Origin of the sequence: Paenibacillus solani (assembly GCF_001277345.1) — a bacterium.
GTDB classification, from domain to species: domain Bacteria; phylum Bacillota; class Bacilli; order Paenibacillales; family Paenibacillaceae; genus Paenibacillus_AQ; species Paenibacillus_AQ solani.
Genome location: NZ_LIUT01000001.1, coordinates 115,343 through 156,862, shown reverse-complemented (window position 1 = coordinate 156,862; position 41,520 = coordinate 115,343). Strand labels below are relative to the sequence as shown.

Annotated in this window: 30 protein-coding genes and 4 pseudogenes (1 of these 34 running past the window's edge); 3 read left to right on the top strand and 31 right to left on the bottom strand. The window is 46.1% G+C overall.

Annotation, left to right across the window (positions count from 1 at the left end; all coding sequences use genetic code 11):
* Positions 1–240 precede the first annotated feature (240 nt).
* The 7 genes and pseudogenes from AM231_RS00735 to AM231_RS00700 all read right to left on the bottom strand — a co-directional run bounded on the left by AM231_RS00735 (position 241) and on the right by AM231_RS00700 (position 10,042).
* Positions 241–1,407, bottom strand: a complete 1,167-nt coding sequence (locus tag AM231_RS00735) for a DUF4317 domain-containing protein (protein WP_054400867.1) — start codon at positions 1,405–1,407, stop codon at positions 241–243.
* Between the two features lie 473 nt (positions 1,408–1,880).
* Positions 1,881–3,458, bottom strand: a complete 1,578-nt coding sequence (locus tag AM231_RS00730; RefSeq protein ID WP_054400866.1) for an ROK family protein — start codon at positions 3,456–3,458, stop codon at positions 1,881–1,883.
* Positions 3,455–4,570 carry a DUF917 domain-containing protein gene (locus tag AM231_RS00725; RefSeq protein WP_054400865.1) on the bottom strand — a complete coding sequence of 372 codons (1,116 nt, stop codon included), beginning with the start codon at positions 4,568–4,570 and terminating at the stop codon, positions 3,455–3,457. The genes AM231_RS00730 and AM231_RS00725 overlap by 4 nt, the downstream gene beginning before the upstream one ends.
* Positions 4,571–4,574: 4 nt before the next feature.
* Complete coding sequence (locus tag AM231_RS00720) at positions 4,575–5,864, bottom strand: cytosine permease (RefSeq protein WP_054400864.1); 1,290 nt, start codon at positions 5,862–5,864, stop codon at positions 4,575–4,577.
* A 38-nt stretch (positions 5,865–5,902) separates the two neighbouring features.
* Entirely contained in the window at positions 5,903–6,484 is a 582-nt protein-coding gene (locus AM231_RS00715) for a TetR/AcrR family transcriptional regulator (protein WP_054400863.1), read from the bottom strand.
* Positions 6,485–7,338: 854 nt separating this feature from the next.
* A pseudogene (locus AM231_RS27940) lies at positions 7,339–8,313 on the bottom strand (alpha-isopropylmalate synthase regulatory domain-containing protein); the annotation flags it as partial.
* Between the two features lie 28 nt (positions 8,314–8,341).
* Complete coding sequence (locus tag AM231_RS00700; protein WP_053489840.1) at positions 8,342–10,042, bottom strand: MFS transporter; 1,701 nt, start codon at positions 10,040–10,042, stop codon at positions 8,342–8,344.
* Between the two features lie 158 nt (positions 10,043–10,200).
* Here AM231_RS00700 and AM231_RS00695 point away from each other — a divergent pair, with 158 nt between their 5' ends.
* Positions 10,201–10,824, top strand: a complete 624-nt coding sequence (locus tag AM231_RS00695; RefSeq protein WP_053489841.1) for a TetR/AcrR family transcriptional regulator — start codon at positions 10,201–10,203, stop codon at positions 10,822–10,824.
* A 63-nt stretch (positions 10,825–10,887) separates the two neighbouring features.
* Here AM231_RS00695 and AM231_RS00690 read toward each other — a convergent pair.
* The 11 genes and pseudogenes from AM231_RS00690 to AM231_RS00655 form a co-directional block, all read right to left on the bottom strand.
* Positions 10,888–11,271 (bottom strand): annotated as a pseudogene (locus AM231_RS00690) (ABC transporter permease); the annotation flags it as partial.
* Positions 11,271–11,474: pseudogene (locus AM231_RS29790) on the bottom strand (ABC transporter ATP-binding protein); the annotation flags it as partial. The pseudogenes AM231_RS29790 and AM231_RS00690, both read right to left, overlap by 1 nt.
* Positions 11,475–11,551: 77 nt before the next feature.
* Positions 11,552–12,712, bottom strand: coding sequence for a cobalamin-independent methionine synthase II family protein (locus tag AM231_RS00680; RefSeq protein ID WP_054400858.1), 1,161 nt, complete (start codon positions 12,710–12,712; stop codon positions 11,552–11,554).
* A 177-nt stretch (positions 12,713–12,889) separates the two neighbouring features.
* Positions 12,890–13,879, bottom strand: a complete 990-nt coding sequence (locus AM231_RS00675) for a tRNA dihydrouridine synthase (protein WP_054400857.1) — start codon at positions 13,877–13,879, stop codon at positions 12,890–12,892.
* Between the two features lie 226 nt (positions 13,880–14,105).
* The gene (locus AM231_RS00670; RefSeq protein WP_054400856.1) at positions 14,106–14,810 is read right to left on the bottom strand and encodes a demethylmenaquinone methyltransferase; all 705 of its coding nucleotides are present in this window, start codon (positions 14,808–14,810) and stop codon (positions 14,106–14,108) included.
* 61 nt (positions 14,811–14,871) lie between these two features.
* The gene (locus AM231_RS00665; protein WP_054400855.1) at positions 14,872–15,438 is read right to left on the bottom strand and encodes an SF0329 family protein; all 567 of its coding nucleotides are present in this window, start codon (positions 15,436–15,438) and stop codon (positions 14,872–14,874) included.
* A gap of 303 nt (positions 15,439–15,741) precedes the next feature.
* Entirely contained in the window at positions 15,742–16,002 is a 261-nt protein-coding gene (locus AM231_RS30400) for a YgiT-type zinc finger protein (RefSeq protein ID WP_082341514.1), read from the bottom strand.
* 49 nt (positions 16,003–16,051) lie between these two features.
* Positions 16,052–16,606, bottom strand: a complete 555-nt coding sequence (locus tag AM231_RS00660; RefSeq protein ID WP_054400854.1) for a hypothetical protein — start codon at positions 16,604–16,606, stop codon at positions 16,052–16,054.
* 130 nt (positions 16,607–16,736) lie between these two features.
* The gene (locus tag AM231_RS29785; protein WP_131724704.1) at positions 16,737–16,859 is read right to left on the bottom strand and encodes an XkdX family protein; all 123 of its coding nucleotides are present in this window, start codon (positions 16,857–16,859) and stop codon (positions 16,737–16,739) included.
* A gap of 39 nt (positions 16,860–16,898) precedes the next feature.
* Positions 16,899–17,185 (bottom strand): annotated as a pseudogene (locus tag AM231_RS29780) (tRNA-dihydrouridine synthase); the annotation flags it as partial.
* A gap of 37 nt (positions 17,186–17,222) precedes the next feature.
* Positions 17,223–18,482 (bottom strand): sugar efflux transporter, encoded by a 1,260-nt coding sequence (locus AM231_RS00655; RefSeq protein ID WP_054400853.1) that lies wholly within the window; start codon positions 18,480–18,482, stop codon positions 17,223–17,225.
* A 489-nt stretch (positions 18,483–18,971) separates the two neighbouring features.
* On the opposite strand from AM231_RS00655, the gene AM231_RS29380 reads away from it, so the two are divergent.
* On the top strand, positions 18,972–19,604 hold the full coding sequence (locus AM231_RS29380) for a hypothetical protein (protein WP_207383518.1): 633 nt from the start codon (positions 18,972–18,974) through the stop codon (positions 19,602–19,604).
* Positions 19,605–19,714: 110 nt separating this feature from the next.
* On the opposite strand, the gene AM231_RS00645 is transcribed toward AM231_RS29380, so the two are convergent.
* From AM231_RS00645 to AM231_RS00590, 12 genes are all read right to left on the bottom strand, one after another.
* Positions 19,715–20,944 carry an alpha-L-fucosidase gene (locus AM231_RS00645; RefSeq protein WP_054400851.1) on the bottom strand — a complete coding sequence of 410 codons (1,230 nt, stop codon included), beginning with the start codon at positions 20,942–20,944 and terminating at the stop codon, positions 19,715–19,717.
* A gap of 83 nt (positions 20,945–21,027) precedes the next feature.
* The gene (locus tag AM231_RS00640) at positions 21,028–22,731 is read right to left on the bottom strand and encodes an ABC transporter substrate-binding protein (RefSeq protein WP_054400850.1); all 1,704 of its coding nucleotides are present in this window, start codon (positions 22,729–22,731) and stop codon (positions 21,028–21,030) included.
* A 127-nt stretch (positions 22,732–22,858) separates the two neighbouring features.
* Positions 22,859–23,758, bottom strand: a complete 900-nt coding sequence (locus AM231_RS00635; RefSeq protein WP_054400849.1) for a carbohydrate ABC transporter permease — start codon at positions 23,756–23,758, stop codon at positions 22,859–22,861.
* Between the two features lie 54 nt (positions 23,759–23,812).
* Entirely contained in the window at positions 23,813–24,808 is a 996-nt protein-coding gene (locus tag AM231_RS00630) for an ABC transporter permease (RefSeq protein ID WP_082341513.1), read from the bottom strand.
* Between the two features lie 224 nt (positions 24,809–25,032).
* Positions 25,033–27,297 (bottom strand): helix-turn-helix domain-containing protein, encoded by a 2,265-nt coding sequence (locus tag AM231_RS00625; protein WP_054400848.1) that lies wholly within the window; start codon positions 27,295–27,297, stop codon positions 25,033–25,035.
* A gap of 307 nt (positions 27,298–27,604) precedes the next feature.
* Positions 27,605–28,033: a hypothetical protein gene (locus tag AM231_RS00620; RefSeq protein WP_054400847.1), complete on the bottom strand. Its 429-nt coding sequence runs from the start codon at positions 28,031–28,033 to the stop codon at positions 27,605–27,607.
* 116 nt (positions 28,034–28,149) lie between these two features.
* The gene (locus AM231_RS00615) at positions 28,150–29,043 is read right to left on the bottom strand and encodes a hypothetical protein (protein ID WP_054400846.1); all 894 of its coding nucleotides are present in this window, start codon (positions 29,041–29,043) and stop codon (positions 28,150–28,152) included.
* 96 nt (positions 29,044–29,139) lie between these two features.
* Positions 29,140–31,890 (bottom strand): GH36-type glycosyl hydrolase domain-containing protein, encoded by a 2,751-nt coding sequence (locus AM231_RS00610; RefSeq protein WP_054400845.1) that lies wholly within the window; start codon positions 31,888–31,890, stop codon positions 29,140–29,142.
* A gap of 63 nt (positions 31,891–31,953) precedes the next feature.
* Positions 31,954–35,184 (bottom strand): hypothetical protein, encoded by a 3,231-nt coding sequence (locus AM231_RS00605; protein ID WP_054400844.1) that lies wholly within the window; start codon positions 35,182–35,184, stop codon positions 31,954–31,956.
* A gap of 83 nt (positions 35,185–35,267) precedes the next feature.
* A complete protein-coding gene (locus AM231_RS00600; RefSeq protein ID WP_054400843.1) occupies positions 35,268–36,104 on the bottom strand; it encodes a carbohydrate ABC transporter permease in 837 nt (278 codons plus the stop codon).
* Positions 36,104–36,994 carry a carbohydrate ABC transporter permease gene (locus AM231_RS00595; RefSeq protein WP_054400842.1) on the bottom strand — a complete coding sequence of 297 codons (891 nt, stop codon included), beginning with the start codon at positions 36,992–36,994 and terminating at the stop codon, positions 36,104–36,106. The genes AM231_RS00600 and AM231_RS00595 overlap by 1 nt, the downstream gene beginning before the upstream one ends.
* A gap of 140 nt (positions 36,995–37,134) precedes the next feature.
* Positions 37,135–38,481 carry an ABC transporter substrate-binding protein gene (locus AM231_RS00590; RefSeq protein WP_054400841.1) on the bottom strand — a complete coding sequence of 449 codons (1,347 nt, stop codon included), beginning with the start codon at positions 38,479–38,481 and terminating at the stop codon, positions 37,135–37,137.
* Between the two features lie 330 nt (positions 38,482–38,811).
* On the opposite strand from AM231_RS00590, the gene AM231_RS00585 reads away from it, so the two are divergent.
* Entirely contained in the window at positions 38,812–39,837 is a 1,026-nt protein-coding gene (locus AM231_RS00585) for a LacI family DNA-binding transcriptional regulator (RefSeq protein ID WP_207383517.1), read from the top strand.
* A gap of 93 nt (positions 39,838–39,930) precedes the next feature.
* On the opposite strand, the gene AM231_RS00580 is transcribed toward AM231_RS00585, so the two are convergent.
* Positions 39,931–41,520, bottom strand: partial view of a thiamine pyrophosphate-dependent enzyme gene (locus AM231_RS00580; protein WP_054400840.1) — the 3' portion only. It continues 708 nt past the right edge of the window; 1,590 of the gene's 2,298 nt are visible here — the last part of the coding sequence; its start codon lies off the right edge, out of view; its stop codon occupies positions 39,931–39,933.

The following is a 41,520-nucleotide window of genomic DNA, read 5'->3' as shown; positions in this document are numbered from 1 at the left end:
TCCAATGAAATTCAGGACAAAGGCCGCTTCGTAGCTTTTAATATTTGTGCTGTCTACTTGACGGGGTGCAGTTCACTTTAAGGATAGCCCTTATGATTCCAGCAATCTATGCGAATGGATAGTCTTTCTTGTTCAGCTTTCTTGCCAACCGCAGCGGCGATCCACCACATGGGATTCAACACATAGTTTTCAAAACTAATCTAAAGACCGCCACTCCAACAACCAGCAGCAACAAAGAGTCTACAAATTCTCTGTAGCGAGGGTAAAGCCTTCAATTACCGCATCTTCGTCAACCTCAATCATGATGCATCTTCTTCCTTGATAATTCACCTGTTTCACATACTTTAGATCTTGTGGGCTGACCGAAATCGTAGCGACTTTCGTATTGATCTTAATTGATTTCGACGTAAATTTCGGCATTACGCTGTTGGCCTTCAGTTCATAATTCCTATCGTCGATAATCGTCTCAAATGCTCGTTCCACTTTTTCAGCTGTCACATTCTCTACACCGCTTACCGTCAGCACTTGCTCCAAATCTTTATAATCCAGCTTCGGAGGTTCTTCCTCCTCCTGGTTGGTTTCGATGATCTGATGTATTTCCTCATACACCATCCCGATCGTAGTCGCGTCGAGTTGTTCACCCGCCACTTCCCTCACGATATCTTCGAAGATCGCTCTCTCCTCAAGTGCCGTCATGTTTCTTTCGGCATTCAAGACCTGTTCGATGAAATACTGATTCGGATCATTCGATTTCCCTGTACAATATAGAATCCGGTTCACGTCGGAATAATTGTCCGTCACACTGGGATAAAAGAACCCTTGCTCAGGGGTACTGAGCTTGATAATCGGATCGACAATGATATTGTACTTATACTCTCTCTCTACATAGTCAAACAAGAGAGCCTTCCGCTGCTTCTCCGTAGAGTTCACACTACATAGAATGAACGGATGTCCAAACACTTCGTCTTTCCCAGTCTCCTCGGCTTCCTCATTCCTCGCCTTCGTTGGCCGGTAGTACTGTCCGCGTACGAACGTAACGACCGTATCCCGTTCATAGTTGGTCTCTGCCATCATTTTTTCCACTAACAGCAGCATCAGGTCCTGCCATTCCTCCGGATCTCCGGTCAACAAAGCTTGGTGCAGCAGCACCTGTGAAGGATCTTCCGCATCCTTCTGAAACTTTAGCTCAAACAGCTTATGATCCAATTCACCAGTCAGCAGCTTTTTGAAATTACCCATGTACAGCTCCTGCTTCTCCCGGTCCACTAACTCAAAGGGATGCCGTTCCCAGTGATAAATCTCTTTCGTTTCCTTCATAATGTACACGTTAAGAATATCGTAAATATTCATCAAATCGTTATCTAGCTTAAATTGCTTACGTATATGTGCGACTTCTTTTTTGTTCATATCGGCTTCGGCAGCTCCTTAGATATATTCTGGCTTATTAAGTATAAATTATTGGAACGTAAATTTGTTAGCGAGTTTTGCGGCTTGCATGGCTGTGGCCAGGATTAGTTCTCCTGTGCACCTGGTCCTCTATTGTGGCATATTTGGATACCCGAGTCGAGTACATCCCCTTGAAATCAACATCTTACTTCACAGTGTATATTTTCCTTATCACGGACCCATAACATCATGAAAATATCAAAAAAACAGAAGCCAATCCACTTGGTTATCGCTCTAAATCTTCAGCTTGTCTCTATCCAAGGTCGCCATAAAAGTATAGGTCACAAAATAAAAAATAGCGGTACGGAATTGCCTCCGCACCGCTATTTTTCATGTTCATTTGGTCCCGCGCCCTTCACTGCCGAGCACCGATTATACGAGTACACATCTCATGTAGTCGCTAATGCTACCGAGCGAGGTGATTGTCTTGCGCGTTACAGCTTACCCGCAGCTTTCACTTTCACAAGCAGTGCATTGCCAGGCAAATACGCAATCGGAATGTCCTCTACGGACACAATCTGTACAGTCTCCGGATTCGCGCCAGCTGCAGTTGCCTCGTTTATAGCGCTCTCCTTCGCATCACGGATGACATCGTCATAGCTCCAGTCGTCCAGCGAATAGATCCGCTCCGACTCGCCGCTAACCTCTCCCAGTGCTGCACCGATCGCGTTCGCCGCATCATAGTTGTCTGGCCGGATAATTCGGCTTGCCCCTGCCAGTGTCTCTGGCACCAGCAAACTGCCGCCGCCGACCAGAATAACATCGACTGGGTCAGCACTCGTTTTCATCCGGTCAATGGCATCCTCCAGACTTTGCTGCATGACGGCATCCGCTTTACCACATGCAGCTTCGTCCACGGTATCCGCGTTTGTGCCAGGCCATACGGCACGTCCCAGCTTCACAGCTACGTCCGTTGTCGTCATCGTATCCCCGCCAAAGATGAGGCCACGTGTCATCAACTCGTAACCCACGCTGTCCGGGCCAACCGTTACACTGCCTGCATCGTCCAACCGGACGATCGTGCCGCCGCCGAGACCAATAGACAGAATGTCTGGCATCCGGAAATTCGTGCGAATGCCACCGATCTCCACCGCTGCCGACGACTGGCGCGGGAAGCCTTGCACGAGCACGCCGATATCCGTTGTCGTGCCGCCGATATCGACAACCAGCGCGTCACTCAGCCCGGACAAATGCGCCGCGCCCCGAATCGAATTCGTCGGTCCGCACGCAATCGTCAGAATCGGGTATCGGAGTGCATATTCGCTCTTCATCAACGTACCGTCATTCTGGCAAATATACAGCTGTGCATGGATACCGAAGCCATCCAGCGCTTCCTTAAAGCCGCGCACCACGCCTGCAATGACTTGCAGCAGTGCCGCGTTCAGCACGGATGCATTCTCCCGCTCGAGCAGACCGATGCTGCCAATCTCGCTGGAGTAGGTAACCGGCATGTCCGAACCTAACACTTCGCGCACGATCTCTCCAACCCGCTTCTCCTGCTCACGGTTCACCGGAGCAAATACCCCGCACACGGCTACCGCGTCGACTTCTCCGCTCATCCGGCGGCATAGTTCGGCGATCTCTTCTTCGTCCAGATTCGCAATCGTGCGGCCGTCATACTCATAACCGCCAGAGGCGATATAGCTATGCGGCCCAATTACAGCACGCAGCGATGGGTCCCAGCCGGCCAGCGGCGGAACCGCCGTTGTCGCCGGAGCGCCGATACGAATCAGGCCGACCCGGCCAAGATGCTTGCGCTCCACGATCGCATTGGTGCAATGCGTGGTGCCGAGCATCGCGTAGCGAATGTCTGAGCCATTTACGCCGCTTTCCTGCAGCAGCAGGCGAACGGCCTCCACAATGCCTTCATTTACATCAGTCGTTGTGTGTACCTTCACCTTATGCACACAGTGCAAGTTTGAATCCAGCAGGGCAGCGTCCGTATTCGTCCCCCCGACATCAATGCCGATGCGGTAAATCTGGTTTGAGTTTGCTGTTGTAAGCTCGGTCATTTCACCGCACCTCCTTTCGCAGCCAACGTCTCGATTGGCACATAATCAAAGTCATAACCGAAATATCTCGGCCCGGCCGTCTCAATGCCTATTGGTGTGCGCCATTTGTCATCACACGGCAAACCTGCTACCGTCACCCGGGCACCATACTTCAAGTTTTCCGTTGTCACCGGCATACCCGTATCCTGATCCAATAGCGTAATAAGGTCAGGTGTAATGGCGAGTGGTTGATCATCAACGGTGGCGAGCAGGAACTCATTCTGGAAAAACAGTCGCAACGATTTCCCCTTGTTCTCACCGGTACCTTCGAATACCGCTTCGCCGCGCGTAAAACCGCCGTCCATGCGCCGACGGATATCTACAGCCTTGCCATGGAACAGTGCATAGCCGCTTAGCTTCGTGAGCAGCTCACGCACAGGATTCAGCTTCTGCTTCTTCGCTTCGAACAGCGTCCGCCCAATCTCATAGGCGAGCGTCAGCGTGCCGCCGATCGCACTCTGCTTCACCTGCGCGCCGGATACCGGATAATCGCAGATGGAGGCAGAACCCCCCATCTCCACCGTCAACGCGCGCGCCATCCGTTCTTCCCACACACCATCAATCGTATGCATCAGCGCGCTGTTGCCGCGCTCGTCCGCCATCGCCACCGGGCTGCACGGAATGCCTTCCAGATGGAACGTCACCATCTGCGATTCGGGAAACGCACGCCCCATCGCATCGGCATCGACGAGCGGAATTCCGCGCTGTGCCGCCGCAATCACCGGAACGAGCGAGTTGCCACCGCCGACCTCGATCGGCATAACAGCATCCACCTTGCGGCCAAGTTCTCTCTCCATCAGATCAAGCGGTTTGGTCAGCTGGTCTGCCGAAGGAATTTTCTCCAGCATTACCGTTGGTGCTCCGATCATTGATACCGGCACGATAAGCCCTTCATCATCAAGCTCTTCAAGCTGGGCGATTCGAACCGGGCCAAACTTGCGGATCGCCTCCATTGCCATCAATTTTCCGACATGAGGATCTCCACCGCCGCCCGTGCCAAGCACCGCTGCTCCGATCGCGATATACTCAATTGCCTGTTCATCCAACTCTGTTAATCTGGTTGCCTTATTCATGCTTTCATCCCTTCTTTACTACCCATTTGCCTATGATTGCTTGTACGATAAATGCTATCAAGAAGCTGTCCAGCGCCGGAACCTGCGTCACCTCGAACCATCCGAGCCCATCCGGAGCCATCGTGGTCATAAACCCGAAGAACGTGGCGATGACCCACACGACGATAGAGCGTGGAATCCAGCTTCGGTTGCTGTCCAGCCCGTCAAACGAGAATCTATTTTTGTTCACCAACAAATACTCAGCCGTATAAATGCCGCCCAGCGGTGCGACAAGCATCGTAATGTACGTCAGGAACGTCATGAAACGGTCATAAATCCCAAAGCAAGCAAGTGCCGTGGCAATTAAACCTGCAATAATCGTGATCACGGATTTAGGCACCCGTTTGAATACGACGGAGAAACCCAGCCCCGCGGAATATAAGTTGTTCGTATTGGTCGTCCATTGTGCCAATGTCAGCACGATGATCGCCGGAATACCGAGTCCGAGCGTCAGAAGAATGCCCGTCAGATCATCGGAATCCATCGAGCGAGACAAGAAGATCGCAATAATTGTCATGAAGCTGTTGCCGACAAAGAAACCGATAAATGCTGCAGTAACCGCGTGCTTTGGCGTTTTGGCCCAGCGCGCGATGTCAGGGGACAGCGCCGTTCCAAGGATAAAGATACCGATGACCAGCGAAATCGCCGTCCCCATCGGCACAGCCTCACCCTCGAACGGTGCCCAGACGGTGCTTCCGCCTTCCCCGTTAAGCGCCATAACCAGCGCGATAATAATAAACACGACGAGCAGCGGTACCGACCAGACGCTTAATTTTTCAATCGCCCTGTAGCCCCAGATCGCCGTGGACATCATGAGAAGTCCGCCAATGATCGACAGTACCGAGAGAGACCAATACCAACCCCATATCTCGTTTAACGCGGTCTGGAAGTTGGAAGCGAAGAAGCCAACCTGAACGCCGAACCAGCCCAGCGATGAAATGCCGAGAATGACCGAGACGATGAGCGCCCCTTTGTTCCCAAACAGAAACCTGCTGATCATGGCCGTCGACAAGCCCGTTTTAGCTCCCACATATGCGCAGACAGCCCCGATTATACCCAATATAGCAGAACCGACAACGACCGCCGTAAGCGAGTCGCCGATGCTCATGCCCGCGCCGAGCTCTGCACCCAGAAACATCGCGGACAAGTCGATGCCAATCGCAATCCAGACGAATGCCATTGAGAGCCATGATTTTCGCAAATGCTGGGGTACAGGTTCCCGTTCGTAATCTTCTATTTTTGTATCGTTGCTCATGTTCCACCCTCTGCTTTCTGTACAATCTTGTTGATTGCCTAAGCTTCGACGGATCTCCAGAACATCTCAAAGGCATGTTTCAGTTTCCGTTCGAACAGCTCCGGCGATTTATAGTAGTAATATTGCGTGCCCAGTCCGTCCATCAAGGTGAGATACGAATCCACCAGCATCTCCAGCGGAACGCTGGCCAATTCACCGCGATCCAGACCTTCCTGCATGATCTCGCTGATAATGCTGCTGAGCAATGTATCAAAACGTCCAAATGCCTCCTGCATCCGTTCCAGCAAGAAATCCGGTGGGAAAATTAAGTACCGGAAGGCAAATACGGCAAGCTCCCGCTTGTCCCGATGGAAATCGTATTGGCGAAGCAGCAGTGCATGCAATTTTTTCTCCGTACTCATTCCTTTGCTGGTTTCTGCCATCGCTTGGATATATTCGTTATAGGCACTCATCGATTCTTCGAAGACCGTCATGAACAGATCTTCCTTGCTCTCGAAAAAGGCGTAGATTGCCGGTGTTTTGACGCCGACCTCCTTCGCAATTTCCGATAATGCCGTACCGTCGTAGCCCTTCTGTCCGAATAAGCTCAGCGCAGCCTCTTTCAGCTTTGTTCTGGTCATATTCATCCCCTTTTCGTCATTTAATTAACGTTAATTAAGTAGATTATACAACTATTTGCATAAAAATCAATCAGTTTTACTACTCTGGCAATTTGCCTTCGCATCTTTATACGTTCAACATTTAAGCAGGACGATATACTAAGGGGGAAATCCCCATACCAAAAAGAGATATCCTTACTCGAAGGATACCTCTTGGCAGCTCGAACCTATTCATTCAAACAATCTTTGATGCAACAGCTCTTCTATTCAAGCACGGTCCAAATATCCAGTGCCGCCAAACGAATCGCCTCATGCGCATGATTCCGGTACGCTCTTAACCGTTCGGTACAAGCCTGATTCCACAATAATGCAGTTCCTGCAACCTTCAACAAAGAAAGACCAATATATTGGGCCGAAAACAGCTGCCCCTCTCTCAAATGGTCCACCAGATCTAGAATCGCCTCCGGGCTCCAATACGCCTGACTGCTATTTGCTGCCTGAGCGATCTGTCTGTAGGCGTAATCCAACAGATGCGGATGCGTGTCCACCATTTGAATCACAGGGTCCACATGCAGGATAGCCTGATCCGCTTGGTTCCATTCAACCATCGCTAAATATAATTTGATCACGGCTGGCTTCAGGGTTTCCTCGGATTTAAGAGCATCAATTAAGCCCGTGTATAAAGGAACGAGCACCCGCCTTGCATTTGGTGGCAATGAGATCAGCTTGTCAATCAACGCCACCAGACGTTGCCGCTGCGGAAGGTCTCTCTCCGGGGCAGCGTTCCATTCTGCCTTCGTCTTCATGTCAGCCAATTGTGTGCAAACGCTGATGACCCGATCATTCACCTTCCCGTCACGGCATGCGACCATGAGCGTGTCCATCGCACGTCCAGAGTAGGATCTACCTTGATATTCCATGCGGATATTGACGCGGCCGATGGCTTCTTTCCCCCGGGACATGCTGTTGATTTTGTAATCCTTCAAATGGACATCCAAACCGACCAGCGCTTTGATGGCGCTATAAAGGGCATCAATCGGACCGTCCCCCACCATGCTGTCTTTGAAGCTTTCGCCGCCTTTTCTCAATTTAACGGTAGCGGTTGGATACAAATCATTGGTTACGACTTGGAATGACTTCAGCTCATACAGATGGCCGCTGCCCTCGTCAAGCTTGCGATGTTCAGTCACAAGATAAAATACATCTTGGTCGTAAACCTCTTTTTTGGCGTCAGCCAGCTTCAGGAATTTAGCGAACAGTTCCTCGAAATCACCATGATCGCTTGTATCGAAGCCGATTTTCTCTACGGCGTTTTTAAACGCGTGTCTTCCGGAACGAGCCGTCAGAATCAGCTCCATGCTTTCCGCTCCGACTTCTTCCGATGACATGATTTCGTACACGTTTTTGTCTTTCAATAGACCATCCTGGTGGATACCGGATGAATGCGCAAAAGCGTTCTCGCCCGTAATCGCCTTATTCACCTGCACATCCAGTCCCGTCAAGTGAGTCAGCAACTTTATCGTTCAGATTTTTCAAACGATCATTGATTTTCCGAATCAGCTCACCGAATTCTTCAGGAACGGCATAACCGACGGTATCAGGCACATTGATGATCGTGGCCCCTGCTTTAACGACGGCTTCGATCGTATTATCCGAGCGGGAGGCATCCTCCATCGATACTGCACTTCAGGCAGCAGCGTTTTGGCAAACTTAACCGCTTCGACTCCCATTTCCAGCACCACGTCTTTGGAACGGCTAAACTTTTTCTCTACGTGAATGTTCGATGTGCCCAGCACGATATGGATAAACGGATTTTGGGCGAGCTTGATGCTTTCATATACGCTTTCGATGCTCCCAGCGCTCAGATCTGCTCCAAACCTACGTTAATTCCGTTGCATCATAATCCGCAGATTTGTTCGTACTCTTTCTCACCCTGCGTTTATCGCTCATCCATGCAAAAATAATACCCGGCAGAGACATGAAGCTGGCGTAGATAAATGTTTGGCCGAAACCTTTGACGGATGCTTCCTTCAGCTCAACTCCTGCACCTGAAAGCAGCACCTTCACTTCCTCAATTTGACCCTCACGAGCTGCGGCAAATGCCTTTTGCTGCTCAGGCTCAAGTGAAGCTGCAGCCGTCTCCAAACCATTCATAATCTTTGAAGTTAGCGCTTCAGCTTGAACTCCGATTCCCGATCCTTTCTTCATTTGGACCCCTTGTTCATTAACCACGCCAATTAAGACCTCTTTTACAAAAGGCATCAGCACCGTATCACCCTTGACCTGCTCAATGACGCGGGCCTGGGCGGTTTGCATCTCTCCGCCGAGATTCTGCTGCAGCAGGGTGACAATAATGGCCACTCCCAGTACGCTGCCGATGGATTTAGCCATATTGATGATGCCTGACGCAATGCCGACCTTTTCCTCAGGCACATGGCGAATGCCAGCCGACATCACAGGTGCCATCGTTAAACCAACGCCGATGCCGGCTATGAATAAGCGGAGAATCACATCGGCAAGCGGGGAATCCGCCTCAAGAGCGCTCATGGAATAGAGGGATCCGCAGATAATCACTGCTCCAATCGCCCCAAACCAGCGGCTGCCGTATTTATTGGACAAGCCCCCCGAAACCGCCGAACTAACAATAGATCCCGCAGCCAAAGTGGACAAGACCAACCCTGCCTTGAGCTCCGTCATCCCCATCACCCGTGTCAGGAAAAAGGATGTCAGAAAAGCCAGATTGGATAATGCCGCGCCGACGATAAATAACGTCAGTGATGTCCCGTTAAACTCCTTGATTTTCAGCAGCGCTAAAGGAAGCATGGGTTCTTTGGCGCGCCGCTGTAAAAGAAAGAATAAAGCGGCACATAACACCCCCGCGCCGATCAGCGCATAAAATTCACCCGAATTCCAGCCATAATCATTTGCCTTAATAAATGCATAGGTAATCAAAAGCATGCCAGCGGTAATCGATAACATACCGGCGTAATCCACCGAATTGCCTGCGGATTCATCCCGGGATTCTTTAATGAACAGCAGTGTCAGCACAATACTGAGCACCCCAAGCGGAACATTCACATAAAAAATCCACTGCCAATTCAGTTTCTCCGTAATAATTCCGCCGAGAGAAGGTCCGCTGGCTGCGGCAAGGCCGGCAATCGCCCCCCATAAGCCAATGATCATGCCATGCTTCTCTTTGGGAAAGGTCGTTGTGGTCAGCGGAATGGTGACCGGTACAATAATCGCGCCTGCCAGCCCCTGAATCGTTCTGAATAAGATCAGCATGCCTAGCGACGTGGATAATCCGGCAAACAAGGAAGATACCGTAAACAATATAACGCCCAATATAAAAACTTTCTTCCGCCCAAATTGATCCGCAAGCCGTGATGCCGTCAGGATCAACGCGGCAAATGCCAGATTATATCCGTTCATAATCCATGAAATTTGCGAAACCGTGCCGCCAAAATGCCGCGTCATCTCCGGCAGGGCGATATTCACGATGGTCGTATCCAACAGTGCCATAAAATATCCCAGCAAAATGGCCGTAAAGGCCAACACTCCTCTTACGCGTCCGTTCATGTTTCACACTCCTCCAAATAATGCGAACTAAAGTTCATGTTTTGATTATATGAACTCAAGTTCACATTTGTCAATAAAATATGAACTGCAGTTCAACTTTCGTTGACAGTCCTTTTGTACTCCTCTACAATCTTTATTACAGAGGGGGGAAATTTGAAGTGACTGAAACTGAGAACGAAACCAAAATCCGAACACCCCGGCAGGAACGGAGCATCAAAACCAAAGAAGCCATTTTGCAAGCCGCCATGAAGCTTTTTTCCGAAAAGGGTTACCACCAGACCAATACCAAAGAAATCGCTGCCGCAGCAGGCGTATCCACCGGAAGCTTTTATTCCTATTACAAGGATAAACGCGCCGTATTCCTGGATTCGCTCACCATCTACTTCCAAGCTCTCCTAGGAAGGATCGAAACCTATCTTGCCGAAATCAATTTCATCTCTATGGACAAGCATAAATTTATGCGGGAGGTTATTGATAGCCTAATTTACTCCCATCAAGTCTTTACCGAGTTTCACAAAGAGTTGCAGGTGATGTATCATTCCGATCCGGAAGTCAAGGCGCTTATGGATGAGCAGTTTCAACTAGGTCGCCGCAGAACGCTGGAATACCTTATGATGACCCCTGAGGAATTAAAGGTGGATCATGTAGAGGCAGCTTCCATTGTCGTATATGAATCATTGAACAGCGTTGTTGATATGCTCGTTTTCGCGCCGCAAAATGTTGATGCCGATCAGATAAAAAACGAACTTGCGAAAATGCTCGTAAACTATTTATATAAATAACCATTCCGCAAAAAAAAACGCAGCCCTCATCAGGCTGCGTTTTCTTTCAGGACCGGCTTAATGATTAACCTGAGATGAGATCCTGCCCTCCATCATCTTGGGCGTGTTGATTTCATTAGGTACAGGGATTGAATGCAGCGTTAATGAAGCTTTATCATCTTCAAAAGCCTGTGCGGCCTGGACGGTATAACGCCCTTCGATATGATGAATGCCTTCAATGCCTCGTAAACCAGCCGCATCCTCTGCGGAAATTTGACTGTAAAATACGTTCAAGTCGCTTAAATTATGTTCCTTAAAATACCCCTTCGTATAGGTGCTAAGATTGTCGCTCAAGGTTACCAGCCCCGTGTAGAAAAAGGCTCCCACCGCAATAACCAAAACAATGGCTATGAATTGTCCTATCGACTGTTTCATATCCCTTAATAATTTCAACGATAAAGTCTTCATCACCACTCTATCCCTTCAACGCTTTGTTTGTGATCATTGATTGTGATGCTCTCCATCCTTCCGCTCTTAACTCGGACCACCTTATCAGCCATCGGTGCGATGGCCGAATTATGGGTGACCAGAACGACGCATGTGTTCGTTTCCTTGTTCAAATCTTGAAGAAGCTTTAAGACAGACTTCCCTGTCACATAATCCAAAGCACCAAAAAGAGATGACTCGCGGGGTCCATAAGCGGCCCTTTAAGTCATCCCTTTTTTAGCTCAATGATGTTTATCCAATTTTAGTTATTCCAGTATTGCTTGGCAATCTTTTGTCCCTGATCGATTTTTGCCCATTGCTCGGCTTCGCTCAGCTCGTTACCGCCGTCGCAGGAAGCGAATCCGCATTGATGCGAGAGCAGCAAACGATCCTTATCAATAATTTTGGATGCTTCGTCAAGAAGACGAATGACGCGTGTTTCATCATCAAGCGTATTTGTTTTGGAAGACAGCAAGCCCAGCACAATCTCCGTTTCCGGTCTGTCCTTGAAAACCTCCAGTGCTTCAATCGAACCCGCACGATCATCATCCCACTCCAGGAAGAAACGATCATATTTCAACTGCTTCAGGAACAGGTTGGCGATTTTCGCGTAAGATCCACCGCCCATGTTGCGGGAATCGTAGTTACCGCGGCAGTTATGTGTCCACATTTTCAAGCCGAGGCTATGACCGAAGTCAATCACGGTATTGTTTATATCAATAAATTCGGTGGCGAGCCCCTGTACTTCTTCTTGGTTAATATTCTCCCCTGTAAACGGTGAGTTCGGGTTGTCGTCTGCAAACAACTCCCATAAGCAATCATCGAATTGCAGAATCTTGCCGCCTGCCGCAGCGAACTCCTCCACAAATTCTTTATACGCGCTCACCAGGCCCTGTTTGAGCTCCTGCAAATTCTGATAAACATTATCCTTGCCGCCAATGTTATTCGACCAGGAAAGTTCACCGAAGATATGGGAAGGAGATGGTACGCAAAGTTTCGTTTGCTGATCACCCGCCGTATCTTGGAGCTGCTTGTACAATTGAATAAAGTGGTGATTCTTTCCGCTCAGCTTGCCAGTAATGCGCAGGCCAATATCCTTGCGTGTTTCATATTTCGATGTTCCGTCCACATCCCGGAAAAAGTAGCCATGATCCGCGATATAACGCTCAACGCCACCAAAGCCCCATACAAAATCCAGATGCCACATCGATTTGGAGAATTCGCCGTCCGTAACAACCGACAGGTTATGATCGATTTCCTTTTTTACAACCTGTTTGATCGCCTCTGTCTCGCACTTGGCATACCCTTCGAAATTTTCATAGAACGGATACTGGATATCATCCCGATGTTCAATTTGCGTTTTATATTTCAGCAGCTCTTCGGGCCGCAACAAACTTCCTACAATCTGAAACTTATCAGTCATGTAAATAACCCCCTCGTTGTATACGATGATCATATCACGACGAGCAGGATTAGAAGGCATACCAAAAGATCATAGCTAGTTATAGCTAAAAGCTATAGCAAAAGTGACTGCTGTTTCCAAAACAAAAAGACACAGCCACGTCGGCCATGTCTTCCAATAATACTATTGCCTGCCCATTTAATTTCCGTGTTCTTCTACCTCACCATAATCCTTGCTACCAAAATCATCAAGCAACGTACGTACTTCACTTGTTGACTTGGCGTTCATTAAGTTATTTCTAAGTTCACTTGCCCCTCGAAATCCACGGACATAGATTTTAAAGAAGCGGGCAAGGGGTTTGAAGGAACGTGGCTCGAGTGCTGAATATTGATCATAGAGATCCAGATGCAGACGCAGCAGATCAAGCAATTCCTCACTGCTATGATCCTTCGGCTCCTTCTCAAAAGCAAATGGATTATGAAAAATACCACGTCCAATCATAATGCCATCCACACCGTATTGTTCAGCAAGCTTTAGGCCGGTCTGACGGTCAGGGATATCCCCGTTAATGGTCAGCAATGTATCTGGCGCGACCTCGTCCCGAAGCTTCTTAATCTCCGGAATCAGTTCCCAGTGAGCGTCTACCTTGCTCATTTCCTTCCTTGTCCGCAGATGAATGGACAGATTCACAATGTCTTGTTTCAAGATATGGGTTAACCAGTCGCGCCATTCGTCTACCCTGCTAAAACCGAGCCTTGTTTTTACACTGACGGGCAGTCCCCCGGCCTTTGCGGCCTGGATAAGATCCGCTGCGATATCGGGACGACAGATCAGACCGCTGCCCTTCCCATTCTCAGCTACATTAGCTACAGGACAACCCATATTAATATCGATGCCTTTAAACCCTTCTTTCGCCATGCCGATACTCATTTGACGAAAATATTCCGGCTTATCCCCCCAAATATGGGCTACAATGGGCTGTTCATCCTCTGTAAAAGTCAAACGTCCGCGCACACTGTGGTTCCCATCCGGGTGACAATAGCTCTCTGTATTCGCAAACTCCGTAAAAAACACATCCGGTCTGGCTGCTTCACTTACGACATGGCGAAACACAACATCCGTCACATCTTCCATGGGCGCCAGGATAAAGAAAGGTCGCGGTAAATCACGCCAAAAATTATCTGTCATATCCAATACTCCTCTATAAATACCAGGACAAATCTTTATCCCGTAATAGTAAACACAACCTGTTCATGTCCTTGCTTTTTCTTCACTTATAGCATATTTAAGCAACGTATATCAAACAGCAGTATATGTTAATCGTAGACGCTTCAATGAATATATCATATTCCAGAGAGAAGCATGCTCCCATTAATTCAAAAAAAAGAGGGGCGATACCCCTCCTTGCTATTACCTATTTGATAGCCATATGCATTGCCGCGACACCGCCACTATAGCTTTTTACATCTACTTTGGAGAATCCCGCTTCCAAAAACATTTGTTTCAGTACATTTTTATTGGGGAAATGACGGGCTGATTCTTGTAACCATGAATATTCATCATAACTTTTGGCAATAAACTTTCCAAGCAAGGGCATGATATAGCGAACATAAAAGAGGGAAGCTTGTTTATAACCGATTAATGTGGGTTGGGATGTTTCTAAACAAACGACTTGTCCGCCTGGTTTAGTTACTCGATACATTTCCCGCAACACGGTTGAATAATCGGGTACATTTCTTAAACCAAAACCAATGGTTACATAATCAAAGGAATCATCTTCAAAAGGAAGCTCCATGGCATTTCCCTGGATAAGGGTAAGCTGCTTTAAAGCTTGTTGCTCTTGCTTATCTTGTGCAATTTTGAGCATGTTCTGGCTAAAATCTAATCCAACGACTTCTCCATGCGTTCCAACAGCATTTGCTAAGGCAATCGCCCAATCCCCGGTTCCAGTGCACACATCCAAAGCTTTACTTCCTTCTTTCACATTCATCCGTTTCATAACATCATGGCGCCATGCGATATGTCTCCTAAAAGTGATGACTGAGTTCATCGAGTCGTATTGATCCGATATCTTTTCAAATACCTGATGAACTCTTTCCGACTTTGTTTGTTCAGACATGAAATCACCTCTTTTCCCCAAGTGCAATATTAATCTTTCAACGAAAGTTTATTTATTCCCATCATGTACTTCGCCGCAGTTCATAAAAATATTGCACAATCGGATGCTTTAACTTCACAATCTCGGCCATGTTTAAAATCCGCTTCTTGCCAACTCGTCTGTCCACCAAAGCTAGAATATTCAATAAAATATCATCGCTCTCTATGCTTTCTTCTATAGAAGTAGATAAGAACTTATTCGCTGTAGCGACAAAATTGGATTTACTTAGGGCAGCCTGTGCTGACAAAAGCTCCTTTGCGAGTACGGATATTTTTCTGTTTCTTGCAATTACGTTTAGACGATCCTCTGGAACGGTCCCTTCGGTATCCTTTCTGACCGCTTCCAATTCTTCATCGCTGATCAGAATTTGGATATTGGCATCATTCTTAATTTCTTGCTCCGTCTGATACCACCTTATTGAGCTGGTTTTATCACTCATATTGAGGATGTTCTTTTTATCTACCGAAATATAACAAAGCCCTGCTTTATCAGGTAAATAACGATAACCAGTTGCGCGGTATTCCACTCTTCCAGCTAACGCAGGACTAAGAAAACTCTCCAGCTGTTGCTTTAATTTGCTCCAGGACATGGTTCCTCCTATGTTCTATATAATTCATACCTGACTGAGGCAGTCATTTTATTATCATCATACAATAAGCCACTCACAGATCATAACATATCATCTTACACTTCGACCTTCATTGACACCCAAGAGCCTATTGTAATAAGAAGCCGGGGTAGCACTCTTAATATTATTCAGAATTGTATTTGAAAAAGCTGAGTTTCTTGTGTGATTAGACTCTTTATGCCATGCAGGTTTATTTAAACAACGCTAAAGTTTTCTCGCCAACAATATAAAAAAGCCCTCATTCGAGGGCTCTTCATTCAGCAATTATAAATATGAGTCGCGTTTGTTCCAGTCTATTCTGCTTAAGTTATGCAAGTAAGCATATCTTAGAATAGATGTCGGATCGATTCCAGGGCCAAAGATCGCCTTTTCGCAATACTCGCAATAAAAATGAGGGACGTTTTGCAGGGTGATCTTTTTCTGGCCAATGTTAAAAACATGACTTCCTGTCCGCAGATCTGCTGTTCCACCACAGCTGCACTGAGTCGAAGTTCGATGGTCGCGTTTTTCTTCTACCAAGATCATATTCCCCACCTCTTTCGGATTTATATATATTATACCCTGTAATGTCACTTTATAGCACAGTAACTACGGAAATAGTGCTTTCAGTTAATACTACCAAAACCATCCTGCCTTCGCCAGTGGTTTTTTCGCCCGTAATTACAATTCCTAGATGAGGGTGCAAAAACTTTTCGGTTTCTGTGTTCTTGGGATGCCTATGGTCCACGTTAAACCGAACACCAGTAATTTTCTTAGCTTTCATAACGCAATTTTCGGCTTCTTCCTTGCTTGTCCATCCTCTTTTGTTGGGATCGTCATCCGAAAGAAGCGAATCTTCAATGATCCGTTCAAGGGCATGATCTTCGAAACCAATAAACGGTCCTGCTTTTAGAATCTCTAAAAGTTTGTCACGCAAGCTTATAAGCCGTTCTTTTGAAAATGTAATCGGAATACCCATCGGAATACCGTTACCGGAAGTTCGATTTAGGATATCCGCATCGTTCATTCCCATAACCTTAAGACGCATCAAATTAACTTCGAGATCGGTAAGTTGAACAAATGTCTCCTTGCTTCGATCCCATGTATATCTTGTGCCTTCTTTCGAAATGAAGGTGACTGGTTTGCTCAACAATAATCCACCCTTTTACTCTATTTAAGTAAAACTCTCATTTTTGAATTATATCATAGAATTGGAAGAATATAGTTCCAAAGTTCGAGATTATAAGACAATAGCCCTCACATGAGGGCTTAAGCTTTTATTAAGTTACATAATCAATGCCGGTGATTTGTTGTTTGTATTCTTCTTCGGTGATCAAATTCGCTTTCACGAAGTTCTTTGAGCTTTCATTTGTAAATGCAGGATGGCCTCCGTTATCCTTCATTAATTCGCCTGCACCTCGGAATCCTTTGACATATATTTAGAAGAAGCGCTGAAGCGCTGAAACGGAACGAGGCAATACTTCTAAATATTGATCATACAGATCAAGCTGCAATCTTAAGAGGTCAATCTACTTCTTACTGCTATGCTCTTTCGGTTCTTTTTCAAAGGTAAACGGATTTTTAAAAATACACGCCCAATCATCACGCCATCCACACCATATTTTGAGGCAAGCTTCAGCCCCATTTGACGGTCAAGATTATCGTCGTTAATTGTAAATAAAGTATTTGGCGCAATTTGGTCACGTAGTTCCTTGATTTCGCGTATTAAATAATCAATCTTATCCTCCTTACTTTGATGTTTAGAGTTATCCACTCATAGACGAACTGGATTGGAACTGGAATCGCTTGGCTCTTACTAAAGCGAAGAGCATGATCATTGCGATAAAAGCAAAGATTGCACACCACAGATACACATTACGGTACCCGAATGCATCGGATAGCAAACCAAATAGCAAGAAACCAAGCAGAGAACCTATTTTTCCCGTATTGGAATAGAGAGTCATTGCAGTACCGGGCATACTCGGTATGAAGTCCTGGAAGTAAGTAATTGCAATGCCGCTTGTGATAGAAATGTAGGCGGCGCTAAGCACTTGGATAAGGAATATATGCCAAACGTCAGTGGCGAAGAAGGTGGCGAAGAAGTATGCAAAAGCAAGCAATGAGCCTAGCCGAATCAGATTATCGCTCTTAACCCGCAGTGCTAAAACCCCAAATCCGAGCATAAAAGGAATTTCGAACACCGGCGGAATGCTGAACACGACGCCAACATCCTTCTCTTCACCGTTCAATACTTTCGTTACGAATTGGGCCATATTTAACGAGCTGATCGTGTTCGCTGTTGAAATGAGGGTAAAGGCAATCAAGTTAACAAAAATAAAAGGTTGGAAGATGACTTGCCGCAGAGGGGTCGAGGCTTGAGGTGGTTTTGGCTGCGCGGTGATCTGTGCTTTGGATGTCTTTCTGAGCGAGAGCAGAACGATACCTACAACGATGATATAACAGGATGCTGCAACGAGAAACATCCCTTTGAAACCGAAATATAGCAGGACGTAAGCTGCAATGGCTGGTCCTACGGTCCAAGACAGGGCGAACAGGACTCGCAGAATGTTCATATATAACGGAATCTCATTTGCAGGAAGCTTAGACTTTACTAGTACCTCGCGTCCGTAAGCAAAGATTTGCGAAAATGTAGAAGAGGATATACCTAAAAAAGTCGAAGAGATCACAAGAAGCACATAATAGTCACGGGAATATGCATAACCGATATATCCGATCGCGCCAGCAATCGCACAGAGAATAAGAATCATCTTACGGTCAGATACACGATCAGATAACTTGCCGATATAGGTGCTGAAGCCGACACCACAGAGCGTAGACACCATCATGAATAGACCAAACTCCGTATTGCTCATGCCGACTTCATCAATCCCGAACATGGAGCTGAAAGGCAGTACAAATGAGTACGCGATCCCAAGAAAAACATTTAACAACAAAATGATCGGAAAACCATCAATGCCCATTACAGATTGCGTTCGATTTCTAACCGCAGCAAAAAAATTACTCATCCTATCCTCCACCCTTTTTTTCTATGTATCCCATATATTTGAATCCATAAATTTTACAATATGAAAGAGATACTCGTAAAGAATATTTTTCCAAAAGTGATTGGCGAAATACCGATATTTTATTCATAGAAAAACACCGTCGACAATTACCCATCGACAGAGTGAGGGTGGGGTCTTCTCGCACCGTATTTTTCCAAATAATGCAACTACAAAGACTAGAAATGTTATACAATATAGTATATTAGAACTACTATATATACATTTAATAGGACCGTATGAAAGGGAGTACTAAGAATGGAAGATCATTTACCATATAAATCAAAATATTCCAAGTTTGACCGTGTCATTTTAACACTCGCCTTCATCTTGTATCCCGTCGGTCTCTTGATGGCATTATTCCGTGTACTTACGACTCATGTTCATCACTCTCGCAAGGGAAGAAATCATCGACTGATTGGATGGCTTGGGGTTTATGCTTATATTTTAATCATGGGATTATTTATTTTAGCTTTTGACCTCGACAACCCTGACGATGTTCAACTTTACTGGGATTCTGCCTGGCTATATGGAATAATACTTCTAATTCCGGCTATCTCTTTTTTCATATTGGGCAGCCGGGCAGATAGTAAATTCAGCCTATTATTGCACCAGTATTACCACCTTGTTATGAACAGAAGGATCAGAGAGATTGATCATATCGCCGTAGAAACAAAACAATCCCCCAATCACGTCATTCGAGACTTGGATTTTATGATCACAGAGCATATGCTGCCCTTCGGCCGAATCCAAAATGGCATCCTAGAACTTGAGTCCGAAGAGTATCATGAAGCCTATGATGATGATGATTATGATGAAGAATATGTAGACGAATATGATGACGAATATGATGACGAGGAATATGAATACGATGATGAGGAGTATGAAGACGAATACGAAGAATATGAATATGTTGATGAGGAATATGTAGACGAAGAAGAGGAGTATGAAGACGAATACGATGAAAGCGAGGATCGGGGGCACAGACCTAAATCCATAGAATGCCCAAGCTGCGGAGCCAGGATGATCGTGTATGCTAACGATGAGAAGGAATGTGACTATTGCGGTAACGTGATTAGCGCATAAAATCAAGATACCAGGCAGTATTTTCTAAGCTCCCGTTTAAGAAATATAGACGAAGTACTAATTAAACAAGAACAGACTGCCGAAGCAGTCTGTTTATGGTTTTACTAGTTTCATTTCACATGATATGCAGCCAAATTGCGGATCAAAGGCTTCTCCATGCTGGAAAGAATACTGACCCGCAATTGATCAGTTTCGATGGTGTCGAACCGGTCGATTTTTTTATGTCCAATCGCACTTCCACGTACAAGCTCTTTCCATTCGCCTTGGCTGTATGCTTCAAGCACGTATTCACGCACACGCTCCCCATAGGCTATGTCTTCCATGATGATTACGTGATTTACTGGCTGGATATGCTCCAAATACAGAGGAAGCTCGGTTCCTTCTCCACTCGTTTGGCCAACCGGCTGGCCGAATCTGCGGCGGATTTCATCTCCGAATTCAATAACACGCTCCACATCCACTTCAGGCAGCAGCCCGCGGTTGTCCGGGGAAATATTCAAGAGCAGCGTGGCGCCATGGCCGACCGAGCGGTAATAAATATCCAGTACTTCCTCCAGGCTTCTTAGGCTTGCTTCATCGTCAGGATGCCAGAACCAGTGAAGCTTGCGGATCGGAACATCGCATTCAGCCGGTACCCAAGACGGAGTACCTTCCATCCAGGTCATCATATCGCTGGTGAACATGCTCTCCTTCGCCGTGGTAGCCGTGTTCCAACAAGGATAAGGCGCGACGCCGTCTTCATTCCCTACCCAGCGAATCGTCGGGCGTCCCATATTAAAGACCATCGCATCGGGCTGATATTGATCAATCAGGCCGATGATTCTATTCCAATCGTATTCCCTGCCTTGGGAACCGGCTCCGTCAAACCATACTTCTACCAGCGGTCCATATCCGGTCAGAAGCTCCGTTAATTGCTCCGCGTAGAAATCGTCATAAGCCTCTTTATCGGGATAGCAAGGTTCATGCCGGTCCCAGGGGGACAGATATAACCCGAACTGAAGCCCTTCTTCTCTGCAGGCATCGGCAACTTCACGGACGACATCCCCTTTACCGTCCCTCCACGGACTGGACTTCACGGAGTAATCGGTTGTTTTTGTCGGCCACAGACAGAATCCGTCATGATGCTTTGCGGTCAATACCAGATATTTAAAGCCGGCGCGCTTTGCGGTCCTGGCCCACTGCCGTGCATCCAACTGCTCCGGATTGAAGATTTCCGCTGAATCCGTCCCGTCTCCCCATTCTTGATCGCAAAACGTATTCATACCGAAATGGCAAAACATGCCCAGCTCCATATCCTGCCATGCCAGCTGCTGTGGAGATGGCTTTGCAAGTTCATTCATTGAATCATACACCTGCTTTCTATGAAGGTTAAATAATCATTCCCTGCACAGGGAATGTCCGTGCGCAGGGAACCAATTTTGCGTTAATTTCTCGCATCTAATGCCTTTTGATAGATTTCCAGGTACTGGCTCAGCTGCATGCCATCCAGCCCTTGCACATAAGCATCCCATTCTTTATTGATATCTTTAGAGCCTGTAATAAACTGCGCCATATTGGATTTTACGTAGTCGACAAGCGTCGTCTTGATCTGCGCAACGAGCTCGGCATCTTCAAGCGCTATGAACAGTCCTGTTGGATATTGCTCCTTAGATTGGTACGGTTCATATTCCTTGGAAACCTGATTCAGACGGGTACCGTATCCGTCGGGAGCGAGCGGATCCTGAGGAGATGTCCAGGACGCTCGATAAGCATAGGTTCTGAGCGATGGACCGATCTGTTCCCAACCGTCATTATGCGTCGGCTTTTTCTCGGGGTCAGGAATAGAGGTATATTTAGCCTGCTTCCCATCGATATCCTTTTCACCGGACTCAGCTTTTCGCCATCTTTCGCCCTCAGGACCATATTCCTGCAACACGATCGCCTCTTCCGTATATAGATAATCCGCTAATCGGATAGCGGCAATCTGCTGCTCGCTCGTCGCTTTATTCGTAATCGCAAATTGTGAGACTCCGATTCCCGCAAAATTCAGCGTCTGCTGCACACCATTCGGGCCTTTCAGCGGCGGCAGGGCCACATAGTCTTTATGACGCGGCGCCTTATCATCCATGCTGTAAGCATAACTGATTAATGCCGTTGAAAGCGCACCCATAATATTGTCCGGTTCGCGGTTGGCCATTTGTTGAACCGCATCCGCATTCTGCGTAAAGGCAGCGGGATCGATTAATCCCTCTTTGTACAATTGATTCAAATAAATGAGGCCTTGTTTCCACTCTTCTTTGTTTGCCGTAAAGTCGACTTTGCCATCGATAACGCGGAGGAACGTACCCGAGTCCTTGTCAACGTAGTCATCAAGGATAAACGAGTTCATCAGGAAGGCTGATACGTTGCCTGCCCACATTTCATCAGAGCCTGTCAGCGGGATTTCATCTTTTTTTCCGTTTCCGTTCGGATCTTTCTCTTTGAACGCTTTCAGCACCGTATAGAATTCGTCAGTTGTCTTCGGCACAGGAAGACCCACGTTATCGAGCCATTTTTTGTTGATCCACATTTTGAGCGCATTGTCACAATGATAGCATTCATTGACCTGCGGCAGAGCATAGATGTTGCCGTCCGGACTCGTAATGGAGGCTTTCATGTAGGGGATATCCTCCATAGCTTTCTTGATATTAGGTGCATACTGTTCAATCAAATCATTCAGGGGGATAAAAACGCCCTGAGACCCATACTTCATCTGCTCCTCCTTGGTCAAATTCCCATGGAGAATGACTTCAGGATAATCGCCGCCAGCCAGCATGAGCTGTTTACGGTCATTCAAAGCATTGTCCGGTACAAGGTCCCAAGCGATTTTGATGTTCGTCTTATCTTCAAGGTATTTGGTATATAAATTGGTATCCATGTTTTCGATTGACGCGTATTGAGGTGCGAACATTTTAATGGTCATCGGCTCCTTCACGATCGGATAGGAACCGACAGGCGTAAACAGATCTTCACCTGCAGCAGTGTTGCCATTTGACTGATCGCCGGAATCGGCCGATTTGGTGCCGCTGCAGGCGCTAAGCAGCAGCATGCAAGCCATCAGGCAGCTAATGAAGCCTAGCCAGGTTTTCTTTTTCATGCTCTTTTCCATTGAATATTCCCCCCGCTTATCATGAGTATTTCGGGCGCTCGGCCCCTTTCCTGTGCCGCCACGAGCTTTTGCCGTATCTGAATACTGTACAGCCTCACCTCCTTGATGTCACTAACGTTCTCCATACTCAGCCCTTCAACGAGCCGATCATGACGCCTTTGACAAAATGTTTCTGGACGAAAGGATATATGATGAGCACCGGCACGCTGGCAACGACGATCAAGGAATATTTCAGCAAATCCTTAAGCCCCTGCTGCGCCTGCATCTGGCTCACATCCGCCATCATGGAAGCATCGACTGTATTCAAAATAAGAATATTGCGGAGAATGATTTGAAGCGGGAACAAGTCAGGTTTTCTTAAGAAGATCAGTGCATCAAAATAAGCATTCCAATGACCGACCGCATACATCAACGTCATGACCGCAATAATGGGTTTGGACAGCGGCAGAACGATGCTGAATATGAACCGGATATCACTGCATCCGTCCAGCTCCGCGGCTTCCGCCAATTCATCAGGAATCGTGGTTTGAAAAAACGTCCTTGCGACGATAACCTGGAATACCCCCAGCGCCCCCGGCAAAATCATGGCCCAGCGCGTATCCAGCAGATGGAGATTCTTGACGACGAGGTAATAAGGAATCAGTCCTCCTTCGAACATCATCGTAATCACCAGCAGTACCATGAAGAAATTACGGCCGTAAAGCGTCTTCTTCGCCAGCGGATAAGCTAGCATAATCGTTAGTATTACATTGATGGTCGTGCCGACGACGGTGTAAAAGAGGGAATTCAGATAGCCGACGCCGATTTGCGGATTATTGAACACCGCCTTGTAGCCGTCCAGCGTAAAATCTACGGGAAACAGCCAAACCTTGCCCGTTACGACTGCCTGAGGCGAACTGAAGGACGAGCTTACAATGTAGATCAGTGGTACAGCTACAGCAATGAGAACCAATGACAAGAACAGATAGATCAAGAACATGAACAGGCGATCGCCTTTTGATTCACGTATAGCCGTTTTATTAAACATAAAGTCTCCTCTCTTTCCAAAGTTGGTTTTGTTTTTTCGAAAAGCGGGATATCCCTACCACAAGCTGCTGTTAGACAGCTTTCTGGCGATGTAATTGACGGACACCAGCAAAATGAGGTTAATGACCGAGTTGAAAAGACCGATCGCCGTCGAGAAACTGAAGCTGGATCCCAGCAAACCAACCTTGTACACATAAGTGGATATGACTTCTGACGTGCTTAAGTTAAGCGGATTTTGCATCAGGTATATTTTTTCAAAGCCTAGTTTCATGATGTTGCCCAGATTGAGAATGAGCAGAATGACCGATACGGGTATAAGACTCGGTATATCAATGTTCAGAATCTTTTGAATGCGGGATGCGCCATCCACTTTGGCCGATTCGTACAGCTCCGGGTTGACGCCGGACAGCGCTGCAATGTAAATAATCGCTCCGTACCCAGTAAACTGCCAGACATCCGACCAGACGTAAATGGACTTAAACAGACCCGGAATGCCCATAAAATTCGTATTACTCATACCAAGCATCTCAAAAAACTTGCTGATCATCCCAACGTTTGGCGTCAGGTTGACGACAATGATCGAAACCATGATGACCGTAGAAATAAAATATGGGGCATAAGATACCATCTGTACCGTCTTCTTGAATAGACCGTTGCGAATTTCGTTTAGCGCGAGTGCCAGCAGGATCGGTGCGGGAAAGCCTACGATCAATCCATAGAAACTGATGCCAAGTGTGTTTTTAATGTAGAGCCAGAAATTCGGCGAATCGAAGAACTGGTGGAAATATTTCAATCCGACCCAGTCGCTTCCCCAGATTCCCTTGATGACGTTATAATTTTTGAATGCGATTACAATACCGGCCATCGGTACATATTTGAAAATGATCAAATAAAGAACGGGCAGCAGCAGAACGAGATACAGCTGCCAATGACGCATAATTTGTTTTCTTCTTGACCTTCCTCTTCCCCCTTCTGGCAGCGCTTTCAATTGTAGGGGATGTTTCTGGTCCAGGCTTGGTTCGGTTTGAAGCCTAGAGTTCAGTCTCGGCATGCTGGTTAACTCCTTTCGTCCATTCCTACTTTCAGGTCCTTGCGATGTAAACCGAGTGTATACAATAATGTCATCCGGCAACAAGAAACAAAAATAAAATCGACTAACCTTTTTCGCCAAGGTCTCCTCGCAAAAAATGCATCAAGGTTTACTGGAGGCGAACGGACCGCCTCAAAAACGGGTACATTTCCAAGCAAAAAAGGCAGCGATGTTTGATCGCCGCCTTAACCGTTTTCTACTGCTGAATCATTTTCTCCACGCTGCTGTGCCTTCCGGCCATTCCGGTATTCGCCCGGGGTAACTCCAGCTGTCCTCTTGAAAACGCGGGTAAACGAAATGGCATGGGCGTATCCGACCCGCTCTGCAATCTCCTGCACGGAATAATCCGTTTCCGTCAGCAGCCGCTTCGCTTCCTTCATTCGAATATCGATCAGGAAATCAACGAACCTTTGTCCGGTGTTTTCCTTAAACAATTTACTTACATATTTGGCGCTCAGCTGATACTGGTCTCCCAGCATTTCAAGGGAGAGATCCGGATTGGCATAATCGCGCTCGATTAGGCTGCATATGTTTCTGATCATATTGGAATATTGGTTTCCATCCTGAATCTGTTTCATCTGTTCATAATGATCCGTCAGCACTTGTTTAATTTCCTGTCTCAGCTGCTCCAAGGAGTAAGAATTGTCTACCTTTACTGTCAGCTTCGGCAATCCCTCCTGTATCCACTTGTTGTAAATTTCCTTGCCCAGTCCCGACATTTCGCGGCCGATATAATAGATCATGTAATTCATTAAGCTGAATATTTCATCATTGGTCAGGAAGCTGTTCTTCAGCTGTTCAAACCATTGATCGTAATCATTACTCCAATGATCTTTCAGCAATCTGAAAGACTGGATGATCGAGCGGATTTCTCCCAAATGCGTATAGACCTCGACGATGCCATGGCTCGAAATATCCTCGCTTCGAATCAGCCGGTTTTCACCGAGCACGATTTTATACTTTAAGGCTTGCATCGCATCTTTATAAGACTGCGGAATGTCGCCAATTTGATCTGTGGATCCGCCTATGCCAATCGTAATCGTAAATTTCAAATTTTGGTGTGTCCATGCCAGGATTTGTTCTGCAACCGAGACCAGTACGGCCTCCTCGAACTTGTCCTGATCCCGTTCTTCAAACATCATAATGGATAGATTGGAAGGTGACGTCCATTCCGACCACAGCCGGCAGTCCCTTTTCGAAGCGATCTCATCCACGACCGTCCGCAGGGTGAATTTAAGCAGATCTTGATCGGTCTTGGAATAATCCCGGCAGAAATCACCATACTTATCGATTTCAAGGATGAGGATACGATATCGATCCAGCGGCAGTGGTAAATTCAGCCGAACAGCTTCCGATTTCCATTCGGAAATAGACAGATGCGAGTCCCCTTCGATCAGCTGGCGGAACATATACCGGGTCCTGACATGGAGGTCCTCGCGATATTTCTGCTGATATTCCTTAGATTGTTCCAGTATGTTGTCAAAGGCGGATTCAATAAAAGCAAATTCATCCAGCTTTCCCTTCCCCCGACCTCCGCTCACCATCGGAAGCGAATAGCTGCTGAATCGGGCGGCGATTGCCTCAATTGGCTTGGAGTTGCGCCTAGAAACATAAATCATCCATAGGAAGCCGATGGCAATCATACCAAGACCGATGATAAACCAAAGGTTATACAGATAAGAGATAGCGCTTACAAAACTGTTGTTCAACAAACCGCTGCCATATTTCCAATTCGTATAGCTTGATACATACTGGGAATTGACTTGGGATGGCGGGCGATCCATCGAGGTGCCGAACAGATGATTTCCGGAAGCATCCTGAACCTGAATGAAGCTCATCTTGGAATCCAGCATCTCTTGGGTAAGCTTGTTCAAGGATTCCGCGCTCACATTGACGACGATCATGCCAAAGTCGTTCTTCATATAAGGCGATCCTCTGACCAGGCTGACCACCTGTTTGCCGCCCTTCATTGTAAATTGTTCAAAGTTTCTCGCGCCTGTCCATTTCGGCGTTTTCGATACTTGATATTGCTCAATAAATTCATGGTCCGGATATGTACTTATATATCCATTCGTAGCATCGCTGAGCACATAGCCGTCCGAATTCCTCACCAGATAAATCGAATCGATCAAGGGATAATAATTAATAATCTCCTTGAGCTTCTTAACAGCTTGGATATTGATATATGGATCGCTCACGGCAGAAGATTTGAAAAAATCGTTCAAAGCCTTGCTGTTGATGCTCTCAAGAACGATCATATTGTCGATCACCTTCAGAGACGTGTCCACCATGCGCATCGCTTGCAAGGAAAGCGATTTATTGGCACTCAGTGCCTCCCGCCGGCTCTGTTCGCTGAACAATTGAAAGAAAACAAAAAATATAAAGGTAATCACAATAACAAAAATGGGCATATAGGAGAGCAATAGACGCTTGTACCAGGATCTCTGCATGATCAACCCTCCCACGTTTTTTCTTAAATTTTTTATTATTATAACTTAAAAAGCACCTCTTAGGTTATAGTTCTTCATAGCCATCTGTTCCATGGGACTAGACGCAAATTCCGTTCCGTACAACAATAGACACCGAAAGAACATGTAAAAAAACCAAGGGATACAAATCCCTTGGCCCACTGACTAACTCCTGCTTATAGTTCGAAAAATCTACCAGGCAATTGGCTTACGTTCACGAAAGTAGCCTCCATTAGGACCATCTTCGCCAAGTAGCGCTAACCAAACAGCCGTATCTGCTCCTTCCAACTTATTCACTTTTCAAAACATCATTAAAAATTTGTCCTTCTCCATCTATATTAATGATTTTAAGACGATTCGTTTTCTTGACAAATATGCTCTTATACTTTTCTCTACCATTTTCATCCGACAGTAGAAGAATACGTTTGCCTTCATTATCCGTCACTGTTGTGAAGGTAACGTCTTTTAGATCGATATTCTGCATAATGGTGTTATATTCAGGTAATGTAGACCACTGATTATGGTTGGTATTTTCTGTTGTTGGCTCTTTGTCTTCTTGGTTAGTCTCTTCTTTTACAGGCTCTTTGTCATCCTGTTTGACTTGCGTCTGTACAGATTGCTGGTCTGCCTGCACGTCATTGCTGTTATTCGCTTGATTACTATTACAAGCTGTTAGTAGTGTGCCAACTGCAACCAATATTAAGAGCGCTTTGTTCATTGTTGTCATCTCCTGTTGTCTTAGTTGTAGTATATTTGTACAAACTATTATTCTATCAAACATTTTTCATGTATAGATATCTAATCTATATTTCTGATTTTCCGCTCAGTAATCTTCTACTTCTTAAAAAACTCATACTCCCGTCTCCAACTCTGGCTCTCTCCAGGCTGAATCGCAATCTTGACAAAGACCTCCGGCGAGACAACATACCCTACTCCCCATAAAGCCATGGAAACGACAGGGAAGTTATCCCACTCCCGAATGCCCACACCACTCGGCTGGTGAACAAGCTCCCAGGTTGGACCGGACACATTACTGATCTCAGGCAATCGCCCATAGAAAGGCTGGCTCGGAATTTCGTTCCACGATACCTTCAAATCCTGAGTACGCAGTACAGACGGCGTATATTCCGGATCCATATCCTGTGTATGCATCATAACCGGAAGCGTCATCTCATAATCGGGACCGATGGAGTGCTGATCAACACGAATAAAATTATGCACGTATTCGTGCGTCTGAATGGGTTTGACACCAGTATTATGAAGGTGATACTCCAGAATTAATCTAGAGTCCTTTAATTGAATACTCTTGATATACTCCACTGCATAACCGTTACAATCTTGAGCGTGGACTTTATATCTGGCCGATTGCGCTGCAATATCCTCCTCCATACGATAAGGTTCAACCGGATATGTACGTGCGAAGTTATAGTCTGCTTCATCAAGACGGGTCAGCTGCCCCACACCAATCTTCGGGAACTTGCCTCCAGGAAGCGCCTCGTCATAGCCGATCGGGTCAAATATACCAAATTCGTTGCAAAGTCCTTCTCCGCCTGTACCCTCATTCGGAATCAAGCTTTCAGGGACACAGAAGGTATGGAGTTCTTCCTGCTCATCCTTCCAGCTCACCTGCGTAATAAAACCCGTCCAATCAAATCGTGTTCCACGATAAGCTTCTCCTATAGAAACGATCTCAACAGATAGTCTATCATTCTTTAAATTGTATCTCATGATTTCCCCCCATTTATCGTTCAATTAGTAGATTAAAGATCGAAACCCTAGCTATTCTTGCTCCGGCTAGGGTCTCATATCTAATCAGTTCATTCCTTATTTAGCGAAAAGTGTAACCTCTATCGTGTGGAGTTGATCATCCGCTAACGCGCTCAGCAGCTGACGATCTAGCAGACAACCATGTCCTGCAGCTGCATAAGAGATAATCTCACCATTCAACTTTACTTCTTGCACGCGATATTGTCCATAATCAAGCTTGCTTGCATTGCGATAGATGATTCGCAGTTTCTTATCTGCGAACAACGTCTCGACAGATGCTTCCCCATTCATATCAAACTGCTGCTCTACAAGCTTCGGTTCCAGAAGCAACTTGCCCAGCTTCCCTTTTACACCGAAAACTTCCGTCAATTCTGTGAGCAATAGCCAGCTGGCCGATCCTGTCAGAAAGTGATACATTCCACGGCCTTTCGCGTTGATATACTCCGGAATGCCGGGATAGATGCGGCTGCGCTCGAAATCACTGCTGAGTTCATAGACCGATTCAAGCACCGTCCGGCCTTCACGGACAAAGCCGCGCTTATACAGTGCGTTCGCATACATGACCGTCATATGGCTGAACATCGCACCATTTTCTTTATGACCGAACGCAAAGCCGAATGCACGTCCCAAGTTCTGCTGAATGCCGCCAAAACGCGAATTTAATCGATAGCCAATCTTGTCATCCTTCAGGAATTGATCCACCGACTGTACTGTCTCACGAATTTGTTCTTCAGTTGCGACACCACTCATGATCGGGAATACTTGTCCGGTCAAAGTCATGCGCACGCCCCCCGGTGTATCTCCCTCTACACGTTCACCATCATTATTGTAATAGCCATTGAACCAGCTGTAACCTTCGCTATTCTGAATCCATTCATTCTGACGAAGATGCGAGATCATCCAGTCCGCTTTTTTCATCAGATCTGCAGCCAGCTGTTCGATATCAACAGACACTTTAACCCCGCTTACCGTTGTCAGTACCGTATTGTAATAACGCTCCAAGCGTTCACGCTTATCTGCTATCGATGCATAATCAACCTTTTCTGCTGTTAATGTATCTAATAAATCCAGCATCTCCTCATTGATCTCTACATGGCTTACTCCCGTCATTTGCTTCACTTGCAGCAGCATATCGCTTAAATCCTTCAGATTGCCAGCATAGAATGCGGTGAACGTAACGCTCTCGCCCAGCTTGGTCGCCATATCCAGGCCATCGTTCCAGTCTGCGCCTTCAAGTAAAATATTGTTGTGTGCGCCCACATGATAGAACGGAATGACATTTTGGATTAATATATGCTCGAGAATAGTGCCTGTATAAACAGCTCCATCTGCCGTCTTCAATTGCTGGCCCGCCTCGGGAGCCCATCGATCATCACGCGCTTTCGCACGCTTCACGAAGGAATCTTTGAAATACGTCTGCGGCTCGAACAGGAATTCAGTATCTCCGCTCTGATCCAGGTAGAGCTTTGTCGTTAAGAACGGCCATGCGCCATGATCCATCCATACCCGCGGGATATTGTTGCGGTCTGCACGGAAATCCCCTGGCTTAGAACCGATAATAGTTGCATTACTGCCGTCCATACGCACGCCCGCATAGTTATTCCACAGGAGATTACGCACATCTTGGGGCTCCATAATGAGCAGCGCCAAACAGTCCTGCCAGAGATCACGCCAACCGCGGCCGCCACGTCCATAATCGTGATGCGGCAAGAAGGAACAGCCAAACAGACGACGTAATACCGGCTGCAGCGTTACCCATTTCATCCACTCATCATGATTGGAATCGCCGGAATAGAATTCGACCGTTCCGACTTTCGCTTGCCAGAATTGTTTATTGTCCTCAAGCAGCGCATCAAAACGAGCCGCAGACAGATAATCCTTCTCATACTGTTCTTCATTCACGCGTCCATTCGTAATCGCCATGGCAATCACATAACTTAGCGATTCGCCTGGTGCGAGGATACGATCTTTAAAGCGCAGTGCTCCGACAGACTCATACCCATCAATCTCAGCTCCGCTAGTCTCATGCGCTGCCGCATTCGTTACAATAGCTTCTGGCCAGTCATAGCTGCCACCTTCGCCTATGAACTCTTCCCCAATTGGAAAATATCCAACTGGAGCTGTTCCATCGGCTTCACTTCCGAGAACAGAATACGCGGTCTCATTCACCCGGTGTCCGCGCTCATCAAAAGATAATGTCGGCTGCACTTCAACACCATGCTTCATCGTATATGTACGATGGAGCAAGGAGGTTACATGCCTGTGATCACGAATATCATCTGCTGAGCGCGCGTAGAATGGAATCGCCGCTGTTGGCGTTACTCCGATATCCTTGTCACTTATATTCGTAATTTTCACTTGCATGAGTTCGACTTTATCGTCCGTCATGGGGACAAAACTCGTGGCTTCGGCACGAATACCGAACTTCTTATTCTGACGTGTAACACGATGCCAGAGTAATCCGGCCTCCAAGTGAACCTCATCTGCCTCATCCATATTCCCGATGCGAGAAGTGATCTGGCTTGCCGAGTTTCCAGCAGCAGACCAAGCTCCCTTTCCTTCTATATACACCCAGAAATTTCGTCCTGCCCGGGAATTATGCAAATCCTCAGCGGATACAGGCGCTAACAGGAATGAGTTCTGATCCGCCTTACTGTCACCATGCCATGTTGGTGTAATGGATGACATCATCCCCGCTTCGTTCACAAGCGGAAAATAAAGATAACTGCTTCGATCAGGGTTTGCTAATTGGAATTCCCCATGCTTCCCTGTAAATGTCCAACCTGCTGTTAGTTTCTTCTGTGTCATATTTCTCCATCCCTTCAACTCAGCTGAACCTGCTCAATGTAATGCCTTGTATTCATCCGTCCGTTATTGTAATGTAACTTCGATTCGGCTCACATCTCGATTACGTACAAGTAACGCATGCTCCTCATTCGATACGCTCTTCACCACATGAATTGTCCGGCCATCTTTCAGCGTCAACACCATATCGGACACCTTGGCACCGTGCTCTCCAAACGTATCTTTTCTTGAAGGATTATGATAGACAACCTCAATCTCACCCAAGAATACAGCTTGGATCGTATCGTTATCATCGAACAACCAAGCTGGCAGCACTGGCTGCAGCTGAAGCTGAAGCCGTCCTTCTTCCATTACGAATGGATGCTTGCCCCACATCATTAGATTCCACATGGATATAAACTCAGCTGTAGATCCACTTAGTCGAGCAACAAAGCCCCTTCCGTGCAGTGAAGGATCAGGGTTTACACTACTGGCGATGAAAGAGCTGTTCTCAAGTGTGCTCCGCCCATAAACAGCAGGATCCAGGAATGGTACAAGACCATGCTTAATCTCGGTGAAGAACTCGTTATAAAGTTCTCCCTTCAATAATTCCAATAGATATTTGTATGACATATGCAAGAATACAGAGCCGTTCTCCAGCCAGCCTGGTGTAAATGCTCTGGAACGTCCGATTTCCGGAGTCGTCTCAGCCAGAGAGGCATTTACCTTGTACATTTGAAGCTTGCGATCATACAGTTCTGTCTCTTGAATGCGCTGATAGAGATCACGCTTGCTTTCAGCTTCCGTGATTGTCTTCATCGCACGCACAGGTCCTTCCAGGAAGTATGGCAAGTCCACTCTGCGGAATGAAGTCACCCGTACAAAAGACTGCCCTTTTGCGTTCGTCCGCGGCCCTTTATAAGGTTCAGTTACAGGTTCATAATCTACTGCCTCATAAGCAAAAAACGTTGGATAGACGCCGTTACCGATTTCCAAACCTTTGGCGATTCCTCGCTCAACATGCTGCAAGAATTTATGAATAGCCTGCTTAATATCAGAAACCACAAGCTCGCTTAACTCACCATCGAAGCCAAAACATACCTTCTCACGATAGGCTTCACGCGCACTGGACACCTGATCCCAATACTTGAAGGTATCCGCGGGCTCCTGAGAGGAAGCTAGATATTGATCCAATAAAGCTTCAACTTCTTCCAGTAATTTAGCCAACTCTACAGGGATAGAGATTGTCCGCTCATGACTCTCCACCTGTTCGATGAAGGCAAGCACTCGCTGCAGCTCGCACAATTCCCCGAAGCCTGAAGCGAATAAGCCCGGTAAACCATTCAGGGAATCATTCCATCCCGGTTTGTTCGCTTCCATCTCCACACCAATCCCTTCCGGATCAAGTGTGGCGAATTTCAGCAGTGCCAGGGATACTAATTTTTCAAATAGGCAGGTCTTATAAATCTCACCATGACCTTGCTGTGTACGAACCCATGTCTTAAGGGTCTTACGAGCATTAAGCAGATGTTCTTTCTCTTCGCTCTCACGCAGCGCCCCGTATCTCCGAACCTTGCCGTCCGTAAGCACCGTCTTCTGATCGCGCGGAAGAACGTCAGCAGGACTGTCATAATACATATAAGATTTATCATCAAACAGCAGCTGTTCTTTCCGATCCGGATATACGGACAGATAGCTCTCAATCAGGTCCATATTATAGGTCCAGTGATCAATCCAGTATCCTTCACCGAACACAGCTTCCGCATATTGCTCCGACTCAGATAACACTTCGAGCAAAAATGAGTCTGCATCCACGTTTAGTTCTATGCGCTGATTCTCGATAAATTCGAGCAGGACGCCTGGTGTAAAGGAATTGCTTAAGAAGCTCGACACCTTCGTCCGGTCTTGTTCGCTTACCCATGACATCCAGCTTTGCGCCGCGTCATCTTTTAGACGGAAACTGCACCCTTGAATGACAAGCGGGTTGTAACCGTCAGCTTGAATAAAGTTCATGAACATTTTCACGTTAAAATCCTTCACATCCGGATTCATTAACGTATCACTGCGGCGGTTCTGATTCGCATCCCGGAAATTTCCGTTTCCTTGTGAATAATAGCTCGGTGCCACAGTAAAAAAGTTATAATCCCGCTCCAAATCCCCATGCTTTCTGGAATACACATGATAAATGAACGGTTCTTCCGGGTTACCACTGTCCAGTGTAATCGGATGTCCTCCGCGAAGGGCATTGTCCATATAGCATTGGCGACAATACGCATCAAAACGCTTATCCGCAGTCTTTGTTGCAATGACGTTCGTCAATTGCTCCGTTAACTCACGCGCTTCATTCAGCTTCTGTGCAATGTATTCGCGACTAACAAGCTCCACTTGTTTTGCATTAATATGCTCTACATCATGTACATGCCCAATGAGGGTATACACATCATACTTGCCTCCCCCAGGGAGCGTTACATCTACCGCCGCAAAGCCGCTTGGTACCTTGTTTGTCGTTACTTGCGGCCGTGTCATCAACTCTTGAAGAGATGCGTCCCTGAAGCTGTCAGCTGTGATCAAAGAGCTATTACTTCCAAATATAAGATCTGCATCCACAATCGGAGACAGAACTTGCTCTTTAACGCCATCATCACCGAAGGACAGCATGAAATGCCCACCCTCAATGCCTGTAACCTCAGCTGAATCCGCTGTGCTGGCACGCAGTTTATAATACGGAATGTTCTGCTCCAGATTATAAACCTCCATCCAGCTTTTCAGTGTATAACCAAGCTCCTTATAAGCTGCATTCGACAACCCGTAAGGTAGAATTCCTGGCAATCCATCAATCACTTCAATCTTCTTCTCTTCCGAATGCAAGTTTTGAATCGTCACTTGGCGTACCAGAGCAGCGAAGGATTCATTCGGCAGGATAAAGTAAGTCACCTTCACCGCAAGCCCTCTAGCTTCATCAACAGATTCAATCTGCAGTGTATTCGCTTCGATCGTCATCCGCTCTTGGACGGAAGCTGATCCTTTCTGATATGAAAAAGGCTCATGAACCTGACCATCAAGCTTTATAAACGTACGAAAGCCTTGTAATGGTACCGCTTGATAAGACTTGTTAGCAGGTTGGAACTCCAGGATCGCACCATCCTTGTCCTGCACTCCGAAGCTTGCAATCCCTTGTCCACGATTGACATAGAAGCTCCACAATGGCTTTCCTTTCAAGCCCGCTAATCCTGGTAAAAAGGAAGCAAACGGCTTCAATCGGTTATAATCTGTTATCACAAAACGACCTTGATCATCAAATATGTATCGCTGTTTCATCTAGACCATCCCCTCACATTCAAAATATGCATGTCTCTACAAACGAATGTTCAGTAACATAGATAGAACCGCAAGTCGTAATCCTACGACTTAACGGCTCCATCTAATGCTCCATCTACGATGTACTTCTGAATAAATACATAAAGAACAATAAGCGGTGCGGCAACGATCGTAATTCCACATGCTAGCAGCGGCCAGTTGTTTCCGTACTGTCCTTTGAATTCCTTCAAGCCTGCAGTAATCGGCCAGTTGCCTGGACTGGACAAGTACATGATCGGTCCTACAAAGTCATTCCATGTAGCGATCGCTGTCAAAATAACCCCTGTTGCAATGATGGGCTTCATAAGCGGCAATGCAATCTGAAGAAGAAAGCGGCTGTATCCGCAGCCATCCATACCCGCAGCTTCGTCCAGATCACGGCTGATGGATTTGATGTAACCTACGAACATCATAAATACGACTCCAGTGCCCGATGTCTTAAGCAGGATGTAACCGATTTGTGAGTCATATCCCATGAATGGCAAATGATCCTTAAAGAACAACATCAGCTTAAACTGCGAAACCATCGGATTCGGCAAAAATTGAGACATGATAAAGAAAAAGTAAATCAGTCCGCCCCACTTCACATAACCACGTGCTATAGGAAACGCAGCGAAAAGTGAGATCAGAATCGTAAACACTGTAGAAGTTCCCGTATAGAGCACGCTATTCACGAAATAGTTCGAGAAAGAACCTTGCTTCCATGCTTCTGTATAGTTAGAAAAATTAAAATTCTGAACAATTCCAAGCGGATCCAGCAAATAATCATTAAATGATTTAAACGATACATTGAATACGAACAGGAGTGGAACCACATAAAGAATGAGCAAAATCGCGACTAATGAGTAGGACAGGAGGTTGACTGATTTTGATCTCTTCATTAATATTCCACCTCCCGCTGACGCATTTGCTTGACAGCAACAACAACAAAGACCAGGACAACAAGGAACTGCAGTACAGACAAGGCGGCTGGAAGCCCCATATCGAGACTGCCACGGAAAGTTTCTTTATAAACGTCATAAGCCATGGTTCTTGTATTGAAATTACCGTCTGTAGTAGCCAAAATAATATCGAATGTTTGCATTGCACCAATGATGGATAAGAGCATATTTACGGTAAAGGATGGAGCAATAAGAGGGAATGTAATGCTCCGGAATGCTTGCCAGCGACTCGTTCCATCAATATGTCCAGCTTCATAGAGATCTCTAGGTACAGATTGCAGACCTGCGAGGAAAATCAACATGGAATACCCCATATACATCCAGATTTGTACGAAGATGATGTAGTTAAAGGCATGAGTAAAGCTTCCAAAGAACGTATCCTTATACCCGAATACACTATACAATTGTTGAACTGGACCACTGATTGGATCAAACATCAAAGACCAGATTAGAGATACTACCGCTACACCCAGTACAACAGGCAGGAAAAAGATAGCGCGATAAGCTTTATCTCCTTTCAGCCTTTGGTTAAGGACGACAGCAACGAGCAGCGCAATACCATTTTGCAGAATCGTTACAACGAACATAAAGTATAGTGAGCGACCTATAGAAGCCCAGCGTTCTGACGAGTTACCTGAAAACAACAAGCTTTTATAATTATCCAAACCGACAAAATTAACTTCAGTTCCCGGAACATTCTTCATATCCGTAAAAGAATAGATTACCGTCATTACGGAAGGCCCTGCATAGAACACCACATATAACAGAAGTGGGATGAGTAATAGCAAGTAAGGAATTAATCGCTTACTACCTCTTCCGAATGGATACATAAAGTACACCTCGCAATTCCTTTTTCACAACTCTAGAACTTCATCCTCACATTACGGTAACTCAAGGAGTACCTGTGATATGAAGTACAGGGTCTGAACAAGTACTTGTTCAGACCCTGTAAGCAGACATTATTCAATAACTATTGCTTAGGGGCAGCACTGTCCCACTCTTTTTGTTGAACCTCTGCTAGTTCCTTCGCAGTCTTGAATTCACCGCCTGGAGCCAAGTACTCTGTATGAACGCCTTCTGCAGCCAAGTGCTCTCCAACGTTTTCACGGTTAATCATCAAGATTTCATAAGCCAATTGGAAACCATCCATATATGGCATAACTTCTTCATCAAAGAATTTGCTATCTGTTTTTACATCTGGCATTGTAGGCAAGAAACCTGCTGCTTTAACAAATTGTGCGTAGATATCTGGCTCGGAGAAGAACTCAAGCCATTTAATTGCTCCTTCTTTGTTCTTACCTTTCTCAGCTACGTACCAAGTCATATCGTATTTACCAACAAGTGCTTTATTCACATCTGCATTTTCTGTTGCTGGAATTGGGAAATAACCAAAATTCAAGTCAGCGTTAGCTGCTGCAACCGTTGGAGCTTCCCAAGAACCATTCGGCATCATTGCTACTTTGCCAGTTGCGAAGTAAGATGGAATTGTACCGTAATCAACACCCATAAATCCGTCCATCGTGTATTCATCTTGAATCGTTTTCATTTTTTCTAATACTTCAACGGCATCTGGATCTGTAAATTTGGAGGTACCCTTCCATACGCCTTCGATAAACTTCTCTTGATCGCCGCCGCCAAGAATATGTGCTTGCAAACCGAATGCAGGCAATTTAAGAGGCCATACATCTTTACCTGCCATACCGATTGGAGTAACACCATTTTCTTTCAGTGTATCATTCAGCTTAATGAATTCACTCCATGTTGTTGGAACTTCCAATCCATATTTCGCAAAAATATCTTTATTATAGAAGATACCAGACATCACAACTTTCCCTGTTGGGATACCGTATACTTTGCCGTTATATGTACCAGCTTGTTCAATATCGCTTGGGACATAGTTTTTAATAAAATCTTGACCAGTCAAATCTGCGATGAGACCAGAATCAATCCATTGCTGCCAATCCGGCACTTTTGCACCAGGAGTCCATTCTTTAGGCGAAAGTCTCATACCTGACAAATCAGCAAAGATATCTACATCACCAGCAGTGATCCGAGTACGGCTTGCTTGTTTGTATTCATCATCAGGTCCTGTCGTTATGTACTCGATCTTGTATTCAGGATATTTCTCTTCAAATTGTTTGTTGATGTCTTCAAGTACTGTATTGATGTTGCTTTGCTTCCAGTGAAGCATTTTAATTACTTTCTTCCCTCCGGATTGATTGGATCCAGAGTCAGCAGATTTCTCGCTTCCACCGCATGCTGTCAACCCAACAACGAGCGAGGATGCAAGTAGTAGTGCAGACAATCTTTTCAACATGAGATTGACCCCCCAGTTTGTTTTGTAATGACTTATATTCCGAAACATTTCGAAAACGCTTTCCATTTAATCAAGTATATATGATTTAAGACCAACGAAATTTTCGCAATTCACAATTTATATTTCCGAAATTGTTTCGTGAACCTATTATTGCACCACTTCATGCACTTGTAAAGAGATTTTCTTCATAATTTTGGCTTTATTGACTTCTGTTCATAAACAAACTACAATTAATCAACGAAAATATTTTTCGTAAACTATATATTTCTAATCTAAATTACAGATTTTAATAGCTTTTTCACGAATATCACTTTCGAAAAAGAGGGGTTCATGGTGAATAATAAAACTATCGCTAAGATGGCTGGTGTCTCATTATCCACTGTCTCAAAAATTATCAATAATTATAGTGACGTTTCTGAAGAAACAAGAAATCGGGTTCTTGAGATCATGCGCAAGACAGGTTACACACCCGCGCCTTCGTTAAAAAAATCTAACTTAATCGTTGTTATCTTTGCGGGTAAGCAAAATGTTGATTTTACTCACCCTTTCTTTAATGCAGTATTAAATTCATTTAAGAAGCAGATTGGATCTCTCGGTTATGACTTGCTGTTCTTAACAAATACAAAGACTGATGGCGAAGAAAATGACTATCTATTGCGCTGTCTATCGTACCAGGTGGCTGGTTGTGTCATTATCTCCGGTCAAGAAATTGAACCTTCTATAGACGCTCTAGACCAGAGTGATATCCCTTGTCTTGGCGTAGATATCAAGCTCACAGGTAAGAATTCAGGATATATCATGTCTGACAACTACAAACTGACTTCTAAAGTCGTTGAACATTTCTACTTGATGGGATATCGGGATTTAGGATATATCGGTAGTTCAACTTCATCGAACATTTCGAATATTCGAGAATCGGGTTACCGTGATGCTATGGATGCTTTAGGGTTAACAATCCATCCTGAATGGTTTGTTAACGGGACAGACTTCTTCGAGCAAAGCGGTTATCATGCGATGAAGAAAATTCTGCAAGCTGAGAAGCTACCTCGTGCGATCTTTGCTGCTTCCGATCTAATCGCCATTGGCGCGATGAGAGCTATCGAAGAACATAATTTAAAAGTACCAGAGGATATCGCAATTATTGGTTGTGATGATATCGAGGCCTGCAAATATACAAAACCTACACTAACAACAATGAGACAAAATAAAGAGAAACTGGGCGTTCTCTCTGCCCTCATGCTCTATGACCTTATCAATAATCAAGCTAGTACAAGTTCCTTTGTTGTAGAACCTGAACTTGTAGTCCGTAATTCTTGCGGCAACCAGAATGGCAGCTATGGCGTTTACTCCTCTTAATAGAAAAGAGAAAACCTAATCTATTGCAACCACAAAAAGTGCCTGCTCATCCTTTGAGCAGGCACTTTTTATATTACGACTGGCCATGAATATTTAAAGCAGCGGGTTCTCGTGTTTCGCTTTTAGAATCGACCAGCGCCGTTCCACTTCTTTTTCAAATTCACCAAGCATTTCTTTGTTTTCTTCCTTGAGCAGATGTCTTGATTTGCCCATATATTTCAACCAATCGCTGAGCGGTATCCGTTTCTTCTTCGCATCCGGATCGAACGTAATGTTCGTCTGTCCCTGCTCCACTTCATACAGCGGGAAGAAGTTTGAATTCACAGCTGCGCGAACGATGTTCTCCCCATCCTTGTCGCTCGATTTCCAGTTCAGCGGGCATGTGATCAGCAGCTTGCCGTAGACAGTACCTACATTCTGAGCGTACCACTGCGCTTTTGCCGCCTTTTTCACCAGATCCTGCGGGAATGCTTCTGTCCCCGTAAATACATACGGAATATGCGCCGCCGCCATCATTTGCACCGTATCTTTGTGATGGAACGCTTTGCCCTGCTGCTGTTTGCCGACACCGGACGTACTGGTCATATGCCCTAATGGTGTGGAATACGAAAGCTGTGCACCGGTGTTCATATAGCCTTCATTATCATATTCCAGAATGATCAGGTTATGGCCCCGCAGCGCCGTCCCGATGGCCGAACCCATCCCGATGTCCATGCCGCCGTCGCCGGTCACCATCACAAAAGTGAAATCCTCTGGAACTTCGATTTCCCCACGGCGTTTCTTCTCAAGGAACGCTTCTACCGTGCCGGATAAAGTAGCCGGTCCGTTCTGGAACAAGTTATGAATGAAGCTCTGCTTATGCGAGTTATACGGATAACCCGTTGTTGTGATATAAGCGCAGCCTGTATGGAATAAAGTGACGACATTGCCTTCGATCCCTTTAAAAAAGAGCTCCAGCGCTGGGAAAATACCGCAACCCGGGCAAGCTCCATGACCGGAAGCAAACCGTTTCGGTTTCGCGGCAAGCGCCCTCATCGGCGGCACTTTAACTGAAAGCTTATTTGTCTCCTCATCCACCTTTACAGTGATCAGGCCGGATTTAAAGCTATCCCCATTCATCGGGGCAATGACCAGCTGCAGTCTTTGCTCCTCATCTCCCGGCGTTTGGCCGTAATAATCAAACGGCACTTTAGCATAACCGAGCTCCATTGCCTCGATCGTCAAGGCAAAAAAGGCTTCCGCGTCATCTGCGTAATAATCTTTCCCGCCAAGGCCAAATATGCGGGACAGCACGATAGGCTGCGGACCACGGATTTCCTGCAGGGCCGCTTTGACCTCATGGGTCAGATTGGCCCCATGTGCACCGTAAGAATCGGCGCGTTCGCCAACTAGCAGCGCTTTGACACCTGTCAACGCCTCACGAATTTCCTTCGCTGGGAAAGGCCGGATAATATTCGGACTAATTACGCCCGCTTTAATTCCTTGCGCCCGCAGCCGGTCCACGACGTCTTTGGAGGATTCCGCCGCCGAATTGAGCAGGAATAAAGCCACCTCCGCGTCTTCCATACGGTACAGATCAAGCGGTGAATAGGATCTTCCGGACAAAGCCGCGTATTCCTCTGCCACTTCCTTGAATACCTCGCCCGCACGGTACATGGCGTTTGACTGCTGGAAGTGGTTGTT

Bases quoted from the DNA above. Each gene is read 5' to 3' on its own strand.
- AM231_RS00645 (WP_054400851.1), bottom strand. From the start codon at position 20,944: ATGAATGAACTTGCAAAGCCATCTCCACAGCAGCTGGCATGGCAGGAT.
- AM231_RS00585 (WP_207383517.1), top strand. From the start codon at position 38,812: ATGGTGAATAATAAAACTATCGCTAAGATGGCTGGTGTCTCATTATCC.
- AM231_RS00725 (WP_054400865.1), bottom strand. From the start codon at position 4,570: ATGAATAAGGCAACCAGATTAACAGAGTTGGATGAACAGGCAATTGAG.
- AM231_RS00600 (WP_054400843.1), bottom strand. From the start codon at position 36,104: ATGAAGAGATCAAAATCAGTCAACCTCCTGTCCTACTCATTAGTCGCG.
- AM231_RS29785 (WP_131724704.1), bottom strand. From the start codon at position 16,859: ATGAAGGATAACGGAGGCCATCCTGCATTTACAAATGAAAGCTCAAAG.
- AM231_RS00635 (WP_054400849.1), bottom strand. From the start codon at position 23,758: ATGTTTAATAAAACGGCTATACGTGAATCAAAAGGCGATCGCCTGTTC.
- AM231_RS00595 (WP_054400842.1), bottom strand. From the start codon at position 36,994: ATGTATCCATTCGGAAGAGGTAGTAAGCGATTAATTCCTTACTTGCTA.
- AM231_RS00620 (WP_054400847.1), bottom strand. From the start codon at position 28,033: ATGAACAAAGCGCTCTTAATATTGGTTGCAGTTGGCACACTACTAACA.
- AM231_RS00675 (WP_054400857.1), bottom strand. From the start codon at position 13,879: ATGACAGATAATTTTTGGCGTGATTTACCGCGACCTTTCTTTATCCTG.
- AM231_RS00665 (WP_054400855.1), bottom strand. From the start codon at position 15,438: ATGTCCTGGAGCAAATTAAAGCAACAGCTGGAGAGTTTTCTTAGTCCT.
- AM231_RS00590 (WP_054400841.1), bottom strand. From the start codon at position 38,481: ATGTTGAAAAGATTGTCTGCACTACTACTTGCATCCTCGCTCGTTGTT.
- AM231_RS00730 (WP_054400866.1), bottom strand. From the start codon at position 3,458: ATGACCGAGCTTACAACAGCAAACTCAAACCAGATTTACCGCATCGGC.
- AM231_RS00680 (WP_054400858.1), bottom strand. From the start codon at position 12,712: ATGACTGATAAGTTTCAGATTGTAGGAAGTTTGTTGCGGCCCGAAGAG.
- AM231_RS00700 (WP_053489840.1), bottom strand. From the start codon at position 10,042: ATGAACGGACGCGTAAGAGGAGTGTTGGCCTTTACGGCCATTTTGCTG.
- AM231_RS00625 (WP_054400848.1), bottom strand. From the start codon at position 27,297: ATGCAGAGATCCTGGTACAAGCGTCTATTGCTCTCCTATATGCCCATT.
- AM231_RS00735 (WP_054400867.1), bottom strand. From the start codon at position 1,407: ATGAACAAAAAAGAAGTCGCACATATACGTAAGCAATTTAAGCTAGAT.
- AM231_RS00720 (WP_054400864.1), bottom strand. From the start codon at position 5,864: ATGAGCAACGATACAAAAATAGAAGATTACGAACGGGAACCTGTACCC.
- AM231_RS00630 (WP_082341513.1), bottom strand. From the start codon at position 24,808: ATGCCGAGACTGAACTCTAGGCTTCAAACCGAACCAAGCCTGGACCAG.
- AM231_RS00615 (WP_054400846.1), bottom strand. From the start codon at position 29,043: ATGAGATACAATTTAAAGAATGATAGACTATCTGTTGAGATCGTTTCT.
- AM231_RS29380 (WP_207383518.1), top strand. From the start codon at position 18,972: ATGGGATTATTTATTTTAGCTTTTGACCTCGACAACCCTGACGATGTT.
- AM231_RS00715 (WP_054400863.1), bottom strand. From the start codon at position 6,484: ATGACCAGAACAAAGCTGAAAGAGGCTGCGCTGAGCTTATTCGGACAG.
- AM231_RS00610 (WP_054400845.1), bottom strand. From the start codon at position 31,890: ATGACACAGAAGAAACTAACAGCAGGTTGGACATTTACAGGGAAGCAT.
- AM231_RS00640 (WP_054400850.1), bottom strand. From the start codon at position 22,731: ATGGAAAAGAGCATGAAAAAGAAAACCTGGCTAGGCTTCATTAGCTGC.
- AM231_RS00670 (WP_054400856.1), bottom strand. From the start codon at position 14,810: ATGTCTGAACAAACAAAGTCGGAAAGAGTTCATCAGGTATTTGAAAAG.
- AM231_RS30400 (WP_082341514.1), bottom strand. From the start codon at position 16,002: ATGATCTTGGTAGAAGAAAAACGCGACCATCGAACTTCGACTCAGTGC.
- AM231_RS00605 (WP_054400844.1), bottom strand. From the start codon at position 35,184: ATGAAACAGCGATACATATTTGATGATCAAGGTCGTTTTGTGATAACA.
- AM231_RS00655 (WP_054400853.1), bottom strand. From the start codon at position 18,482: ATGAGTAATTTTTTTGCTGCGGTTAGAAATCGAACGCAATCTGTAATG.